Genomic DNA, 55,497 nt, shown 5'->3' on the forward strand with positions numbered 1-55,497 from the left:
CGCGGCCACGGCGGCGTCGCGCACCGCGGCCTTCCTGCTCCCGGCCAGCGCATCGAGGATCTCCGACGTGGCGGTCGGGTTGCCCGCTGCCGCGATCAGCACCGTCTCCTGGCGGTCGCGCGAGAGATGCTCGAGCAGCGACTGCAGCACGCGGGGGTTCGCGGCCAGCGCCGCCCGCACCGGCGGAGCAGAGTCGTGCGCCAGCGTCACCATGAGGCCGAACGGGCAGTCCGGGCGCGCCGCGATCGCCTCGCGCACCACCGCGTTGCGGGAACCGCCGAGCTCGAGCATGCGCTCCTTGCTCAGACCCTCGTCGGACGCCTCCTGCACCTCGTCGCTCGCACCGGGGGCATAGTTGAACCCTCGCGCCATCGTGCCCTCCCTCAGCACGCCGGCATCCGGGTCGCCGGCTGAGACGACGCTAACGCCTCGCCTTTGCCCCCGCGTGGCCCCCACGTAACGGCCGTATGAACCCGTGAGAGATGGCTCACACCAGGGACGATGCTCGGATACGGCGCGAACGGGGCATGCCGCCCCGGCGCGCGGTCAGGGGGCGACGGGGGTGACGCCGAGAGGCGCGAGGCGCGAGGCGCCGCCGTCGGAGGCGGTGAGGACCCAGATGCCGTCCTCGTGCACCGCGACCGAGTGCTCCCAGTGCGCCGCCCGGGAGCCGTCGAGGGACACGACGGTCCACTCGTCGTTCAGCACGGCGGACTCGTCCGTGCCGATGACCAGCATCGGCTCGATCGCCAGGCACATGCCCGGCTGCACGCGCGGGCTGCGCCCCCGGGTGCGGTAGTTGGGGACGTCCGGGGCCATGTGCATGGCGGTGCCGATGCCGTGGCCCACGTAGCCGTCGATCGGGTGGAGGCCCGCCTCGTCCGCGACGCGCTCGACCGCGGCGGACACGTCGGAGATGCGCGAAGCCGAGGCGAGCGCGGCGATCCCCGCCCACAGCGAGCGCTCGGTGGCCTTCACCAGCGCGGTGTCGGCGGCGGTCAGCGGCTCGCCCACGATGAAGCTGACGGCGCTGTCGCCGTGCCAGCCGTCGACGATCGCGCCGCAGTCGATCGAGACCACGTCGCCCGGCGCGAGCACGCGGTCGCCCGGGATCCCGTGGACCACCTCCTCGTTGACCGAGATGCAGACGGTCGCGGGGAAGCCGTGGTAGCCGAGGAAGTTCGAGGTCGCCCCCGCCTCCGCGATCACGGCGGCCGCAGCCGCATCGGCGGCCGACGTCGGCGCGCCCGCGACGCACGCGGCCTTCGCCGCGGCCAGGGCACGCTCGACGATGACGCCGGCCTGCGCCATGACCCGCATCTGCTCGCGGGTCTTCAGCTCGATACGGCCGGCCATCTCAGGTCAGCGCGAGACTGCGGCGACGAGCCGGTCGGTGACCTCGTCGATCTCGCCGAGGCCGTCGACCTGCACCAGCAGGCCCTTGCCCGCGTAGAACGCGGTGAGCGGAGCGGTCGACGTCGAGTAGACCTCGAGGCGCTTGCGGATCACCGGCTCGGTGTCGTCCGCACGGCCCTCGATCTCGGCGCGCTTGAGCAGGCGCGCGGTGACCTCGTCGAAGTCCGCGGTGATCTCGATCGCGACGTCGAGCTCGACGCCGAGGTCGGCGAGCATCGTGTCGAGCTCGACCGCCTGCTCGGGGTTGCGGGGGTAGCCGTCGAGCAGGAAGCCCGCGGCCGCATCGTCCTCGGCGAGACGCGCGCGCACCATGGCGTTCGTGACCTCGTCCGGGACCAGCTGGCCCGCGTTCATGTACTCCTGCGTCTTGCGGCCGAGCTCCGTGCCGCCCTTGACGTTGGCACGGAAGATGTCGCCGGTGGAGATGGCCGGAACGCCGAAGCGCTCGGTGAGGCGGGCCGCCTGGGTGCCCTTGCCTGCACCGGGGGGACCGAGAAGAACTGCGCGCATTACCGGAGGAACCCTTCGTAGTGATGCTGCTCGAGCTGGGACTGGATGCGCTTCACGGTGTCGAGGCCGACGCCCACGAGGATGAGGATCGACGTGCCGCCGAACGGGATCGACGTCGACAGGCCCAGCGCCACGAACATGACGGTGGGCAGCAGCGCCACGATCGCCAGGTACAGCGAGCCTGCGGCGGTGATGCGCGAGAGGACGTAGTCGAGGAACTCCGCGGTGGGAGTGCCGGGACGGATGCCCGGGATGAAGCCGCCGTACTTCTTCATGTTGTCGGCGACCTCGACCGGGTTGAACGTGATCGCGGTGTAGAAGTACGCGAAGAACACGATCAGCAGGATGTAGAGGGCGATGTGGAGCGGGGCGCTCTGGCTCGCGACGTTGTTGTTGAGCCACACGACCCAGCCCGCCGGGTCGTCGCCCTGGAACTGGAGGATCACCTGCGGCAGCGTCAGCAGCGACGACGCGAAGATGACCGGGATGATGCCCGCCATGTTGATCTTCAGCGGGATGTAGGTGGACGAGCCGCCCAGCATCTTGCGGCCCACCATGCGCTTCGCGTACTGGACCGGGATGCGGCGCTGCGACTGCTCGACGAACACGACCGCGGCGATGACCGCGAGCAGCGCGATCGCCACGAGCACGGTGTTGCGCACGCCGTCGGACGAGTTCCAGATGGACGAGACCATGCTGGGGAAGCCCGCCGCGACCGAGGTGAAGATCAGCAGCGACATGCCGTTGCCGACGCCGCGCTCGGTGATGCGCTCGCCGAGCCACATGATGAACACCGTGCCGGCCGTCATGGTCAGCACCATCGTGAGGATGACGTTCCACGAGTCGTTGGGGATGACGTCCACCGAGCAGCCCGGGAAGAACAGCCCGTTGCGCGCCATGGTGATGTACGACGCGGACTGGATGGCCGCGAAGCCGACGGTGATGTAGCGCGTGTACTGCGTCAGCTTGGCCTGGCCCTCGGAGCCCTCCTTGTGGAGCGTCTCGAAACGAGGGATGAGCACACGGAGCAGCTGGACCATGATCGACGCCGTGATGTACGGCATGATGCCCAGCGCGAAGATCGACAGCTGCAGCAGCGCGCCGCCGGAGAAGAGGTTGAGGATGGCGAACGCGCCGGTCGCGGAGGTCTGCGAGAGGCAGAGCTCGACGTTCCCGTAGTCGACGCCGGGGGTGGGGATCGCGACACCGAGGCGGTAGATCGCGATGATCCCGATGGTGAAGAGGAGCTTGCTCCGAAGATCGGGGGTGCGGAAGGCACTCATGAAGCCGCTCAGCATTGGTCCTCCATGGGATTTGAGTCAGGACGAGGATACGCGACCGGGCCCGTCCTCACGGACGGGCCCGGTGCGATCACTTCTAGCCCTCGTTGACCGAGCCGCCAGCGGCCTCGATCTTGGTCTTCGCGGACTGCGAGACCTTGTCGGCGTCGACGAGCGTCACCTTGACGGAGATCTCGCCCTCACCGAGGACCTTGACGGGCTGGTTGCGGCGCACCGCACCCTTGGCCACGAGGTCCGCCTTGGTCACGTCGCCGCCCTTGGGGAACAGCTCGGAGAGCTGGCCCACGTTGACGACCTGGTAGTAGACCTTGAAGGGGCTCTTGAAGCCGCGCAGCTTCGGGATGCGCATGTGGATGGGCGTCTGACCACCCTCGAAGCGCTCCGGAACCTGGTAGCGGGCACCCGTGCCCTTGGTGCCGCGACCCGCGGTCTTACCCTTGGACGCCTCACCACGACCCACACGGGTCTTCTTGGTGTGCGAGCCGGGGGCGGGACGGAGGTGGTGCACCTTGAGGGTGTTCACCTTCTCCTCGGGCTCCTCCACCTTGGCCGCGGCCTTCTTGGCAGCAGGCTTCTTGGCGGCGGGCTTCGCCTCGTCCGTCGCGGCGTCGGCCTTCTTCGCAGCAGGCTTCTTCGCGGCGGGCTTCTTCGCGGCGGGCTTGTCGGCTGCGGCCTTCGCCGGAGCCTTCTTGGCGGCCGGCTTCTTGGCGGGAGCAGCCTTCTCGGCGGTCTCCTCGGCCGGCGTGTTGGCGTCAGCCATCAGTCAACCTCCTCAACGGTGACCAGGTGGTCCACCGCCTTGACCATCCCGCGGATCTCGGGACGGTCCTCCTTCACGACGATGTCGCCGATGCGCTTGAGGCCCAGCGTGCGCAGGGTCTCGCGGTGCTGCGGCTTGGTGCCGATCGCCGACTTCTTCTGAACGACCTTGAGTCGTGCCATGACTACTTCACCCCCGCTGCCTGGGCGCGGAGCATCGCGGCCGGGGCCACGTCCTCCACAGCCTTGCCGCGACGGGCCGCGACGGCCTCGGGGCGCTCGAGGCGCTTGAGGGCGTCGACGGTCGCGTGCACGATGTTGATCGCGTTGGACGAGCCGAGCGACTTGCTCAGCACGTCGTGGATGCCGGCGCACTCGAGCACCGCGCGCACCGGACCACCGGCGATCACACCGGTACCCGGGGACGCGGGGCGCAGGAACACGACGCCCGCAGCCGCCTCACCCTGGACAGCGTGGGGGATGGTGCCCTGGATACGGGGGACGCGGAAGAAGTTGCGCTTGGCCTCCTCGACACCCTTCGAGATCGCGGCCGGCACCTCCTTCGCCTTGCCGTAGCCGATGCCCACGTTGCCCTCGCCGTCGCCGACGACCACGAGCGCGGTGAAGCTGAAGCGACGACCGCCCTTCACGACCTTGGCGACGCGGTTGATGGTGACGACGCGCTCGACGAACTTGTTCTCCGGCTCGTTGTCGCGACGGTTCCCGCCGCGACGGCCGCTGTTGTTGTCAGCCATAAGTCTTCCTCACTCCTGGCCACGCCCTAGAGGGCGAGGCCCGCCTCTCGGGCGCCGTCGGCCACAGCCGCCACGCGACCGTGGTACTTGTTGCCGCCACGGTCGAACACGACGGCCTCGATGCCCGCAGCCTTCGCGCGCTCGGCGACGAGCTCGCCGACCTTGGAGGCCTTGGCCGTCTTGTCGCCGTCCAGCGCGCGGATGTCGGCCTCGAGGGTCGACGCCGACACGAGGGTCTTGCCGACCGTGTCGTCCACGATCTGCGCGACCATGTGACGGCTCGAGCGGGTGACGACGAGGCGGGGACGAGCAGCGGTGCCGGAGATCTTCTTGCGCAGGCGGAAGTGGCGACGCTTGCGCTGGATCGCCTTGCCCTTGCCCTTGATTGCGATACCCATGTCTTACTTACCCGTCTTTCCTGCCTTGCGGCGAACCTGCTCGCCGGCGTAGCGGACGCCCTTGCCCTTGTACGGCTCGGGCTTGCGAATCTTGCGGATGTTCGCCGCAACCTCGCCCACCTGCTGCTTGCTGATGCCCGCGACGGTGAACTTGGTGGGGCCCTCGACCGAGAAGGTGATGCCCTCCGGCGGGGTCACGACGACCGGGTGCGAGAAGCCGAGCGCGAACTCGAGGTCCGAGCCCTTGAGCGCGACGCGGTAACCCGTGCCGACGATCTCGAGCTTCTTCTCGTAGCCGGCAGTGACACCGGTGACCATGTTCGCGATCAGGGTGCGGGTCAGGCCGTGGAGCGACTTCGAGAGACGCTCGTCGTTCGGGCGCTTGACCTCGAGGCCCTCATCGCCCTTCTCGACCGTGATGGGCGAGGCGACCGAGTGCGTGAGGGTGCCCTTGGGGCCCTTCACGACGACGTCGGCGCCGTCGATGGTGACGTCCACTCCGGCGGGAACCGGAACGGCGATCTTGCCAATGCGTGACATATGTCGTTCTCCTTTCCGGTTACCAGACGAACGCGACGACCTCGCCGCCGACGCCCTTCTTCTCGGCCTCGCGGTCGGTCAGCAGACCGGAGGAGGTGGACAGGATGGCAACGCCGAGGCCGCCGAGCACCTTGGGCAGGTTCGTCGACTTGGCGTACACGCGAAGGCCGGGCTTCGACACACGGCGCACACCGGCGAGCGAACGCTCGCGGTTGGGGCCGTACTTCAGCGTGAGGGTGAGGGTCTTGCCGACCTCGGCGTCCGCCGTGGCGGAGCCGGAGATGTAGCCCTCGGACTCCAGGATCTTGGCGATGTTCGCCTTGAGCTTGGAGTGCGGCATCGACACGGTCTCGTGGTACGCCGCGTTAGCGTTGCGCAGACGCGTGAGCATGTCTGCGATGGGGTCAGTCATCGTCATGAGTCTTGAACTCTTCCTCGCCGTGGTTTCCCCGAAGGGGACCTGTGGCGTAGTGGTTTACCAGCTGCTCTTGGTGATGCCGGGAAGCTCACCGCGGTGAGCCATCTCGCGGAAGCACACGCGGCAGAGGCCGAACTTGCGGTACACCGAGTGCGGACGGCCGCACTTCTGGCACCGGGTGTAGGCGCGGACGGCGAACTTCTGCTTGCCGGCGGCCTTGTTCTTCAGCGCAGTCTTGGCCATGTCCTACTTCTCCTTGAACGGGAAGCCCAGCTGCTTGAGCAGCGAGCGGCCCTCGTCGTCGGTGGTGGCGGACGTCACCACGGTGATGTCCATGCCGCGCACGCGGTCGATCTTGTCCTGGTCGATCTCGTGGAACATCGACTGCTCGGTGAGACCGAAGGTGTAGTTGCCGTTGCCGTCGAACTGCTTGGGGCTGAGGCCGCGGAAGTCACGGATGCGGGGAAGCGCCACCGAGACCAGGCGGTCGAGGAACTCCCACATGCGGTCGCCGCGCAGCGTGACGTGCGCGCCGATCGGCTGGCCCTCGCGCAGCTTGAACTGCGCGATGGACTTGCGGGCCTTGGTGACCTGCGGCTTCTGACCGGTGATGGCGGTCAGGTCCGCGATGGCGCCCTCGATGAGCTTCGAGTCCTTCGCGGCGTCGCCCACACCCATGTTGACGACGACCTTGACGAGGCCGCCGACCTGGTTGATGTTCTCGTGGCCGAACTCCTCGCGCAGCTGCGCGATGACCTCGTTGCGGTACTTCTCCTTGAGGCGCGGAGTGGTGGTCGCGGCTGCCATCAGACGTCCTTACCCGAGCGCTTGGCGACACGCACACGCTTGGTGCGGGTGCGACCGTCCTGCTCGACCTCTTCCGTGCGGTAGCCCACACGGGTGCCCTTCTTGGTCTCCGGGTCCACGAGCATCACGTTCGAGATGTGGATCGCGGCCTCGACGGTCACGAGGCCACCCTCGGCGTTGTCGCGGCGGGTACCCGGCTTGATGTGCTTGGTGACACGCTGGATGCCCTCGACGACCACGCGCTCGCGCTCGGGGTCGACCGACAGCACGCGGCCCTGCTGACCGCGGTCACGGCCGGCGATGACGACCACGAGGTCGTCCTTCTTGATCTTCGCCATCAGATGACCTCCGGTGCCAGCGAGATGATCTTCATGAACTTCTTGTCGCGCAGCTCGCGGCCCACGGGGCCGAAGATGCGGGTGCCACGGGGGTCACCCTCGAGGTTCTTGAGGATCACCGCAGCGTTCTCGTCGAAGCGGATGTACGAACCGTCGGGACGGCGACGCTCCTTGGTGGTACGCACGACGACCGCCTTGACGACATCACCCTTCTTGACGTTGCCGCCGGGGATAGCGTCCTTGACGGTGGCGACGATGATGTCGCCGATGCCGGCGTAGCGACGGTGCGAGCCGCCGAGCACGCGGATGCAGAGGACTTCCTTCGCACCCGTGTTGTCGGCGACGCGGAGTCGCGACTCCTGCTGAATCATGTCTTTCTCCTGTCGTCTGGTTCTCGCTCGGTCCGAGCGAGCCTGGTCGAACTAGTAGTTACTTGGCCTTCTCGACGATCTCGACCAGACGCCACCGCTTGGAAGCGGACAGCGGACGGGTCTCCATCACGACGACGAGGTCGCCGATGCCGGCGGTGTTGGCCTCGTCGTGGGCCTTGATCTTGCTGGTACGGCGCATGACCTTGCCGTAGAGCGGGTGCTTGACGCGGTCCTCGATCTCCACGGTGATGGTCTTGTCCATCTTGTCCGACGTCACGTAGCCACGGCGCGTCTTGCGGTACGCGCGGTGCTCCTCGGTCGCCGTCGTGTGCTTCTTGGTCGACATATCTGTTCCTTATGCCTTCGCGGAGGGCGCGGTGCGGATACCGAGCTCGCGCTCACGCAGGATCGTGTAGATGCGCGCGATGTCGCGCTTGACGGCCTTGAGACGACCGTGGTTCTCGAGCTGGCCGGTGGCCGACTGGAAGCGCAGGTTGAACAGCTCCTCCTTGGCCTTCTTGAGCTCCTCGACCAGGCGCTCGTTCTCCATCGCGTCCAGCTCGGACGGCATGAGGTCCTTGGTACCGATGGCCATTAGATGTCACCACCCTCACGGGAAACGAAGCGGGTCTTCATGGGGAGCTTGTGCTGCGCGCGGCGCATGGCCTCGCGAGCAAGCTCCTCCGGGACGCCGGCGAGCTCGAACATGACCCGACCGGGCTTCACGTTCGCGACCCACCACTCGGGGGAACCCTTACCGGAGCCCATGCGGACCTCGGCAGGCTTCTTGGTCAGGGGGCGGTCCGGGTAGATGTTGATCCAGACCTTTCCACCACGCTTGATGTGGCGGGTCATCGCGATACGCGCCGCCTCGATCTGGCGGTTGGTGACGTAGGCGGGCTCGAGAGCCTGGATGCCGAAGTCACCGAAGGCGATGGTGGTGCCACCGGTCGCAGCACCCGAACGCTTCGGGTGGTGCTGCTTGCGGTGCTTCACTCGACGGGGGATAAGCATTGTCAGCTCTCCTTACCGGCCTCGGCGGGAGCCTCGGCAGCGGGGGCCTCGGCCGCGGGGGCCTCGGACTGGCGGGGGGCGGCGTCACGACGGGGGCCGCGGTCACCGCGGTCGCCACGACCACGGCCACGCTGCGGACGGGGGGCCTTCGCCTGCTCGGCGGCCCACTCCTTCTCCGTCATGTCACCCTTGTAGATCCACACCTTCACGCCGATCTGGCCGAAGGTGGTGCGGGCCTCGAAGAAGCCGTAGTCGATGTTCGCGCGGAGGGTGTGCAGCGGCACGCGGCCCTCGCGGTAGAACTCCGAACGCGACATCTCGGCGCCGCCGAGACGGCCCGAGCACTGCACGCGGATGCCCTTGGCACCGGCGCGGAGCGAGGACTGGATGCCCTTGCGCATCGCACGGCGGAAGGACACGCGCGAGGCGAGCTGCTCCGCGATGCCCTGCGCCACGAGCTGCGCGTCGACCTCGGCGTTCTTGACCTCGAGGATGTTGAGCTGGACCTGCTTGCCCGTCAGCTTCTCGAGGTTGGCGCGAAGCTTGTCGGCCTCGGCGCCGCGGCGGCCGATGACGATGCCCGGACGCGCGGTGTGCAGGTCGACGCGGACGCGCTCACGCGTACGCTCGATCTCCACCTTCGAGACGCCGGCGCGCTCGAGGCCCTCCGACATCATCTTGCGGATCTTGACGTCCTCGTCCACGTAGTCGCGGTAGCGCTCGCCCTTCTTGGTCGAGTCGGCGAACCAGCGCGAACGGTGGTCGGTCGTGATGCCCAGGCGGTAGCCGTGGGGGTTGACCTTCTGTCCCATTACTTGGCCCCTTACTTGGCAGCGACCGGGGTCGCGACGGTGACGGTGATGTGGCAGGAACGCTTGAGGATCTGGTTGGCACGACCCTGAGCGCGCGGCTGGATGCGCTTCATGGTCGGACCCTCGTCCACAAAGATCTCCTTGATGACGAGCTCAGACTCGTCGAAGCGCTCGCCGGCCTTGTCGGCCTTCACACGCGCGTTGGCGATCGCCGAGTCGATGAGCTTGCGCACATCGGTCGCGACGGCCTGCGGCTGGAACTTCAGCGAGGCCGAGGCCTGCACAGCGTTCTGACCACGGACCAGGTTCACGACGCGGCGAGCCTTCTGGGCGGTCACGCGGATGTACCGCGTCTGCGCCTTGGCTTCCATTTCTAACTCCCTTTACCTTCGCTCAGGCGCCTTAGCGGCGGCCCTTGCGGTCGTCCTTGACGTGGCCCTTGAACGTGCGCGTGGGGGCGAACTCGCCCAGCTTGTGGCCGACCATCGACTCGGTGACGAACACCGGGACGTGCTTGCGGCCGTCGTGCACGGCAAAGGTGTGACCCAGGAAGTCCGGCGTGATGACCGAACGACGCGACCAGGTCTTGATGACGTTCTTGGTACCCGCTTCGTTCTGGGCGTCCACCTTCTTGAGAAGGTGGTCGTCGATGAAGGGGCCCTTCTTGAGGCTACGAGGCATGTCCAGGCTCCCTTATCGCTTGTTCTTGCCAGTCTTGCGGCGACGCACGATGAGCTTGTCGCTTTCCTTGTTGGGCTTGCGGGTACGGCCCTCGGGCTTGCCCCACGGCGAGACGGGGTGGCGACCACCGGACGTCTTGCCCTCACCACCACCGTGCGGGTGGTCCACCGGGTTCATGACGACACCACGCACGGTCGGGCGCTTGCCCTTCCAGCGCATGCGGCCGGCCTTGCCCCAGTTGATGTTGGACTGCTCGGCGTTGCCCACCTCGCCGACCGTCGCGCGGCAGCGCAGGTCGACGTTGCGGATCTCACCGGACGGCATGCGCAGCTGCGCGTAGGGGCCGTCCTTCGCCACGAGCTGGACCGAGGCACCGGCCGAGCGGGCGATCTTGGCGCCGCCGCCCGGCTTGAGCTCGATCGCGTGGATGACCGTACCGACGGGGATGTTGCGCAGCGGGAGGTTGTTGCCGGGCTTGATGTCAGCGCCGGGGCCGTTCTCCACGCGGTCGCCCTGACCGAGCTTCTCGGGGGCGATGATGTAGCGCTTCTCGCCGTCCGCGTAGTGCAGGAGCGCGATGCGGGCGGTGCGGTTGGGGTCGTACTCGATGTGCGCGACGGTCGCGGGCACGCCGTCCTTGTCGTGACGACGGAAGTCGATCACGCGGTAGGCGCGCTTGTGACCGCCACCCTGGTGACGGGTGGTGATGCGACCGGTGTTGTTGCGGCCGCCCTTCTTGTGCAGCGGGCGGACGAGCGACTTCTCGGGCTCCGAACGGGTGACCTCGACGAAGTCGGCGACGGACGAGCCACGGCGGCCCGGCGTCGTCGGCTTGTACTTGCGAATAGCCATGAGTGCTTTACCTGTCCTTCTAGCCGGCCTGGCCGCTGAAGATGTCGATGCCCGCGTCGCCTGCGATGGTGACGATCGCGCGCTTGACGTCCTTGCGCTTGCCGAGGCCGAAGCGGGTGCGGCGCGTCTTGCCCTTGCGGTTGATGGTGTTGACGGACGCGACCTTCACACCGAAGATCTGCTCGACCGCGATCTTGATCTCGGTCTTGTTCGAGCGCGGGTCCACCTCGAAGGTGTACTTGCCCTCGTCCATCAGGCCGTAGGTCTTCTCGGAGACGATCGGGCGGACGATGATGTCGCGCGGGTCCTTGTTCAGCGTGGTCATTACTTCTCCTCCGCCTCGGACGCCGTCGCGACAGCCTTCACGGACTTGCCCGTGGCGGGGCCGGCGACGAACGCGTCGAAGGCACCCTTGGTGAAGACCGTGTCGTCGTTCACGAGCACGTCGTAGGTGTTGAGCTGGTCGACCGCGATGAGGTGGACGCTCGCCGCGTTGCGCAGCGAGAGGATCGTCTGCTCGTCCGAGCGCTCGATGACCACGAGGGCCGAACGGCCCGCGGTGATCGCGGCGAGCGCCTCGATGGCGGCCTTGGTCGACGGCGTGTCACCCGAGACGATCGAGTCCACGACGTGGACGCGGCCGGCGCGGGCGCGGTCCGAGAGGGCACCGCGAAGCGCGGCGGCCTTCATCTTCTTGGGGGTCCGCTGCGAGTAGTCGCGCGGCTGCGGGCCGTGGACGGTGCCACCGCCGGCGAACTGCGGCGCACGGGTCGAACCCTGGCGGGCGCGGCCGGTGCCCTTCTGCTTGTAGGGCTTGCGGCCACCACCGCGGACCTCGCCGCGGGTCTTGGTGGCGTGGGTGCCCTGTCGCGCGGCGGCGAGCTGCGCCACGACGACCTGGTGGATCAGGGGGACGTTGGTGTCAACGTCGAAGATGTCGGCGGGAAGCTCGACGGTCTTGTTGGTAGCCATGGCTATCACGCGCCCTTCACAGCGGAGCGAACGAGAACGACGCCGCCCTTGTTGCCGGGAACCGCGCCCTTGACGAGCACGAGGCCCTTCTCAGCGTCCACCGAGTGGACGAGGAGGTTCTGGACGGTCTTGCGGGCGTTACCCATGCGGCCGGCCATCTTGAGGCCGCGGAAGACGCGCGAAGGCGTCGACGCGCCACCGATGGAGCCGGGCTTGCGGTGGTTGCGGTGCGCACCGTGCGAGGCGCCCACGCCGGAGAAGCCGTGACGCTTCATGACACCGGCGGTGCCCTTGCCCTTGGTGGTGCCGGTCACGTCGACGAGCTGGCCGGCCTCGAACACCTCGGCGGTGATCTCCTGGCCCAGCGAGTACTCGGACGCGTTGGCGGTGCGGACCTCGGCCACGTGGCGGCGCGGCGTGACGCCGGCGGCCTCGAAGTGGCCCTTGAGGGGGTTGGTGACGCGGCGCGGGTCGACGGAGCCGAAGGCGAGCTGGATGGCCTCGTAGCCGTCCGTGGCCTCGCCCCGCACCTGGGTCACGACGTTGGTGTCGACCTGGATCACCGTGACGGGCACAACGCGGCCCTCGGCGTCCCACACCTGCGTCATGCCCAGCTTCGTACCGAGCAGCGCGGTGACCGCGCGCTGGGCATTGGAAGTCGTAGTCATGATTCGGGAAGTCCTAACTTCTCAGTACTGAATCGCTCGTCAGAGCTTGATCTCGATGTTGACGTCCGCGGGGAGGTCGAGGCGCATGAGCGAGTCGACCGCCTTGGGCGTCGGGTCCACGATGTCGATGAGGCGCTTGTGCGTGCGCATCTCGAAGTGCTCGCGGGAGTCCTTGTACTTGTGAGGCGAACGGATCACACAGAACACGTTCTTCTCGGTCGGCAGCGGCACGGGGCCCACCACCGACGCACCGGCGCGCGTGACCGTCTCGACGATCTTGCGGGCCGAAGAGTCGATGACCTCGTGGTCGTAGCTCTTCAGCCGAATGCGGATCTTCTGTCCCGCCATGGCGTGGTCTGCCTTATCTCTCGTTACAACTATGGTCATCTCCCCCGACCCCCGCGCTCGGGCGTGTCGCGTATCTGCGACGCACGTGCGCCGTGACTTTTCAGTCGGGCCGTGGGTGAAGGTGCGGCTGCCCGCGATAGGCAACCTGAATATTGTGCCAGATTCGCGCGTAGCGTGCAAACGGTCCTAGGTCCCGGCCGCCACGCCGCGGAGCGGCCGACGAGCCGGGGGACGATGCCGGGGCCGGGCGGGCGCGCCGCCCCTCCCCCGGCATCGTCCGCCGCACGCGACGAGGGCCCCCGCCGTCAGGCGGAGGCCCTCGCTCAGGTAAGTCGTGGACTTACTTGATGATCTTGGTGACGGTGCCGGAACCGACGGTACGGCCACCCTCGCGGATCGCGAAGCCCTGACCCTCCTCGAGGGCGATCGGCTGGATGAGCTCGACCGACATCTCGGTGGTGTCACCCGGCATGACCATCTCGGTGCCCTCGGGCAGCGAGATGACGCCGGTCACATCCGTGGTGCGGATGTAGAACTGCGGGCGGTAGTTCGTGTAGAAGGGGTTGTGGCGGCCACCCTCATCCTTGTTGAGGATGTAGACCTTGCCCTCGAACTGGGTGTGCGGGGTGGTGGTGCCGGGGGCGACCACGACCTGGCCGCGCTCGACATCCTCGCGCTTGGTGCCACGGAGCAGCAGACCGCAGTTCTCGCCGGCCCACGCCTCGTCCATCTGCTTGTGGAACATCTCGATACCGGTGACGGTGGTCTTCTGCGGCTCGCGGATGCCGAGGATCTCGACCTCCGAGTTGATCTTGAGCTTGCCGCGCTCGACCTTACCGGTGACGACGGTGCCACGACCGGTGATCGTGAAGACGTCCTCGATCGGCATGAGGAAGGGCTTGTCCATGTCGCGGACGGGCTCCGGAACGAACTCGTCGACCGCGTTCATGAGGTCCTGGACCGACTTGACCCACTTCTCGTCGCCCTCGAGCGCCTTGAGCGCCGAGACCTGGATGACGGGGGCGTTGTCGCCGTCGAAGCCCTGCGAGGAGAGGAGCTCGCGCACCTCGACCTCGACGAGCTCGAGGATCTCCTCGTCGTCGACCATGTCCGACTTGTTCAGCGCGACCAGCAGGTAGGGGACGCCGACCTGCTTCGCGAGCAGCACGTGCTCACGGGTCTGGGCCATCGGGCCGTCGGTCGCCGCGACCACGAGGATCGCGCCGTCCATCTGGGCCGCACCGGTGATCATGTTCTTGATGTAGTCGGCGTGACCCGGAGCGTCGACGTGCGCGTAGTGGCGCTTCTCCGTCTGGTACTCGATGTGCGCGATGTTGATCGTGATACCGCGCTCGCGCTCCTCGGGAGCCTTGTCGATGTCCTCGAACGGCGTGAACGGGTTGAGGTCCGGGTACTGGTCGTGCAGCACCTTCGAGATCGCAGCGGTCAGCGTCGTCTTACCGTGGTCGACGTGACCGATGGTGCCGACGTTCACGTGCGGCTTGGACCGCTCGAACTTGGCCTTAGCCATGATGGCTTCCTCCTGATTGGGTTGTGAGACTCGGGTAGAGGATCCGATTGTCGATGGCCGGTGCCATCGGGGGCGTATCCCTACTGGTCGTTATTGTTCCTGATTTTCAACCGGTGGGGTTACTCGCCCCGGGTCTTCGCGATGATCTCCTCGGCCACAGCCTTCGGGACCTCCGCGTAGCTGTCGAAGACCATCGAGTAGACGGCGCGACCGGACGTCTTCGACCGGAGGTCGCCGACGTAACCGAACATCTCCGACAGCGGCACGAGCGCGTCCACCACCTTGACGCCGGACACGTCCGACATCTGGCGGATCTGGCCGCGACGCGAGTTGATGTCGCCGATGACGTCGCCCATGTACTCCTCGGGAGTACGGACCTCGACCGCCATCATGGGCTCGAGCAGCACGGGCTTCGCCTGACGCGCGGCCTCCTTGAAGGCCATCGAGCCGGCGATCTTGAACGCCATCTCCGACGAGTCCACATCGTGGTACGCGCCGTCGAGCAGCGTCGCCTTGACGCCCACGACCGGGTAGCCGGCCTGGATGCCGAGCTCCATGGCGGCCTGCATGCCCGCGTCGACCGACGGGATGTACTCGCGCGGGACGCGACCACCGGTCACGGCGTTCTCGAACTCGTACAGCACCTCGGCGTCGGCGTCGAGCGGCTCCAGACGGATCTGGACCTTCGCGAACTGGCCCGAGCCACCGGTCTGCTTCTTGTGCGTGTAGTCGTACTTGTCGACCGTCTTGCGGATGGTCTCGCGGTACGCGACCTGCGGCTTGCCGACGTTCGCGTCGACCTTGAACTCGCGACGCATGCGGTCGACCAGGATGTCGAGGTGCAGCTCGCCCATGCCGCCGATGACGGTCTGGCCGGTCTCCTCGTCCAGGCGCACGCGGAAGGTCGGGTCCTCCTCGGCGAGCTTCTGGATCGCGATCGACAGCTTCTCCTGGTCGCCCTTGGTCTTGGGCTCGATGGCCACGTCGATGACGGGCTCCGGGAAGGTCATCGACTCCAGCACGACCTGGTGGTCGGGGTTGCACAGGGTGTCACCGGTGGTGGTGTCCTTGAGCCCGATCACGGCGTAGATGTGGCCGGCGGAGATCGACTCGACCGGGTTCTCCTTGTTGGCGTGCATCTGGAAGAGCTTGCCGATGCGCTCCTTCTTGCCCTTGGTCGAGTTGATGACCTGGGCACCGGTCTCGAGGTGACCGGAGTAGACGCGCACGTAGGTGAGGCGACCGAAGAACGGGTGCGACACGACCTTGAACGCGAGAGCCGAGAAGGGCTCGTTCGCGTCGGCGTGACGCTCGATCTCGATCGTCTCGTCCTTGGCGTCGACACCCTTGATGGCGGGCACGTCGGTCGGGCCGGGGAGGTAGTCGATGACCGCGTCGAGCATCGGCTGCACACCGCGGTTCTTGAACGCGGAGCCGCAGAGCACGGGGTAGATCTCGGAGGCGATCGTCATCTTGCGGATGGCGCCCTTGATCTCCGCGAGCGTGAGCTCCTCGCCGCCGAGGTACTTCTCGAGCAGCTCGTCGTCCGACTCCGCGACGGCCTCGAGGAGCTCCGAGCGGTACTGCTCGGCCTTGTCCTTGAGGTCCGCGGGGATCTCGGTGGTCTCGTAGGACGCGCCCATGGTCACGTCGCCCTTGGCGTCGCCGGGCCAAACCTTCGCGTTCATCTCGACCAGGTCGACGATGCCCATGAAGTCGTTCTCCGCGCCGATGGGCAGCTGGATCACGAGCGGTCGCGCGCCGAGGCGCTTCACGATGGTCTCGACGGTGAAGTAGAAGTCCGCGCCCAGCTTGTCCATCTTGTTGACGAAGCAGATGCGGGGGACGTCGTACTTGTCCGCCTGGCGCCACACGTTCTCCGACTGGGGCTCCACGCCCTCCTTGCCGTCGAAGACCGCGACCGCGCCGTCGAGGACGCGCAGCGAGCGCTCGACCTCGACGGTGAAGTCCACGTGACCCGGGGTGTCGATGATGTTGATCTGGTTGTCGTTCCAGAAGCAGGTCACCGCGGCGGAGGTGATGGTGATGCCGCGCTCCTGCTCCTGCTCCATCCAGTCGGTCGTCGACGCACCGTCGTGGGTCTCACCGATCTTGTAGTTCACACCCGTGTAGAACAGGATGCGCTCGGTGGTGGTGGTCTTGCCGGCGTCGATGTGCGCCATGATGCCGATGTTGCGGACCCGCTTGAGGTCCGTCAGCACGTCCTGTGCCACGAGTGATTCTCCTCGGTTTAAGAGCGAACGAACGAGCGCCGACTACCAGCGGTAGTGCGCGAACGCCTTGTTCGACTCGGCCATCTTGTGCATGTCCTCACGGCGCTTCACCGCGGCGCCGAGGCCGTTCGAAGCGTCGAGGATCTCGTTCATGAGGCGCTCGGTCATGGTCTTCTCGCGGCGCTGGCGCGAGAAGTCGACCAGCCAGCGCAGGCCGAGCGTGGTCTGACGCACGGGGCGCACGTCGACGGGGACCTGGTAGGTCGCGCCACCGACACGGCGGCTGCGGACCTCGAGCGCGGGGCGGATGTTGTCGAGCGCGCGCTTGAGCACGACGACGGGGTCCTGGCCCGACTTCTCGCGGACGCCCTCGAGGGCGCCGTAGACGATGGCCTCGGCCGTCGACTTCTTGCCGTCCAGGAGGACCTTGTTGATGAGCTGCGTGACGACCGGGGCGCCGTACACGGGGTCGTTGATGATCGGACGCTTAGGGGCCGGTCCCTTACGAGGCATTACTTCTTCTCCATCTTCGCGCCGTAGCGGCTGCGAGCCTGCTTGCGGTTCTTGACGCCCTGGGTGTCGAGCGAGCCGCGGACGATCTTGTAGCGCACACCCGGGAGGTCCTTCACACGACCGCCGCGGACGAGCACGATCGAGTGCTCCTGGAGGTTGTGGCCCTCACCGGGGATGTACGCGGTGACCTCGATGCCGGTCGAGAGGCGCACACGGGCGACCTTACGAAGGGCCGAGTTCGGCTTCTTGGGGGTGGTCGTGTAGACGCGCGTGCACACGCCGCGACGCTGGGGGCTCGACTGAAGAGCCGGGGTCTTGGTCTTCGAGGCCTTGGGGTGGCGACCCTTCCTGACCAGCTGCTGAATCGTAGGCACTACTTCTCCGTGTCTCTGAGGTTCTGCGGGAACGTTTTTCTCGTATCGGCCCGACCCCCGCGCCCGGGCGTGTCGTTCCATCGGGTATCGCACCATGGGCGCGACTCGGGGGCCCGGCGACGCGGGCACAAGCATCTAAGATACCTGCGCTCCGCGCCGCCGTCAAAAGCGGACATGTGCCGCCCGGCCCCGTCGAATGTCAGTCTCGGATGTCGAACTCCTCGAGGGGCACGGCCTGACCGGTGCCCTCGCCGAAGTACTGGCCGTCCCACTCCTCGTAACCGAAGGTCGGGAACAGGTTGGCCTTGGCCTCCTCGGTCGGCTCGACCGTCGCCGTGCGGTACTGCGCGAGGCCGGTACCAGCGGGGATGAGCTTTCCGAGGATGACGTTCTCCTTGAGGCCGATGAGCGGGTCCGACTTGCCGGACATCGCCGCCTCGGTGAGGACGCGGGTGGTCTCCTGGAAGGAGGCCGCGGACAGCCACGACTCGGTCGCGAGCGACGCCTTCGTGATGCCCATGAGCTCCGGACGCGCCGAGGCGGGCTTGCCGCCGGCGGTCACCGTCGCACGGTTCGCACCCTCGAAGCGGCTGCGCTCGACCAGCTCGCCCGGAAGCAGGTTGGTCTCACCCGAGTCGAGCACGGTCACGCGACGCAGCATCTGCCGCACGATGACCTCGATGTGCTTGTCGTGGATCTCCACGCCCTGCGAGCGGTAGACGTTCTGGACCTCGTCCACCAGGTGCTTCTGGGTGGCACGCGGGCCGAGGATGCGCAGGACGTTCTTCGGGTCGACCGCACCGGCGACGAGCTGCTGGCCCACCTCGACGCGCTCGCCGTCCTGGACCAGGAGGCGCGAACGCTTGGTGACCGGGTACTCGACCGGCTCGTCCCCGTTGTCGGGGGTGACCACGAGGCGACGGGTCGCCTCGGAGTCGTCGACCTTCATCACACCGGCGACCTCGGAGATCGGGGCCTCACCCTTGGGGGTGCGGGCCTCGAAGAGCTCCTGGACACGCGGCAGACCCTGCGTGATGTCGTCCGCGGACGCCACACCACCGGTGTGGAACGTACGCATCGTCAGCTGGGTACCGGGCTCACCGATCGACTGGGCCGCGATGATGCCGACGGCCTCGCCGATGTCGACGAGCTCACGGGTCGCGAGCGAGCGGCCGTAGCAGCGCGCGCACGTGCCGACCACGGACTCGCAGGTGAGCACCGAGCGGACCTTGACCGACTCGACGCCCTGCGCGATGAGGTTGTCGATGAGCACGTCGCCGATGTCGGCGGCGGCCTTCGCCACGACCTCGCCGGCCGCGTCGAGGACATCCGTCGCGAGCGTGCGGGCGAAGACCGAGGTCTCCACTCGGTCGTGCTTGACCTTCGTGCCGTCGGCGAGGACCTCGACGATGGGCATCGCGAGACCACGCTCCGTGCCGCAGTCCTCCTCGCGGACGATGACGTCCTGCGAGACGTCGACCAGACGACGCGTGAGGTAGCCCGAGTCCGCGGTACGCAGCGCGGTGTCCGCGAGGCCCTTGCGGGCACCGTGGGTCGCGATGAAGTACTCGAGGACGGACAGACCCTCGCGGTAGTTCGACTTGATCGGACGCGGGATGATCTCACCCTTCGGGTTCGCCACGAGGCCGCGCATACCGGCGATCTGACGAACCTGCATCCAGTTTCCTCGCGCACCCGAGCCGACCATCGTGTGGACGGTGTTGTGCTTGGGGAAGGACTCACGCATGGCCTTGTCGACCTCGTTGGTCGCCTGGGTCCAGATCTCGATGAGCTCCTGACGGCGCTCGTCGTCCGTGATGAGACCGGTGTCGAACTGGTCCTGGACCTTGGCGGCCAGGGCCTCGTAGCGCTCGAGGATCTCCTGCTTGTTCGCGGGGGTCGCGACGTCGCCGATGGCGATGGTCACGCCCGAGCGGGTGGCCCAGTGGAAGCCCGCCGCCTTGAGGGCGTCGAGCGAGGCGGCCACCTCGACCTTCGGGTAGCGCTCGGCGAGCGTGTTGACGATGTCGCCGAGGACCTTCTTGTCGACGTTGCGGTTGACGTACGGGTACGTCACCGGCAGCAGGTCGTTGAACAGCGAGCGACCGAGCGTCGTGGTGAGCATGAACGGCTCGCCCTCGACGTGACCCTCGGGCAGCACGTGCTCCACCGGCGGGACGGTCTCACCGTCGACGCGCAGCGAGATCTCCGCGTTGAGCGAGATCGCGCCGGCGTCGTACGCCATGAGCGCCTCCGCCTGCGAACCGAACACGAGGCCCTCACCGGTCTCGTCCTCCTTGAGGAGCGACAGGTGGTACAGACCGATGATCATGTCCTGCGAGGGCATGGTCACCGGACGGCCGTCCGACGGCTTGAGGATGTTGTTGCTCGAGAGCATCAGCACGCGGGCCTCGGCCTGAGCCTCCGCCGACAGCGGCAGGTGCACGGCCATCTGGTCACCGTCGAAGTCGGCGTTGAACGCGCCGCAGACGAGCGGGTGCAGGTGGATGGCCTTGCCCTCGACCAGCTGGGGCTCGAAGGCCTGGATGCCGAGGCGGTGCAGCGTGGGCGCACGGTTGAGCAGCACGGGGTGCTCGCGGATGACCTCTTCGAGGACGTCCCACACCTCGGAGCGCGAACGCTCGACCATGCGCTTCGCCGACTTGATGTTCTGCGCGTGGTTGAGCTCGACCAGGCGCTTCATGACGAAGGGCTTGAAGAGCTCGAGCGCCATCTGCTTGGGCAGACCGCACTGGTGCAGCTTCAGGGTCGGGCCGACCACGATGACCGAACGGCCCGAGTAGTCGACGCGCTTGCCGAGCAGGTTCTGACGGAAGCGACCCTGCTTGCCCTTGAGCATGTCCGAGATGGACTTGAGCGGGCGGTTGCCGGGACCCGTGACGGGACGGCCGCGACGGCCGTTGTCGAACAGGGAGTCCACGGCCTCCTGCAGCATGCGCTTCTCGTTGTTCACGATGATCTCGGGCGCACCGAGGTCGAGCAGACGCTTGAGGCGGTTGTTGCGGTTGATCACGCGGCGGTACAGGTCGTTGAGGTCGGAGGTCGCGAAGCGGCCACCGTCCAGCTGCACCATCGGACGCAGGTCCGGCGGGATGACCGGCACGCAGTCGAGCACCATGCCCTCGGGCGAGTTGGTGGTCGTGAGGAACGCGTTGACCACCTTGAGGCGCTTGAGGGCGCGGGTCTTGCGCTGGCCCTTGCCGGTCGCGATGACCTCGCGCAGGTGCTCCGCCTCGGCCTCGAGGTCGAAGGTCTGGAGGCGCTTCTGGATCGCCTCCGCACCCATCGAGCCCTTGAAGTACGAGCCGTAGCGGCGCGACATCTCGCGGTAGAGCATCTCGTCGCCCTCGAGGTCCTGGACCTTGAGGTTGGCGAAGCGGTCGAAGATGGTCTCGAGGCGCTCGATCTCGGCGTCCGCACGCTTGCGGATGTTCGCCATCTCGCGCTCGGCGCCGTCCTTGACCTTGCGCTTCACGTCGGCCTTGGCACCCTCGGCCTCGAGCTCGGCGATGTCCTTCTCGAGCTTCTCGGCGCGGGCGTTGATCTGGACGTCGCGGTCGTTCGCGAGGGCCTTCTTCTCCTTCTCCATCTCGTTGCGGAGCTGGGGAAGGTCCTCGTGGCGGCCGTCCTCGTCCACCTCGGTGACCATGTACGCCGCGAAGTAGATGACCTTCTCCAGGTCCTTCGGGGCGAGGTCGAGCAGGTAGCCGAGGCGCGACGGGACGCCCTTGAAGTACCAGATGTGAGTCACCGGGGCGGCGAGCTCGATGTGGCCCATCCGCTCACGGCGGACCTTCGAGCGGGTCACCTCGACACCGCAGCGCTCACAGACGATGCCGCGGTAGCGGACACGCTTGTACTTGCCGCAGCCGCACTCCCAGTCACGGGTGGGGCCGAAGATCTTCTCGCAGAACAGGCCGTCCTTCTCGGGCTTGAGCGTGCGGTAGTTGATCGTCTCGGGCTTCTTCACCTCACCATGCGACCAGTTGCGGATGTCCTCCGCCGTCGCAAGGCCGATGCGCAGATCGCCGAACTCGTTCACGTCGAGCAAGGTTCTACTTCCTTACTGCCGGCTGGATGCCGGCACCAAAACTTGTCCTTTTTGTGGAGTGAGCTCGGGGCTCTTAGATCTCGTCGACGCTCGAGGCATCGGGGCGGCTGGACAGCGAGATGCCCAGCGACTCGGCGGCCTGGTAGGCGTCGTCGTCGGTCTCGCGCATCTCGATGACGTGACCCTCGTGGTTGAGGACCTCGACGTTCAGGCAGAGCGACTGCATCTCCTTCATGAGGACGCGGAACGACTCCGGCAGACCCGGCTCCGGGATGTTCTGACCCTTGACGATCGCCTCGTAGACCTTCACACGGCCGGTGACGTCGTCCGACTTGATCGTGAGGAGCTCCTGAAGCGCGTAGGCGGCGCCGTACGCCTCGAGGGCCCACACCTCCATCTCGCCGAAGCGCTGGCCGCCGAACTGGGCCTTACCGCCCAGCGGCTGCTGCGTGATCATCGAGTACGGACCGGTCGAACGCGCGTGGATCTTGTCGTCGACCAGGTGGTGGAGCTTGAGGATGTACTTGTAGCCCACCGCGATGGCCTCGGGGAACGGCTCTCCGGTGCGACCGTCGTACAGGCGGGCCTTGCCCTCCTGGTTGACGAGGCGCACGCCGTCACGGTTGGGGTTGACCACCGTGCGGAGGCCGCCGAGGACGTCCTCGCGGAGACCGTCGAAGACGGGCGTCGCGACCGGGGTGCCGGGCTCGGAGCTGACGGCGTTGGCGGACAGGTGCTCCGTCCACGCGCCCTCGGCGCCGGTGGCGTCCCAGCCGTGCTTCGCGATCCAGCCGGTGTGGGTCTCGAGGACCTGGCCGACGTTCATACGACCGGGGACACCCAGCGGGTTAAGGATGACGTCGACCGGCGTGCCGTCCTCGAGGAACGGCATGTCCTCGACCGGCAGGATCGTCGAGATGACGCCCTTGTTGCCGTGACGGCCGGCGAGCTTGTCGCCCTCCTGGATCTTGCGGCGCTGCGCGATGTACACGCGGACCAGCTGGTTGACGCCGGCCGGGAGGTCGTCGCCGTCCTCCTCGGTGAACACGCGGACGCCGATGACGGTGCCGGACTCGCCGTGGGGGACCTTGAGCGAAGTGTCGCGGACCTCACGGGCCTTCTCGCCGAAGATCGCGCGGAGCAGGCGCTCCTCGGGGGTCAGCTCGGTCTCGCCCTTCGGGGTGACCTTGCCGACGAGGATGTCGCCCGCACGCACCTCGGCGCCGATGCGGATGATGCCGCGCTCGTCGAGGTCGGCGAGCGCCTCCTCCGAGGCGTTCGGGATGTCGCGGGTGATCTCCTCCGGGCCCAGCTTGGTGTCACGGGCGTCGACCTCGTGCTCCTCGATGTGGATCGAGGAGAGGACGTCGTCCTGCACGAGGCGCTGCGACAGGATGATCGCGTCCTCGTAGTTGTGACCCTCCCAGCACATGAAGGCGACCAGCAGGTTCTTGCCGAGCGCGAGGTCGCCCTCGTCGGTGGCAGGACCGTCCGCGATGACCGAGCCGACGACCACGCGGTCGCCCTCGTCGACGATCACGCGCTGGTTGTACGAGGTGCCCTGGTTCGAGCGCTGGAACTTCGCGATGCGGTACGAGCCGGTGGTGCCGTCGTCGTTCGCCACGGTGACGAGGTCCGAGCTCACCTCGGTGACCACGCCGTCCTTGGTCGCGATGATGACGTCGCCGGCGTCGATCGCCGCGCGGCGCTCCATGCCGGTGCCGACCAGCGGCGCCTCGGAGCGGACCAGCGGCACCGCCTGGCGCTGCATGTTCGCACCCATGAGCGCGCGGTTCGCGTCGTCGTGCTCGAGGAACGGGATGAGGGCGGTACCCACCGACACCATCTGGCGCGGCGAGACGTCCATGTAGTCGACCGCCTCGGGCGCGACGAACTCGACCTCGCCGCCCTTGCCACGCACGAGCACGCGCTCGTCCGTGAAGCGGTTGTTGTCGTCGAGGCCGGCGTTCGCCTGCGCGATGACGTAGTGGTCCTCGTCGTCCGCGGTCAGGTAGTCGACCTGCTCGGTGACGATGCCCTTGACGACCTTGCGGTACGGGGTCTCGACGAAGCCGAGCGGGTTGATGCGCCCGAACGACGCGAGCGAGCCGATGAGGCCGATGTTCGGACCCTCAGGGGTCTCGATCGGGCACATGCGGCCGTAGTGCGAGGTGTGGACGTCTCGGACCTCCATGCCCGCGCGGTCACGCGAGAGACCGCCGGGGCCGAGCGCCGAGAGGCGGCGCTTGTGGGTGAGGCCCGCGAGCGGGTTGTTCTGGTCCATGAACTGCGACAGCTGCGAGGTGCCGAAGAACTCGCGGATCGCGGCGACGACCGGACGCGTGTTGATGAGCGTCTGGGGCGTGATCGCCTCGACGTCCTGCGTGGTCATACGCTCGCGCACCACGCGCTCCATGCGCGACAGGCCCGTGCGGATCTGGTTCTGGATCAGCTCGCCCACCGCGCGGATGCGGCGGTTGCCGAAGTGGTCGATGTCGTCGGTCTCGACGCGGATCTCCGCCTCGGTGCCGTCGAGCGTCGCGATGCCGGCGTGCGCGGCCGCGATGTACTTGATGGTGGCGACGATGTCGTCGAGGCCCAGCACCGAGTCGCCCAGCTGCTTGGTCAGACCGAGCTTCTTGTTGAGCTTGAAGCGGCCCACCTTGGCGAGGTCGTAGCGCTTGGGGTTGAAGTAGAAGTTGTCGAGCAGGTTCTGGCCCGCCTCGACGGTCGGCGGCTCGCCCGGACGCAGCTTGCGGTAGAGGTCGACGAGCGCCTCCTCGTGGCCGTGGACGGTGTCCTTGGCGAGGGTCTCGAGGACGGCCGGGAACTGCGCGAACTCCTCGGCGATCTGGTCGTCGGTCATGCCGAGCGCCTTGAGGAACAGCGTCACGGGCTGCTTGCGCTTGCGGTCGACGCGCACGCCGACGGCGTCGCGCTTGTCGATCTCGAACTCGAGCCACGCGCCGCGCGAGGGGATGACCTTCGCGGTGAAGATGTCCTTGTCGGACGTCTTGTCGGGGGTGCGCTCGAAGTAGACGCCGGGCGAACGGACCAGCTGCGAGACGACCACGCGCTCGGTGCCGTTGACGATGAAGGTGCCCTGGCTGCTCATGAGCGGGAAGTCGCCCATGAAGACCGTCTGGGACTTGATCTCACCGGTGGTGTTGTTCATGAACTCCGCGGTGACGAAGAGCTGCGCGGAGTAGGTGAAGTCCTTCTCCTTGCACTCCTCCGGCGTGTAGCGGGGCTCCTCGAAGTACGGGTCGGAGAACGACAGGGACATGGTCTGTCCGAAGTCCTCGATGGGCGAGATCTCCTCGAAGATCTCCTGGAGGCCTGCCACCTCCGGGACGTCGTTCCGGCCGCTGTCCTTAGCGGCGTCGACGCGCGCCTGCCAGGCGCTGTTGCCCAGCAGCCAGTCGAAGCTCTCCGTCTGGAGCCCGATCAGGTTCGGAACCTCGATGGGGTCCTGAATCTGGGCGAAGGAGATGCGGCGCGATGCGGAACGGTTGGAGATGGCGGAATCGGTGCGCGAGGCAGCCAAGGGTGGTTCCTTCCCTTTATGATCGTGCGTGACCACGATGCCTAGCCGCGGCTCCACCGGATCCTGGGGCGAAACCCGCTACAAGCGGACGCACGCCAGGTAGGCATATGAGGGCAGGGCGATAGACAGCGCAAGTCACCAGACTACCGCCGCTCGCGCGGATTGTCCAGTCACAGTTCGGGATCGCCAGCAGACACGCCGATCGTGCCCGAAAAGCGATCCGCGCATCGTCCCCTCCGTCGATTCCCAATGACACGTGTGACGCACGTGACTCCAGGGACGCCCACCGCAGGCGGACGATGCCGCACCCGCCTCATCCTTCACCCGTGTCATTGCGAGTCGTCGGGTGGGACAGCAGAACGGGGCCGGATCCTTGCGGATCCGACCCCGTTCAGAGGTGTTCGGCTAGAGCCGAGCGAGCTTACTTGAGCTCGACGGTGGCGCCGGCGGCCTCGAGCTGAGCCTTGGCCTTCTCGGCGTCGTCCTTCTTCGCACCCTCGAGGATGGCCTTGGGGGCCTCGTCCACGAGCGCCTTGGCCTCACCGAGGCCGAGCGACGTGAGCGCGCGCACCTCCTTGATGACCTGGATCTTCTTGTCGCCGACGGCGGCGAGGATGACGTCGAACTCGTCCTTCTCCTCGGCCTCGGCAGCGGCCTCGCCCGCGGGGGCGGCGGCAACGGCGACGGCGGCCGGAGCGGCGGCGGTGACCTCGAAGGTCTCCTCGAACGCCTTCACGAACTCCGAGAGCTCGATGAGCGAGAGCTCCTTGAACTGCTCGATGAGCTCCTCGGTGGTGAGCTTAGCCATGATGACTTCCTTCTCTCTTGCCTGCGTGAAGCAGATGTGTGTAGTGGGGTGCGGCCCTTAGGCCGCGTCTTCCTGCTTCGCACGCAGGGCGTCGACGGCACGCGCGGCCTGAGCCAGCGGCGCCTGGAACATGTATGCAGCACCAAAGAGCGACGCCTTCATGGCGCCGGCAGCCTTGGCGAGCAGAACCTCGCGGGACTCGAGGTCCGCCAGCTTCTTGACCTCATCAGCAGAGATCACCTTGCCCTCGAGAACGCCGCCCTTGATGACGAGCTTGTCGTTCTCCTTGGCAAAAGCCTTGAGACCCTTCGCGGCCTCCACCGGGTCACCGGTGACGAACGCGATGGCCGTGGGGCCGGTGAGAAGGTCGTCGAGACCCTCGATACCGGCGTCCTTGGCCGCGAGCGCCGTCAGAGTGTTCTTCGCGACCTTGTAGGTCGCGGCGCCGCGGATCTCACCGCGCAGCTTCGCGAGCTGCGGGACGGAGAGGCCGCGGTACTCGGTGATCAGCACCGCTGCGGAGCCACGGAAATCGTCCGCGAGCTCTGCAACAGCGTTCACCTTGTCTGGCGTCGCCATGTTTGTCCTTCCTTCGGATGACCGCCATCCGGCCCGGACATGCAAAAGGCCCCGCGCAGGCGGGGCCGGAGAGACACGCGGCGCGGAACTGACGAGGGCGGCCACGCGGGCCGCCCAAGGGATCGCGCGCCATGCGCTATCTGGTTCACCTGCGCTGGTCCCCGCATGTACGGAGCTTCGGTCGTTCCCGGGAATCCCGGGCCCGACGACCGGCGGTCTTGGGCCTGACTATCTTAAGCGACGCATCGTCCGATGGCAAATCGGAGGATGCGCGGCCCGGAACGCCGACGGCCCGGCCCCCTCGCGGGGACCGGGCCGTCGGAACGATGCGGCTTAGGCGTCGACCTTGGCCGTGGCGTCGAGCGGGATACCCGGGCCCTGCGTCGCGGAGAGCGACGCCTTGATGATGTAGCGACCCTTCGACGCGGACGGCTTCGAGCGGAGCACCTCGTCCAGGACGGCCTGGTAGTTCTCGAGGAGCTTCTCGTCGCCGAACGACGCCTTGCCCAGCACGGTGTGCAGGTTGGCGTGCTTGTCGACGCGGAACTCGATCTTTCCGCCCTTGATGTCCGACACGGCCTTGGTGACGTCCATGGTCACGGTGCCGGTCTTGGGGTTCGGCATGAGGCCGCGGGGGCCGAGCACGCGGCCCAGGCGACCGACCTTGCCCATGAGGTCGGGGGTGGCGACGACGGCGTCGAAGTCCGAACGTCCCTCCGCGACCTCGGCGATGAGCTCGTCGCCACCGACGATGTCGGCGCCCGCCTCGCGGGCGGCCTCTGCCTTGTCACCGTTGGCGAAGACCAGGACCCTGGCGGTCTTGCCGGTGCCGTGAGGCAGGATGACGGTGGAACGGACCATCTGGTCCGCGTGACGGGGGTCGACGCCGAGCTTGAAGACGACGTCGATGGTCGAGTCGGTCTTCTTCGAAGCGGTCTTCTGCGCGAGACGGAGGGCCTCGAGCGGCGTGTAGAGCTGGCTGCGGTCGACGAGCTGGGCTGCGTCGCGGTAAGCCTTGGAGCGCTTGGTCATCTGCGATCTTCCTTTGCAGTGCGTGGTGACGGGCCAGCGCGGCCCTCCCACTGGGGTGGTGGTCCTTAGGAGACCGTGATGCCCATGGAGCGGGCGGTGCCGGCGATGATCTTCGCAGCGGCGTCGATGTCGTTGGCGTTGAGGTCGGCCATCTTGGTCTCGGCGATCTCGCGCACCTGGGCCTCGGTCAGGTTGCCGACCTTGGTGGTGTGCGGGGTGCCGGAGCCCTTGGGGACGCCTGCGGCCTTCTTGATGAGCTCTGCGGCCGGCGGCGTCTTGAGCACGAACGTGAACGAGCGGTCCTCGTACACGGTGATCTCGACGGGCACGACGTTGCCACGCTGCGACTCGGTCGCGGCGTTGTACGCCTTGCAGAACTCCATGATGTTGACGCCGTGCTGACCGAGCGCCGGACCGACCGGCGGGGCAGGGTTGGCGGCGCCGGCCTGGATCTGGAGCTTGATCAGCCCAGAGACCTTCTTCTTCGCGGGTGCCATGTTGGGTCCTTACTTTCTTGCCTGTGCGGCTTGGCGGCCGCGGGTAGCGCTGTCGCGCGTCAGATCTTGGTGACCTGCGTGAACGACAGCTCGACCGGGGTCTCCCGGCCGAAGATCGAGACGAGCACGTGGAGCTTCTGGCTCTCAGCCGAGATCTCCGAGATCGTGCCCGGGAGGGTCGCGAACGGGCCGTCGATGACGGTGACCGACTCGCCGACCTCGAACTCCACCTCGACGGGGGTCTGCGGTGCCGCGGACTCCTCGGCGGCCGCCGCCTCGGCGACCTCCTTCGGAGCGAGCATCGAGTAGACCTCGTCGACGGTGAGCGGGACGGGGTTGTGGGCGTGGCCGACGAAGCCGGTCACACCCGGGGTGTTGCGCACGGCGCCCCAGGACTCGTCCGTGAGGTACATGCGCACCAGCACGTATCCGGGCATCCGGACACGCGTGACGAGCTTGCGCTGGCCGCCCTTGATCTCGGCGACCTCCTCCATCGGAACCTCGACACCGAAGATGTAGTCCTCCATGTGGAGGCTCTCGATGCGGTGCTCGATGGCCTGCTTGACGCGCTTCTCGTGGCCCGAGTAGCTGTGCACGACGAACCAGTCGCCCTCGAGGGTGCGCAGGCGCGCCTTGAACTCGGCGACCGGGTCGGCCGGCGCCTCGTCGATGGCAGGCATGGTCGCATCGTCCTCGACGACGGCCTCAGGCTCGACGCCCTCGACCATGGTCTCGTCCACGTTCTCGTCGCTCATCACTACTCCCCTAGGGGCGGCCTCAGCCGCCGAACACCTTCTGCGAGATCCAGCCGAACGAGACGTCCAGCACGAACACCAGGGCCATCATCACGGCCACGAAGCCGAGGACGATCCAGATGTAGCGGATCAGCTCCTGGCGCGTGGGGGTGACCACACGACGAAGCTCGGAGATGACCTGGCGCACGAAGAGCACGATGCGTCCGAAGATGTTCAGACCCTCGCGCGTCTCGTGCCGCGGGTCCTTCTCTCCGGAATCCGTCACGGCAGATTCGCTCACCGAAAAGTCCTTCTCTCTGGATTGCGCTCGCGGGAGATTCCCGCGTTACGCAGGGTAGGAGGGACTCGAACCCCCAACCGTCGGTTTTGGAGACCGATGCGCTACCAATTGCGCCACTACCCTTCGGGGGGTTGGGCCCCCGCGGCTCCTTCGTTCGCCATTCCGGCTCGCCCCGAGGGCGCGAACCAGCCTGACGAATGTCAATCGCCGACGTCACATGTTACGCGGTTCCGGGCGAGAAGTCGAACCCGGGTCCTTCACGGCATCGTCGCCGCCTGCATGAACGCCAGAACAGCCTACCCGATCCCCTCGATTCCCAATGACAAGAGTGACAGGTGGGGACATGAGGGTGCCGGCAGCGGGGACGGGACGTCGCCTCCACAGCGGCAGGCGCACCGCGCCGACCGGCCCAGGCTGCCGCCGTCGCCGGTGATCGCCCGCCTCAGGACCGCCGCGAGCGCTCGTACGCGGCGAGCTGCACACGCACCTCAGCCGTCGTCCGGCCCGGTTGGTCGCGCACGGTCGCATACGGGATCCGGACGCGCGGGATCCCTGCCGCGGCGAGGACGGCATCGCGCCGCGCGTCCTCGGCCTGCGCCTCAGGCGACGAGTGATAGGTCTCCCCGTCCACCTCGACCACGACACGGTCGTCGACCAGAAGGTCGACGTGGCCGACGCCCCGGATCGGTGCCTGCGAGACGACCGCGAACCCGGCCTCCCTCAGCTCGAGGCGCGCGAGCGTCTCGCCCGGCGACTGCGACAGCGCGTCGGCGTGCGCCGCGAGCCAGGCGCGCCTTCGAGGGCCCGTGCCCGTCAGCGCCCACAGGTCGCCGATGCGGACGAGGCCCCGGTTGAGCGCCGCATCGACGACGGTCAGCTGCGGGGCGGGCCCCACGCAGGCACCCAGGTGGTCGATCAGGGTCGCGGCATCGACGCACAGCGCGTCGACCCCGTGGCGGAGTGCGCGAGGTAGACGATGCACCGTGGTGGGGACCTTGAGGCGCCTGTCCCCGCGCACGATCCCACGGTCCCATGGCACCGCGACGTGCAGACCGCCGGAGGGGACGAGGGCCGGAAGGTCCATGGCGACAGCCGCCGAGATGCAGGTCAGCTGGGCGGACATGACCCGCGCGCGGACGGCGGCGTAGGGCGCATCGGGCAGGGCGTAGCACCCGCGGTGCGGCCTCGTGAGCGAGCCGGCGCGCACGGCGTCGAGCAGCTGCGGGTCGGTAAGACCTCGCCGCAGCAGTTGTCCGCGGCGCGCACACCCGCCCAGCGCGGCGACAGCTTCGACCGGATCCATCGCTCCAGCGTCGCGAGGGCTGCGCACCGACGCCTCGCGAACCCTCCGCGGGTGGACGGCCCCGGCGTGCGCAGGTACCGCGGACATCGGCGCGCGCCTGCGGTGAGGCCGCGCGCCGACCGCCAGCGGCTCGCGGGCAGCGACCGCGTAGGAGGCGCCGCCGCCCGCCTACCCACCCCGTCACATGTGTCACATCTGTCATTGGGAATCGTGCGGCAGGTGGAAGAATGGCCGGCATGAAGCCCTCTCGTCGCGTTTCCGCTCGTCTCGGCGCCATCGCGCCGTCCGCCACCCTCGCCGTCGACTCCAAGGCGAAGGCGCTCAAGGCCGCCGGCCGTCCCGTGATCGGGTTCGGCGCCGGAGAGCCCGACTTCCCCACGCCCGACTTCATCGTCGAGGCGGCCGCCGCGGCCACGCGCGACCCGAGGAACCACCGGTACACGCCCGCGACGGGCCTGCCCGAGCTGAAGAAGGCCATCGCCGAGAAGACGCTGCGCGACTCCGGCTACGAGATCGACCCCGCGAACGTCATCGTCACCAACGGCGGCAAGCAGGCCGTGTTCCAGGCCTTCGCCGCGATCGTCGACCCGGGCGACGAGGTGCTCCTCCCCGCGCCCTACTGGACCACCTACCCCGAGGCGATCGCGCTCGCCGGCGGCACCCCGGTCGAGGTCTTCGCGGGCGCCGACCAGGACTACCTCGTCACGGTCGAGCAGCTCGAGGCCGCGCGCACCGAGAACACCAAGGCGCTGCTCTTCTGCAGCCCTTCCAACCCGACCGGCGCCGTCTACTCCGAGGAGCAGACCAAGGCCATCGGCGAGTGGGCGCTCGAGCACGGCATCTGGGTCCTCACCGACGAGATCTACGAGCACCTCCTCTACGACGACGCGCAGTTCACGCCCATCGTCCGCGCGGTGCCCGAGCTCGCGGACCAGACCATCGTGCTCAACGGCGTCGCCAAGACGTACGCGATGACCGGCTGGCGCGTGGGCTGGATGATCTCCCCCGCCGACGTCACCAAGGCCGCCGCGAACTTCCAGTCGCACCTCACCAGCAATGTCGCGAACGTCAGCCAGCGGGCCGCCATCGCGGCGCTCGAGGGCGGCCTCGAGGAGGTCCACGCGATGCGCGCGGCCTTCGACCGCCGCCGCCGGACGATGGTCGACATGCTCCGCGAGATCGACGGCGTGGTCTGCCCGACCCCGAAGGGCGCGTTCTACGCCTACCCGAGCGTCGAGGGCCTCATCGGCCGCACGGTCGGCGGCGTGGAGATCACCTCCTCCGCGGACCTCGCGGGCGTGATCCTCGAGCAGGCCGAGGTGGCCGTGGTCCCGGGCGAGGCCTTCGGCCCGTCGGGCTTCATGCGCCTCAGCTACGCGCTCGGCGACGAGGACCTGGTCGAGGGCGTCACCCGCATCCAGAAGCTGCTCGCCTCCTAGGCGACACCGCAGCGCGACCCGAGGGCCGCATCGTCCATCCGGACGATGCGGCCCTTTCGTCCTTCGGACGGAGACATCCAGGGACGATGCTGGTTAGGCTCGACCCCATGACCGCACCGGCCATCCGCATCGCGGGTCTCCACAAGCACTACGGCGACCTGCACGCCGTCGACGGCCTCGACCTCGAGATCCCTCGGGGCGAGGTCTTCGCCCTGCTCGGACCCAACGGCGCCGGCAAGTCGACCACGGTCGAGATCCTCGAGGGCTTCCGCAAGCGCACCTCGGGCGAGGTCGAGGTGCTGGGCCTGGATCCGCAGCGCGCGCCCAAGTCGTGGCGCACCCGCGTCGGGGTGATGCTGCAGACCACCTCGAGCGCGACGGCGCTCACTGCGAGGGAGTCGGTGTCCTACGCCGCGAGCCTCTACCCGGACCCGCGCGATGTCGACGAGACCCTCGAGGCGGTCGGGCTGACCGAGAAGGCGAACGCCAAGGCCGCCACGCTGTCGGGCGGGCAGCAGCGACGCCTCGACGTCGCGCTCGCGATCGTCGGCCGGCCCGAGCTCGTGTTCCTCGACGAGCCCACCACGGGCTTCGACCCCGAGGCGCGCCGGCACTTCTGGACCCTCATCGAGGCGATGCGGGGCGACGGCACCACCATCGTGCTCACCACGCACTACCTCGACGAGGCCGACCGGCTCGCCGACCGCATCGGCATCATCGCGAACGGTCGCCTGGTCGCCCTCGACACCCCCGTCGGCCTGCGCCGCCGTGCCGCAGCCGCGCGGATCAGCTGGGTCGAGGACGGCGAGGAGCGCGTGGAGGAGACGGGCGCTCCGACCGCGCTCCTGCGGGAGCTGCTCGCACGCCACCCGGGCGAGATCGAGGGGCTCCAGGTGGTGCACCCGTCCCTCGAGGAGGTCTACCTGCAGCTCATCGATGACGCCTCGCATGAGGCGCGCGCTCCCGAGGAGGCGACGTCATGACCGCGACCACCGCAGCGCCCGCGCCCACCTGGATGTCGATGGCGCGCAGCCGCTTCGTGGTCGAGATCCGCGAGTTCGTGCGCAGCCGCGAGCAGATGGTCTTCATCTTCGCCTTCCCGATGATGCTGCTGCTGCTGTTCGGCTCGGTGTTCGGCGACCAGGTGATCTCGGGCGACGTGACGTTCGCGCAGTACTTCCTGCCGGGCATGATCGCCTCGGGCATCCTCAACACGGGCTTCCAGTCGCTCGCGATGTCGATCGCCATCGATCGCGACGAGGACATCCTCAAGCGGGTCTACGCCACACCCCTGCCCGCGACCGCGTTCTTCGCAGCGAAGATCGCGCAGGTGATCGCGGTGACCGTGGTGCAGCTCGCGATCCTCATCGCGATCGGCGTGGTGCTGTACGACGCCCAGCTGCCCGACGGCGCCGAGGGCTGGTGGATCTTCACGTGGGTCTTCCTGCTCGGCACGGCGGCATCGACCACGCTCGGCATCGCGATGTCCTCGCTGCTGCGCAACGCGAAGGCGGGCTCGGCCGTGGTGACGCCCATCGTCCTGATCCTGCAGTTCACCTCGGGCGTGTTCCTCGTCTACACCCAGATCCCCGTGTTCCTGCAGCACTTCGCCGCGGTGTTCCCGCTCAAGTGGCTGGCGCAGGGCATGCGCTCGGTGTTCCTGCCCGAGAGCTTCGAGGCGGCCGAGGCGTCGGGCTCATGGCAGCACCCGGCCACGGCGATCGTGCTCGCGCTGTGGGTGATCGTGGGGCTGGTGCTCGCGGTGCGCACCTTCCGGTGGACGCGGCACGACGACAACTAGCGCGTGACCTGCCGCGGCAGCGGCGAGGCGGTGCCGAGCACGACGGCGGAGCGCGCCGAGGCGCCCCGGAGGACCACGTCGGGCGCGCCGGAGACGGCCCGCGCCACCGTCGTCGCGAGGTCGATGCGGCTCGCGCGGGCGGCCGCGACCGCGGCGGACGCGGAGCGCGGCATGGCGACGATGACGGGCGGGACCCCGTCCTCGCGCCGGTAGCCGGCGGCGGTCGCACGGATGCGGACGAGGGCGTCCGCCATCGCCTCGGCGTGTGCGCGACGCTTCCGCATCGGTGACCCCCTCAGGCCGCGCGGACCCGGTCCGCGTGTGATGAAGATCACACTAGCGAAGCGGGGCGCCGGTTCCAAGGGCGCGCCGCGCATCGTCCGCGCGGACGATGCCGCGGCCGGGTCCGCGCCCTACGCTGGCCGGATGGACGTCAAACCTCCTCGTTGGGGCGACGTCGCGATCGCGGCGGCCCTCCTGGTGCTCGGCCTCATCGGCGTCGATGTGAGCGCGGACTACGGCGTCGGGGCCCGCGACCCCGACGCCGTCGGCTACGCGCTGCTGGTGCTGCAGGTCGCCCCGCTGGCCTGGCGCCAGCGCTATCCGCGCGTGGTCGTGTGGGCCGTGCTGATCCCGTGGGTGGTGAGCGTGGGGCTCGGCTACCCCGACACCCCCGCCTCGCTCGCGATCTACCTCGCGCTCTACGGCGTCGCCGCCTACACGGCTCGCCGTCAGGCGCTCATCCACGGCGGCGCGGTGCTGGCGCTCATGCTCGCGTGGACCACCGTCGGGTTGCTGTTCACCGACTACGTGCCATGGACCTCGCTCGTCGCGGTGGCGCTCGCGGTGGTGGTGCCGATGATGATCGGCTTCGTCGACTACCGCCGCAAGGAGCGCCTCACGGAGCTCGAGCTCTCGCAGGAGCGGCGCGAGCAGGCCCAGCGGGTCGTCGCGGCGGACGCGGTGCGTGCGGAGCGGGCCCGGATCGCCCGCGAGCTCCACGACGTGGTCGCGCACGAGATCACGGTGATGACCCTCCAGGCGGAGGGCGCGCGCCGCCTCGCCCGCGACTCCGACCCGCGGGTCACGCAGGCGCTCGAGACCATCGCGGCGTCGGGCCGCACGGGCCTCACCGAGATGCAGCGCATGATCGGCGTGCTGCGCGCGACCGAGCAGGACGCCGTGGACACCGCCGAGCGCGACCGCGCGACCGCGGCGCTCGAGCCGATGCCCGCGCTGGCGACGCTCCCGGCCCTCACCCAGCAGGTCGAGGACGCCGGGCTGCCGGTGGACCTCAGCATCTCCGGCACGGCGCACGTGCCCGCCGGCGTCGAGCTGAGCGCGTACCGGGTGGTGCAGGAGGCCCTCACCAACGCCATGAAGCACGCGGGACCCGGCGCGCATGCGACCGTCACGGTCGAGCGCCTCCCCCACCAGGTGGTGGTCAGGGTCGAGGACGACGGACGCGGCGTCATCTCCGACGCGGCCCGCCAGGGCGGGGGCCACGGGCTGCGCGGCATGGGCGAGAGGGTCCACGCCCTCGGAGGCTCGCTGGAGTACGGTCCGAGACCAGGCGGCGGCTTCCGCGTGCGCGCGGTGCTGCCGTCCGGCGACGACCAGGTGGGCCAGCGGCCCGCGCAGACGGCGAAGGGCGGACGATGATCCGGGTGGCGCTCGTGGACGACCAGGCGATGGTGCGGGTCGGGCTGAGGATGATCCTCGAGTCGGAGGACGACATCGAGGTGGTGGCCGAGGCGACATCCGGCGTCGAGGCGGCGGGCATCGTGGCGGAGCACGCCCCCGACGTGGTCCTCATGGACGTGCGCATGCCGGGCATGGACGGCCTCACCGCGACGCGCGAGGTGCTCGCGGCCCACCCCGGCACGCGCATCGTCATCCTCACCACGTTCGACGACGACGAGTACGTGTACGAGTCGCTGCGCGCGGGAGCCTCGGGCTTCCTGCTCAAGAGCGTCGACGGCGATGCGCTCGTGTCCGCCGTCAAGGTGGTGGCGGGCGGCGACGCGCTCCTCGCCCCCGAGGTGACGCGGCGCGTGATCGAGCAGTTCGCACGCTCCGGCGTCGACCCCGAGGAGCCCGACGAGCCGTCGGTCGAGGCCATCGGGGACCTCTCCGAGCGCGAGGTCGAGGTGCTGCGCCTCATGGCGCGCGGGCTGTCGAACCAGGAGATCGCGGCGGAGCTGTTCGTGTCCGCGACCACGGTGAAGACGCACGTGAGCCACATCCTCACCAAGCTGGGCGTGCGCGACCGCGTGCAGGCGGTGGTCGAGGCCTACGACTCGGGCATCGTGGTCCCGCGCCCGTGACGGGTCATCCCTGAGACGGAGGTCCCGGAACCGTCCTTGCGGACGATGCCATGGGCGGACGAGGTCCGACAGACTGACGCGGAAACGTTCTGGCCTACGAGGGGAAACCTGTCATGACCACCACTGTCACGCTCGCCGCGTCCATGCGCGGCGGCACCAAGGACTACGGGCACGGCGACGCGGCGGTCCGCGCGCTCGACGGCATCGACGTCGACATCGCCACGGCGGAGTTCACCGCCATCATGGGCCCCTCGGGCTCGGGCAAGTCGACGCTGCTGCACACGCTCGCGGGCCTCGACCGCCTCACCGCCGGCCAGTCGTGGATCGGCGAGACCGAGATCTCGGCGCTGTCCGAGGACAAGATCACGCAGGTGCGCCGCGACAAGATCGGCTTCGTCTTCCAGGCCTTCAACCTCATCCCCTCGCTGTCCGCGAAGGAGAACATCACCCTGCCGCTCGACATCTCGGGCCGCGACATCGACCCCGCGTGGTTCGACGAGATCATCGGCATCCTCGGCCTCGGCGACCGCCTCACGCATCTGCCGGCCGAGCTCTCCGGCGGCCAGCAGCAGCGCGTCGCGGTGGCGCGCGCCCTCGTGGCCCGCCCCGAGCTCATCTTCGCGGACGAGCCCTCGGGCAACCTCGACTCGCGCTCGGGCGCGGAGCTGCTCGGCTTCATGCGTCGCGCCGTCAAGGAGTTCGGCCAGACCATCGCGATGGTGACGCACGACCCGACCGCGGCCTCGTACTCGGACCGCGTCCTGTTCCTCGCCGACGGCCGCATCGTCGACGAGATGCGTGAGCCGACCGCGGACGCCGTGCTCGACCGCATGAAGCAGATGGGGCACTGATGTTCCGTCTCGCAGTCAAGTCCGTCAAGCACAACCCCAAGAGGCTGGTGCTGACGGCGGTCGCGGTCGCGCTCGGAGTCGCGCTCGCGGCCGCCACCTTCACGCTCACCAACGCGCTCTCCGGCGGCTTCTCCAAGCTGTTCGACGAGATCTACGCCGGCACCGACGTCATCGTCGAAGAGGCCCCCGACGAGCTCGGGGACAGCGAGGACCCGTTCGCCGCGACCGACGCGATCTTCGCCCACGGCGACGTCGACGACGTCGCGGCTGTCGACGGCGTCGCCTCCGCGTGGGGCGGCCGCCAGGTCTCCGGCACCGTCCTCGCGGCGGACTTCGAGCCGTCGAACGATGTCATGGCCGCGGGCGGCGCCCCCAGCCAGATCTTCAACTGGGCCGGCGACCCGCGCGTCGACCAGGCCACGCTGATCGAGGGCGAGGGCCCGGCCTCGGACGACGAGATCGTGCTCGACGTCGACGCCGCTCCCCGCCTGGGCTACGCGCTCGGCGACACCGTCTCGATCTCGACCGACATCGGGGTCGAGGAGTTCACGCTCGTGGGCCTCGTGCGCTTCGGCGAGAGCAACTCGCTGCAGGGCGCGACCCTCGCGTACATGACCGACGCCCGCTCCGCGGCGATCAACGGCGACGACGGCTACGACCAGATCAGCGTGATCGTCGAGGACGGGGCGGACGCGTCCGCCGTCGCCGAGGCGATCGACGAGATCCTCCCCGAGGGCACCCGCGCCATCACGGGCGAGGACAAGGCCGCCGAGCAGACCGCGCAGTTCGACGAGATCCTCCAGTACATCGACATCTTCGCGATCGCGTTCGCGCTCATCGCGCTGTTCGTCGGCGCGTACATCATCGTCAACACGTTCCGCATCATCGTCACGCAGCGCACGCGCGAGTTCGGGCTGCTGCGCGCGATCGGCGTCTCCGGACGCCAGCTGCGCACCATGATCCTGCTCGAGGCGCTCGTGGTCGCGGTCGTGTCCGCGACCATCGGCATCGTGGTCGGCTACCTCGGCGCGCTCGGCCTGTCCGTGGTGGTCGAGGCGCTCTCCGGCGAGATCTTCGGCACGGTGACGCTGCCGATCGACGCGGTGGTCTGGGGCTACGTGCTCGGCGCGCTGGTCACCATCGTCGCCGCGATCATGCCCGCGATCCACGCGTCGACCATCTCCCCGATGGAGGCGCTGCGCGAGTCGGCCACCGAGTCGAAGAAGCCGCTGCGGCTGCGCAACATCGTCGGCGGCGCGCTGACGCTGCTCGGCGTCGTCGCGATCGTCGTCGGCCTCTACATGGGCATCGAGAAGCCGTACATCCCGGTGGGCGCCGGCGCGATGATCCTCATCATCGGCGTCACGCTGCTCGCCGCCCAGGTGCTCGTGCCGCTCGCGTACGCGCTCAAGGCGATGCTCACGCGCATCTTCCGGGTGGACGGCAAGCTCGCCGCCAACAACATCCACCGCGAGCCGCGCCGCAGCGCCAACACCGCGGCCGCGCTCATGATCGGCGTCATGCTGCTCGCCCTCGTGGCGACCTTCACGGAGTCGATGAAGTCGCTCGTCACCGAGCAGTTCCAGGGCAACAACGCCGACTTCTTCGTGTTCTCCGCGCAGGGCGCGATCCCGGAGGGCGCGCTCGAGGTCATCGAGGGCGAGGACGGCGTCGCGTACGTCACCTCGACCGGCCTCGGCACCGTGCTGCTCGACGGCGAGGCGACCGCCGTCGGCGTGATCGACCCCGACACCGCGGAGCTCGCGTTCGACTACAACAACGAGCCCGACTTCGACCAGATGGACGGCGGCGCCTTCATCGACCCGTCGATGGTCGACGCCGGCTTCGAGGTGGGCGACGAGCTCATGCTCGAGGGCGCCGAGGGCACCGCGACCCTCACCGTCACCGGCAGGTACCTCAACGAGGGCGACGCGCAGGTGTGGGTCGACGAGGAGACCGGTCACGCGCTCCTGGGCGACTACCCGATCGTGCAGTCGATGGTGGTGCTCGACGACGGCGTGGACCCGGAGGCGGCGCAGGACCAGCTCCTCGACGCCCTCGCGGTCGACTACCCGCTGCTGGTGCTCCAGTCGCCGGGCGAGTTCGAGCAGCTCGCGAACCAGTTCATCGACCTGCTGCTCGGCGTCATCTCGGCGATGCTCGGCGCGGCGCTCATCATCGCCCTCCTGGGCGTGGCGAACACGCTGCTGCTGTCCGTGACCGAGCGCACCCGCGAGATCGGCCTGCTGCGCGCCGTCGGCGTGAGGCGTCGGTCGATCCGCCGCATGATCCGGATCGAGTCGATGGTGATGGCCGTGTTCGGCACCGTCCTCGGCATGATCCTGGGCGTGGGCCTCGGCGCCGCCCTGGTGCGCGCGCTCGAGGACTTCGGCTTCACCACCATCACGGTCCCGTGGGCCTGGCTCGCGCTCTACACGATCGCCGCCGCGATCGCGGGCGTGGTCGCCGCGTGGTGGCCCGCGCATCGTGCCGCCAAGATGGACATCCTCGAGGCCATCGCCTTCGACGGCTGACCCTCGACACCGACGCGAAGGCCCCCGGAGACCTGGTCTCCGGGGGCCTTCGCGTGCCCGGCGCGGCCCGCCTCCCCCGACCACCCCCAGGTGTGGGGGCAGGGGGAACCCCCATCCCACCCCCACGAATCCCCCATCGGAACGATTCGGACAAACCGTCCTCCGGGCCGATGCGCCCCCGCCCCGCGCGGACCGACGATGTGCGAGGCAGACATCATCGGGAGGAAGCCATGACCACCACGCTCATCGAGACGCCGCGGACCTCCGTGGCGGTCGCCGCGTCCATGCGCGGCGGCACCAAGACCTACGGCCACGGGGATGCGGAGGTCCGGGCGCTCGACGGGATCGACGTCGACGTCGCGACCGGCGAGTTCACCGCCATCATGGGCCCCTCGGGCTCGGGCAAGTCGACCCTGCTGCACACGCTCGCGGGCCTCGACCGCCTCACCGCCGGCCAGTCCTGGATCGGCGACCAGGAGCTCTCGCGGCTCTCGGAGGACAAGATCACGCAGGTGCGCCGCGACAAGATCGGCTTCGTGTTCCAGGCCTTCAACCTCATCCCGTCGCTCAGCGCCCGCGAGAACATCACGCTGCCGCTCGACATCTCGGGCCGCAGGGTCGAGCAGGCGTGGTTCGACGAGGTCATCGGCATCCTCGGGCTCGGCGACCGCCTCACGCACCTGCCCGCGGAGCTCTCCGGCGGTCAGCAGCAGCGCGTCGCGGTCGCCCGCGCGCTCGTGGCCCGCCCCGAGCTCATCTTCGCGGACGAGCCCTCGGGCAACCTCGACTCCCGCTCCGGAGGCGAGCTGCTGGCGTTCATGCGCCGCGCGGTCACCGACTTCGGGCAGACCATCGCGATGGTGACGCACGACCCGACCGCGGCCTCGTTCGCGGACCGCGTGCTGTTCCTCGCGGACGGCCGCATCGTCGACGAGATGCGGGACCCCACCGCCGAGCTCGTCCTCGACCGCATGAAGCAGATGGGGCACTGACATGTTCCGGCTCGCTGCCAAGTCCGTCCGGCACAACCCCAAGAGGCTGATCCTGACCGCCTTCGCGGTCGCGCTCGGCGTGGGGCTCATCGCCGCGACGCACATCTTCACCGACTCGCTCGACCGCGGCTTCACGCGGCTGTTCGGCGAGATCTACGACGGCGTCGACGTCATCGTCGAGCCCATCACCGACGGCGGCGAGGTGGGCGACCCGACCTCGGGCGACAGCGTCGCGAAGAACCTCGACGACGATGCGGTCCGCATCGCGCAGGACGCCGCCGGGGTGGACCTCGCGATGGGCGCTACCGAGGCCCTCGGCGCGCTCATCGGCACCGACGGCGAGACGCTCTCCGGCGGCAGCGGCTTCGGCCCGCCCACGCTGTTCTTCAACTGGACCGGGGTCGAGGACTTCGACTCCGCGACCCTCCTCGACGGGCGCGCGCCCGAGGCCGACGACGAGCTCGTGGTCGACGTCGACACCGCCGAGCAGCACGGGCTCGCCGTGGGCGACCAGGTGGTGGTCGGCGGCGCCGAGGGCACCTACCCGTCCACCGTGGTCGGCATCGCGACCTGGGGCGACAGCAACAACACGCAGGGCGCGACCCTCGTGTGGACGTCCCTCGACCGCGTGCGCGAGCTCGGGGGCGGCGACGGCTGGACCGTGATCCACGTCCGCGTGGACGACGGCGCCGACGCGGAGGCCGTGGCCGCCGCGATCGACACCGCGCTGCCCGAGGGCGCCCGCGCGCTCACCGGCGCCGCCAAGGCCGAGGAGCAGGCCGAGTCCCTCGGCGAGGCGCTCAAGGCCGTGGACATCTTCACGCTGGCCTTCGCGTTCGTCGCGCTCTTCGTGGGCGCGTACATCATCGCCAACACGTTCCGGATCATCGTCACCCAGCGCACCCGCGAGTTCGGGCTGATGCGCGCGGTGGGCGTCAAGGGCCAGCAGGTGCGGACGATGGTGCTCGGCGAGGCGCTGCTCATCGGCATCGTCGCCTCGGTCACCGGCATCCTCATGGGCTACGCGCTCGCCGGCGGCATCATCTGGCTGCTCAAGGCGCTCGGCCCCGGCGAGTCCTTCGCCGCGCCGATCATCCCGCTCGACGCGATCATCTGGGGCTTCGCGGTCGGCATCCTCGTGACGCTCGCCTCGGCGCTGCTCCCGGCGATCCACGCCTCCCGGATCTCCCCGATGGAGGCGATGCGCGAGGCCGCGGTGCAGAACCGCCGCGGGCTGACGATGCGCAACATCGTCGGCGGAGCCCTCGCCCTCACCGGCGCCGGGCTCACCACCGTCGGGCTCTACGCGGGCCTCGACCGGCCGTACGTGTACGTCGGCGCCGGCGCGGTGCTGCTGGTGCTCGGCGTGACGCTGCTCGCGGCGCAGCTCCTGGTGCCGCTCGCCTTCGGGATGCGGGACCTGCTCACGCGGATCTGGCGGGTGGACGGCAAGCTCGCGGCCAACAACATCCACCGCGAGCCTCGCCGCAGCGCCAACACGGCGGCGGCGCTGATGATCGGCGTGATGCTCCTCGCGCTCACCGCCACCGTGACCCAGACGGTCAAGGCGGTGGCGAACGATGCGATCGGCGGCCAGTTCACCGCCGACCTCATGGTGGTGAGCACCACGGTCCCCGGCTCGCCGGACCAGTCCGTGGTCGACGAGCTCGCGTCCGTCGCGGGCGTCGAGACCGTGACGCGCAGCGCGTCGCTCGACGCGCGGGTGGACGGCGTGAAGATCCCCGTCACCGTGCTCGACACCGCGACCGCCGAGGAGGCGATCGCGTACGAGACCGAGCCGTCCTTCTCGGAGATCGACGGCGGGGTGTTCGTGTCGCCGTCGGCCATCGAGGCGGGCGCGGAGGTGGGCGACACCGTCACGCTCGTGGGCGAGGAGGGCGAGATCTCTCTCGAGGTCACCGGCACCTACCCGAACTCGGGCGACGGCGACTACTTCGTCGACTTCGCCCAGGCCGAGCAGCTCGGGTCCCCCATCGACGTGTGGCAGTACAGCATCGTCGCCGAGTCCGGCGCGGACCTCGACCAGGTGCGCGCCGATCTCGAGGACCTGGTCGCCACCGAGTACCCGCTGCTCACGGTGCAGTCGCCCGACGACATGCTCGAGCTCGCGAACCAGCTCATCGACCTCATGCTCGCGGTCATCACCGCGCTGCTGTCCGGGGCGCTCGTCATCGCCGTGCTGGGCGTGGCCAACACGCTGCTGCTGTCCGTGACCGAGCGCACCCGCGAGATCGGGCTGCTGCGCGCGGTCGGCTCGCGGCGCCGGTCGGTGCGACGGATGATCCGGATCGAGTCGGTGGTGATGAGCCTGTTCGGGGCGATCCTCGGGATCGTGCTGGGCGTCGCGCTCGGCGTCGCGCTGATCCGGGCGCTCGAGGAGTTCGGGTTCGACACGGTCGCGATCCCGTGGGGCATGCTCGCGATCTACACGGTCCTCGCGATCGTCGCGGGCATCGTCGCCGCCTGGTGGCCCGCCCGCCGCGCGGCGAAGATGGACGTGCTCGAGGCCATCGCCTTTGACGGTTGACGGTTGACGGCTGGCGGCCGGCGCGCGGCCCCCTGGGATCCTGTCCTCGGGGGCCGCGCGCCGGCGGTGCCGCGGGGTCAGATCTCGACGCCCACCGCGACCGGCTCGGGGACCAGCACGATGCCGAACTCCCGGTGCACGCCGTCGCGGACCGCGCGGGCGAGGGCGACCACGTCCGCCGCGGTCGCCGCGCCCCGGTTGGTGAGCGCGAGCGTGTGCTTGGTCGACAGCGACGCGCGAGCATCGTCCGAGACGGCGAAGCCCTTCCCGAAGCCGGCGTGCTCGATGAGCCAGGCCGCGGAGGTCTTCACCATGCCCTCCCCGGCGGCCGGGTACCGCGGCGCCCCCTCGGGCACCGCCGCCTCCGGCACGATGGGGTTGGTGAAGAAGGAGCCGGCGCTCCACGTGTCGTGGTCGGCCTCGTCGAGGACCATGCCCTTCGACGCGCGCAGCGCGAGGACGGCCGCGCGCACCTCGACGATGGGCACGCGGGCGCCGAGCTCCACGTCGAGCGCGGTCGCGAGCTGCTGGTACCGCACGGGCGCGGACAGGCTCGCCATCCGCGTGTGGAACGTGACGTCGAGGACCACGTAGCGCGGGGTCGGGCCCCACGGGCCGTGCGTGACGGTGCGCTTGAGCATCGAGTCGCGGTAGCCGAAGGCGGCCTTCACCAGCGGCAGGGTGGCCACCGCGCCCGCCTCGCGGTCCCACGTGCGGACGGAGGCGACGATGTCCTTGACCTCCGCGCCGTACGCGCCGACGTTCTGCACGGGCGTCGCGCCCGCGGAGCCGGGGATGCCCGAGAGCGCCTCGAAGCCGCTCCACTCCGAGCCCACGGCCTGCGCCACGAGCGCGTCCCACGGCGTGCCCGCGGTCGCCGTGATCGACAGGCCCCCGCACGCGCCGTCGTTGACGAGGCTCACATCCGTGCGAGCGTCGCGCACGACGACCCCGTCGAAGCCCTCGTCGCTCACGAGCAGGTTCGAGCCGCCGCCGATGACGAGCAGCGGGGCGCCGTCCGCATCGGCGGAGCGGACCGCGTCGATGAGCTCGGCCTCGGAGCCCGCCTCGCGCAGCTCGCGCGCCGGGCCGCCGACGCGCAGCGTCGTGAGTTCGGCGAGGTTCATGGGCTCAGGGTATCCGCGGTGCCGGGACCTCAGCCCCGGTCGGGGCAGGCGCACTCGGCGTCCGCGGCGGCGTCGCCACCCTCGGTGACATCGGCGATCTCGGCGACGGCGGCGCCGGCCACGCCCTGCTCCGGCCCGAGCGCGACCGCGTCCTCGCGGCGCGCGAGCGCACGATGCGAGCGGAACAGCGGGCCCTCCGCACGGACGGCGCGTGCGAGCGTGAACGAGATCACGGTGCCGATCACCACGACCATGAGGGCGACGCGCAACTGGACCACGTCGCCCAGATGGCCGATGATCTGCGGCATCGTGAGGCCCGCGATGGTCATGAACGAGGACACGGCCGCGACGCGCGCGGCCGCGTGGCGAGGATCGTCGGAGGCCGCGGAGAAGCCGATGGGGACGGTGAGCGCCGCGCCGAGCCCCCAGAGGACCATCGCGAGGGGCACGAGCGCCAGCGTGGGCGTGAAGGCGAAGAGGGTCAGCCCGGTGGCGACCAGCACTGCGGAGACCCGCAACGTCACCACGCGGCCGAGCCTCGCGATGATCGGCGCGCCCCACCAGCGCACCGTCACCATCGACACGACGAACAGCCAGTAGAACAGGTCGCCCACCGCCTCGGTCTGGCCGAAGGCCTGGACCACCGCGAGCGAGGTCCACTGGCCGGCCGCGCCCTCGACCGCCGCGGCGGTGAAGACGATGAGGCCGATGAGCACGACGCGCCGGTCGCGGTACTCCTCGCGCGCCGCCGCGAACGGGCCTCCCAGGCCGGGTCGCGCATCGTCCGGTCGGGGGCTGCCGTCGAGCACCGCGACGCGTCGGACCGACAGCCGGAGGACGGTGAGCATCAGCGCGACCGCCGAGAAGTGCCACACGGGCGCGACGCCGACGTGCGAGAGCCACGCGCCCACCGCGAGACCGCTGGCGAGGCCCACCGAGAAGCCCGCGTGGAACTGCGGCATGACTGCGCGCCCGATCGCCCGCTCGACCTCCGCGGCCTCGGCGTTGACGCACACGTTCGCGGTCGCGAACGCGAACGCGACGAAGAAGTTCGCGGCGGCGAAGAGCACCTGCGAGCCCCACGCCGTCGAGACGCCGACGGCCGAGATCGCGACGAGGTGGAGGAACGCCGACCACCCGAGCAGCGCGTACGTCCCGAACCTCGCGACCGACCAGCCCGTCACGAGCATCGCGCACAGCGCCCCGAGCGCGCCGAACAGCATCAGCCGCGCGAGCTCGCCCGTGGTCACCCCGAGCAGCTCGGTGATGGTGGGGAGCCGCGAGGACACCGTCGCCATGTAGAAGCCCAGGATCCACTGGATGGCGAGCACCCCGCGGTGCGCGGAGGTGACGCGGGCGGCGGCGTGGGTCATGGCGTCCTTCGGTCGATGCGGGTACGGCGGGGTGCACGCGTGCTGCGAGCGCGCGGCGCTAGCCTGAGGCTTGATCGAACCGAGGGAGAACCGCGTGACGCGCACACGCCGACCGACGATGGCCGACGTCGCCGCCAGGGCGGGCGTGTCGCTGTCCACTGTATCCCTGACGTACTCCGGCGCGGGGCCGCTGTCGCCCGAGACCAGGGCGAAGGTCGAGAAGGCCGCCGAGGAGCTCGGCTACGCCGGACCCGCGCCGCATGCGCGCGCGCTCCGCTCGGGCCGCACCGGCGTGGTCGGCGTGGTGATCCACGAGCGGCTGCAGCTGTCCTTCCGCGATCCGCTCATGCTGCGGATCATGGACGGGCTGGTGGGCGACCTCGGCCAGATGGGCCTGGGCGTGCTGCTCATCCCGACGCCCACGGGCGAGCCGGGCGAGCGCAGCCTGCTCGAGACCGCCGCCATGGACGCCGCCGTGCTGCTGCGCGTCCGCGATCACGACGACGAGCCCGCGATCGACATCATCCGCCGCCGCGGCCTGCCGCTCGTCGTGATGGAGGGCGAGGCGCCCGAGGGCGCGGGCGTGCTCGAGATCGACGACCGCGAGGCCACCGCGGCGCTCATCCGCCACCTGGTCGAGCTGGGCCACGAGCGCATCGGCACCATCACCCTGCCCGCGGGCCTCGACGGCGAGACGCGCGCGCTCCCGCTCGACGAGGCGCTCGCGCAGACCGCCTGGACGCCCGTGCACCGCCGGCTCGAGGCCTTCGCCGATGCCGGGGTCGAGCCGTGCGTGGTGATCGAGGCGCGCGCGTCGATCGTCGCCGAGGGGATCGCGGCGGCGCACCTCGCTCTCGCGCAGGACCCGCGCCCGACGGCGCTGGTGTGCCAGTCCGACCTGCTCGCCGGCGGCGCGATCATCGCCGCGCGCGAGCTCGACATCGCGGTGCCGCAGCAGCTCTCGGTCACGGGCTTCGACGGCCTCGACCTGCCGTGGCTGTCCCCCCTCGAGCTCACCACCCAGGTGCAGGACGCCGAGGCGAAGGGCCACGCCCTCGCGGAGGAGGTCAAGGCGCTGCTGGCCGGCGAGTCGCCCGCGCCCGTGGTGATGCCGCTCACGCTCCGCATCGGCACCTCGACCGCCCGCGCCCCGCGCTGACAGCCGCCGGACGCGGCTCGGCCCCCCGATCCCGAGGGACCGAGGGGCCGAGCGCTGTCGTGACGAGGGTCAGCCGATCGCGTTCATGATCGGGCCCATCGCGAAGTACAGGACGAACGCCGCGGCGGTGCCCCACATGAGCGGGTGGACCTTCCTGGAGCCGCCGGTGACCACCTGGAGCAGCACGTAGGAGATGAAGCCCACGCCGATGCCCGCGGAGATCGAGTAGCCGAACGGCATGATGATGAACGTGAGGAACGCGGGGATCGCGATCCGGTAGTCCTTCCAGTCGATGCCGGCGACCTGCGCCACCATGAGGAAGCCGACCACCACGAGGACGGGGGTCGCGGCCTCGAACGGCACGAGCGCGTACAGCGGCGTGAGGAACGTCGACAGCAGGAACGCGATGCCGGTCACCACGGAGGCGAGACCGGTGCGCGCGCCGTCGCCGACGCCCGCGGCGGACTCGATGTACGAGGTGTTCGACGACACCGAGCCGAGGCCACCGGCCACGGCGCCGACCGAGTCGACCAGGAGGACCTCCTGGGCGCGCGGCGGGTTGCCGTTCTCGTCGTTGAGCTCCGCCTCGGCACCGACGGCCGTCATGGTGCCCATGGTGTCGAAGAAGTCGGTGATGAGCAGCGAGAACACGAGCAGCAGCGCCGTGAGGACGGGCAGCGTGGTGAAGCCGCCGAACAGGTCGACCTGGCCGATGAGCGAGAAGTCGGGCGCGGAGACGAACGTGTCGGGGATGGCCGGGACCACGAGGGCCCAGCCGGCCGGGTTCTCGACCGACGAGCCCAACGAGAGCACCGACTCGAGGATGACCGCGAGCACCGTGGCGACGACGATCGAGATGAGCAGCGCGCCGCGCACCTTCTTCACCATGAGCACGATGGCGGTGAACAGGCCGACCACGAAGACGACCATGGGCCACGTGGAGATGTAGCCGCCGTCGCCGAACTGCGTCGGGGTGCCGGCGCCCGTGCGGACGATGCCCGCGTCGAACAGACCGATGAAGGCGAGGAACAGGCCGATGCCGACAGCGATGGCCTGCTTGAGGAACGCGGGGACCGCCGCGAAGACGGCCTTCCGGAAGCCGCTCATCACGAGCACGGTGATGATGACGCCCTCGATCACGACGAAGCCCATGGCCTCGGGCCAGGTCATGCCCTCGCGGGAAGCGATGCCGTACGCGAGGAACGCGTTGATGCCGAGGCCCGCCGCCATCGCGAGCGGGAAGCGCGCCCACACGCCCATGAGGATCGACAGGAGGCCCGCGACCAGCGCGGTCGCGGCCGCGACCAGCGCGGTGTCCGGCACGTCGCCGCCGCCGAGGTACTTGCCGGTGCCGTCGGCGACGGTGCCGATGATGAGGGGGTTCAGCACGACGATGTACGCCATGGTGAAGAAGGTGGTGAGACCACCGCGGATCTCGCGGCCGATGGTCGAGCCGCGCTTGGTGATCTCGAAGTAGGAGTCGATCGGGCCGGCGACGCCGGACCGCTCCTCGGTGCTGACGCTCATACGTCCTCTCTCGGATGGCGGGAGGACGCGCGCAGCGTCGAGCTCTCCCGGGGGTGGTGGGTGCGAACCCCTCGGGCTAGCGACGCTAACGCCTTACGCTCGGGGCGCACGACGGGATCTCGCGCAGACACCTTATAGGCACGCGGGAGCGTTTCAGGACCGCCGGACGTTCGGCCGGGAGGCCTCGGCGCGGGCGCAGCTACGCGCAGGCGACGACTGCCTGGGCCTTCGCCAGGATCTTCTGTCCGTCGAACTCGACGAGGATGTCGATGCGCGCGAACCGCGCCTCCGTGTCCAGGGCCCCGACCTTCGCCGTGAAGGCGACCACGGCCTCACCCATCGCCGGCACCGGGATGGGGCGAGCGAACCTGGTCTGAAGATCCACGACGTTGCCCGGGCCGGCCCACTCCTCCACCACGGACGCGGCGATGCCCAGCGTGAGCATGCCGTGCGCGATGACGCCGGGCAGCCCGACCGACTCCGCGAACGCGTCGTTGTAGTGGATCGGGTTGAAGTCGCCCGAGGCGCCCGCGTAGCGGACCAGAGAGTCGCGCGTGAGCACCACCTGGCGCTCGGCGACCACCTGGCCCACCTCGAGACCCTCGAAGGCGGGTCCGTTGTCGGCGCTCATCAGGCCTCCTCGCGCACCGCGAGGGTGCTGATCACGGTCGACACCGGGGCGCCGTCCTCGTCGGTCAGCTCGGTGCGCGTGGTGACCATGGAGATGCCCCCGCGCGCCTTGACGTCGTCGATGTGCACGGTCGCCGAGATGAGGTCGCCGGCGACGATGGGCCGGTGATGCGTGAAGCGCTCGTCGGCGTGGACCACGCGGGAGAAGTCGACGCCCACCTCGGGGTCGACCACCACGTGGAACTCGGCCTGCTGCGCGATGAGCACGGCGAAGGTGGTCGGGGCGACCACGTCCGTGTACCCCTCGGCGCGCGCGGCCTCCTCGCTGCGATGCGCGAAGGACAGGGCGTCGACGGCGTCGGCGAACTCGCGGATCTTCACCCGCGTCACCTCGTAGGGCTCGTGGGGGCCGTACGCGCGGCCGACGGCTTCGGTGTTCACAGGCACGGAGCCACCCTATCGAGGATGCGCGGCGCTCACCCGCCGCTGTACTCCACCACGAGCCCGCGGTGGTCGGCCCGGCTGATCTCGACACCCTCGACGTTCGTCGCGACGAGCCCGGCGTCACGCACCATGACATGATCGATCGCGACCAGCGGCGAGCTGAGGATCCGCCGCACCGCGGGCACACCGGGAGCGACCCCGCCACGCGGGAACGTCGGGATGAAGCCAGCGCCCGCCTGGTCGGCTGCATCGACGTAACCGAGGTCCGCGATGTCGCGGAGCAGACGATGATCACGTGTCGCATTGAAGTCACCCGCGACCAGCACGGGCCCCTCCTGCTCCTCGAGCACGTCATGGAGGCGCTCGAGGTCTGCACGCCACTGCGCGTGCTCGAGCGCGTTCGGGGATTCCGGATGCACCGCGATGACGGTCAGCGCACCCACCGACGTCGTGAGCTGCGCACGGATGGTCGCCGCGCTGAATCCGGGAAGCAGCACCGGGTCGACGAGTGGCACGCGCGACCACAGCCCGGTCCCCGCCTTGCGCTCGGGGTTGTCGGCGGGGATGCTGCTCCAGCTGTACGGCAGATCGTCGCCCAGCCCTGCGCGTTGGAGAGCGGCGAGACCGAGCTCGGTGAGCTCCGTGAGAACTAGCACGTCCACGACGTGCGTACGCACCATCGCGACGGCACCTTCGGAGTCGGCACCCCCGCTCGCGAGGCTCAGGGTCGCGACGCGCAGCTCGGGCTCCCCGGTGGCGGTGGTCGCGACGTACAGCGGCGCGATCCAGACCACGCACAGGGCGAGCGTCGCCACGGCCGCCGCGAGCAGCGCCCACGCGCGGGCCGCGGCTGCGCACGCCACCGGCACCAGCGCGAGGAGCGTCACCCAGGGCATCGCGGAGACCACGATCGCGAGGGGGCCGAGCTCCCAACCGGTGAGGCGGACCAGCACGGGGATGAGGATGACGACGAGCACCACCCACGCGATCGACCGGGAGATCAGCGTGAGCACGCCGACGACCGTGACGACGGGCGCGGCGTGCGCCCGCGTGCGTGCGGCCTCCCCCTGCTCCCCCATCGCCTCAGTCTCGCACGGCGGAACCAGGCGTGACGGGGAGCTCGACGCCCGCGCAGGTCACGATCAGGGCACGGCCGCGCGGCGCCGATCCGCCGCATCGTCCCCCGGGAACGCCGAAGGCCCGCCGCCCCTGAAGGGGCGACGGGCCTTCGATGAAAGCTGCTGCTTAGCGCGTCTCGCGGTGCGCGGTGTGCTTGCCGCACTTCCGGCAGAACTTGGAGAGCTCCACACGGTCAGGGTTGTTGCGGCGGTTCTTGCGCGTGATGTAGTTGCGGTCCTTGCACTCGGTGCACGCGAGCGTGATCTTCGGACGAACGTCGTTCTTGGCCATGGTTCTCTCCCAGCCTTGTAGGGACGCGCCTCGCGAAGGCGCATGATCAGGCTGTCTGCCTGAATCCGTAGCGAGGGCGGGGCTCGAACCCGCGACCTCACGATTATGAGTCGTGCGCTCTAACCAGCTGAGCTACCCCGCCGCGAGCCGCCTTGCGGCGGCGATCCGCCTCGCTTTCGCGAGACGGACTTGGAGCCCCGACAGGGAATCGAACCCTGGACCTTTTCCTTACCATGGAAACGCTCTGCCGACTGAGCTATCGGGGCTGGCCGGAATAGATTACACGGGCGGGGCCGTGAAACAAAATCGGCACCGAAACCCCCGGAAGAGTGTCAGTCGGGGTCCCTAGAGTGGCGGTCGTGACCGAGTCCTTGACCCCCGCGGAGGCGCGCCGCATCCATCTCGCGGCGCAGTCCCTCGCCCGCCGCCGCCCGCCGGGCCGCCCCGGACCGGCCCGCTTCCGCGATTACCTGGAACGTCAGGGCGTGCTGCAGCTCGACTCGGTGAACGTGCTCGCGCGCGCCCACCACCTGCCGGTGTACTCGCGCTACGGCCCGTACGACCGCGATCGCCTCGACCGCTGGCTGTGGTCGGGCGAGCACACCGTCGAGCACTGGGGGCACGAGTGCTCGGTGCTCCCTCGCGACCTGCTGCCGGCGATGCACCACCGGATGACGGAGGGGGCGTCGTGGCAGGGGCGCGTGCGCGAGCGGCTCGACCGCGAGCGCCCCGGCCTCATCGACGAGGTGCGGGAGGCGGTCCAGGAACGCGGCCCTGCGACCGCCGCCGCGCTCGAGCACCTGGCGCCCCGCGAGGGCGCGCGCGGCACGTGGTGGGACACGTCGCACGTCAAGGACGCGCTCGAGTACCTGTTCCTCACCGGGGAGGTCGCCGCCTCGCGCGGGCCGCACTTCTCGCGCACGTACGACGCACCCGAGCGGGCGTGGGGCGTCCCGGGCGCGAGCCGCGCGGACTGGGGCCTGCCGCCCGACGAGGCGCATCAGGCGCTGTTCGACCACGCGCTCGCCGCGACGGGCGTCGGCACGCCCGCGGACCTCGCCGACCACTTCCGCCTCCCCCGCTCCGCGCGGGACGATGCGCACCGCAAGGGCGCCGCCGCCGGCGCCGCGGCGTGGGCGGAGTCGGCCGTGGAGCGCGGCCTGGCCTCGTGGGTCGCGGTCGACGGCTGGCGGGACCGCGCGCTCCTCGCCACGGGCGCCGAGGATCCGGGCCGCGCCACGGCATCGGCCCTGCTCAGCCCCTTCGACCCGGTGGCCTGGTACCGGCCGCGGCTGATGCGGATGTTCGGCGTCGACTACCGGATCGAGATCTACACGCCCGCGGCCAAGCGGGTCTTCGGCTACTACTGCCTGCTGTTCCTTCACGGCGACCGCTTCGAGGCGCGCGTGGACCTCAAGGCGATGCGCAAGGACGGGATCCTGTCCGTCGAGGCCGCGTGGCGCGAGCCGGGGCGCGCACCCGGCGGGGGCCGGCGGCGGTCCGATGCGGACGTGGCGCGCGCGCTCGCCGCGGAGCTGCGGACCATGGCCGGCTGGCTCGGTCTCGACTCCGTCACGGTGGCCTCGCGCGGCGACCTGGCGGCCCCGCTCACGGAGGCGCTGCTGTCCCCCTGACAGGTCAGGACGAACCGTGCGGAACGCGGGCGATCCCCGCCGGAAGGAAGTTGCGACCGGCGCATCGGTCACGGAAGCATGTCCGGATGGACCCCGAGAACTTGCAGCGTGCCGCCAAGGACCACCTGTGGATGCACTTCACCGACCACTCGCGCTACGACACCGAGGACGTGCCCGTCATCGTCCGCGGTGAGGGCGCGTACATCTACGACACCGCGGGGAAGCGCTACCTCGACGGCCTGGGCGGGCTGTTCGTCAACCAGCTGGGCCACGGCCGCGAGGACCTCGCCGAGGCGGCCGCCGCGCAGGCGAAGGAGCTCGCGTTCCACCCGCTGTGGTCGTACGCCACCCCGCCGGCGATCGAGCTCGCGGCGAAGCTCGCGGAGCTCGCTCCCGGCGACCTCAACCGCGTGTTCTTCACCAGCGGCGGCGGCGACTCGGTCGAGTCCGCGTGGAAGCTGGCGAAGAACTACTTCAAGCTGGTCGGCAAGCCGCTCAAGCACAAGGTGATCAGCCGCAACGTCGCGTACCACGGCACGCCGCACGGCGCGCTGTCGATCACCGGCCTGCCGGGCCTCAAGCAGCAGTTCGAGCCGCTGGTGCCGTCGACCTTCCGCGTCCCCAACACCAACCTCTACCGCGCCTCGGAGATCACGCACGGCCTGCACGACGGCTCCGACCCGGAGGCCTTCGGCCGCTGGGCCGCCGACCAGATCGAGGTCGCGATCCTCAACGAGGGCGCCGACACCGTCGCCGCGGTGTTCCTCGAGCCCGTGCAGAACGCGGGCGGCTGCTTCCCGCCGCCCCCCGGTTACTGGCAGCGGGTGCGCGAGATCTGCGACCGCTACGACGTGCTCCTGGTCTCGGACGAGACGATCTGCGCGTACGGCCGCCTGGGCGAGATGTTCGGTGCGACGCGCTACGGCTACGTGCCCGACATCCTCACGTCCGCCAAGGGCCTCACGTCGGGCTACGCGCCGATGGGCGCGATGATCGCCTCCGACCGGCTGATGGCGCCGTTCCTCGAGCAGGGTGAGATGTTCGCGCACGGCTACACGTTCGGCGGCCACCCGGTCGCCGCCGCGGTCGCGCTCAAGAACCTCGAGATCTTCGAGACCGAGGGCGTGCTCGAGCACGTCCGGGAGAACGCCCCCGCGTTCCGCGCGACGCTCGAGAAGCTGCTCGACCTGCCCATGGTGGGCGACGTCCGCGGCGACGGTTACTTCTACGGGATCGAGCTGGTCAAGGACAGGGAGACCAAGGAGTCGCTCACCGCCGACGAGTGCGAGCGCGTGCTCCACGGCTTCCTGTCGAAGGAGCTCTACGACGCCGGCCTGTACTGCCGCGCCGACGACCGCGGCGACCCGGTCATCCAGCTCTCGCCGCCGCTGACCATCGGCCAGCCGGAGTTCGACGAGATGGAGCGCATCCTCCGCGACGTCATCTCACGCGCGCACGCCCTGCTGTAGCGCTGATGCACGACTCCCAATGACGCTTGTGACGCGATAGGACCGTGTGACACCTGGGGTCCCACCCGTCAGGTGCGCCCCACGGTTCACCTTTGTCATTGGGAATCGAGAAGGGCCCCGATCCTGGTTCGGATCGGGGCCCTTCTCGCGTACCTGGCCTAGAGCGCCGAGGCCTTGCCGTGGGCGCGACGCCGCGAGAGCAGCTCGCCGCCGATGACGATGCCGAGCGCGAGCAGGAACATCAGCGTGCCGATGACGTTGACCTGCATCGGCACACCGCGCTGCGCGGCACCCCACACGAACATCGGGAAGGTCACCGTGGTGCCCGAGTTGAGGTTCGTGATGATGAAGTCGTCGAACGACAGCGAGAACGACAGCAGCGCCGCCGCGAGGATGCCCGGGAACACCAGCGGGAACGTGATGCGCCAGAACGTCTGCCACTCGTTGGCATAGAGGTCCGAGGCGGCCTTCTCGAGGTTCGAGTCGAGACCCGCGAGACGCGAGCGGACCGTCACCACCACGAACGAGATGCAGAACATGATGTGCGCGATCAGCACCGTCCAGAAGCCCAGCTGACCGCCGAAGCCCGCCGCGACGAACAGCGCGAGCAGCGACGAGCCCATGACGATCTCGGGCGTCGCCATCGGGAGGAACAGCACGAGGTTCATGGTCGAGCGCCCCTCGAAGCGGTGGCGCACCAGCGCGAACGCGGCGAGCGTGCCGATGATCGTGGCGACCAGCGTCGACAGCAGGCCGATGCTGATGCTCACGCGCAGCGACTCGCACATGCCCTGCGGCTCGCAGGGGTTGAGCCAGTTGTCCCAGGTGAAGGACTGGAACTGGTAGAGGTTGCGCGACTCGGACGAGTCGTTGAACGACATCAGGGCGACGATGAAGTTCGGGATGTACATGTACAGCAGCACCAGGATGCCGAGGGTCAGCATGAGGTGCTTGCCGATCCAGCTGCCGAGGCGGGTCATCACAGGAGCTCCTCCGTTCCCGCGCGGCGGACGTAGAACATCACCATCGCGACGATGATCACCATGAGGATCACCGACAGCGCCGCCGCGTGCGGGTAGTCGCCCGACGTGGTGAACAGCTGCTGGATCTTGTTGCCGACCATCTGGGTGTTGGGGCTGCCGAGCAGCGACGCGTTGATGTAGTCGCCGGTCGCCGGGATGAAGGTCAGCAGCGTGCCTCCGACCACGCCCGGCAGCGACAGCGGCCAGATCACCTTGGTGAAGCGCTGGAACGGGCTCGCGTACAGGTCGGCCGCCGCCTCGTTGAGCTTCGGGTCGATCTTCTCGAGGCTCGTGTACAGCGGGAGGATGGTGAACGGCAGGAAGTTGTACGTGAGGCCCATGATCACCGCGAACGGCGTCGCGAGCAGGCGCCCGTCCTCACCGAGGATGTGCAGCGTCTGGAGCGTGTTCACGATGAACCCGTTGTCCGCGAGGATGAGCTTCCACGAGAGCGTGCGCACCAGGAAGGACGTGAAGAACGGCGCGATGACGAGCACCAGCATCACGGTCTTCCACCGGCCCGCCTTGAAGGCGATCGCGTAGGCCAGCACGTAGCCGAGCACCAGGCACATCAGGGTCGCGATGCCCGCGTACATGAGCGAGCGCGCCATGTACGGCCAGTAGTCCCCGAGCGCCTCGACGTAGTTGCCGATGCGCCACGTGAGCGTGTAGCCGTTGATGGGCGAGCCCGTCGCCGGGTCCGACAGCGACGTGGTGAGCAGGGA

At 69.2% G+C, this 55,497-nt stretch carries 59 protein-coding genes, 3 tRNA genes and 1 pseudogene (2 of these 63 cut by a window edge); 12 read left to right on the forward strand and 51 right to left on the reverse strand.

Annotated features, from left to right (window positions below):
* The 39 genes and pseudogenes from TR42_RS03545 to TR42_RS14090 all read right to left on the reverse strand — a co-directional run.
* Positions 1-372: the 5' portion of a hypothetical protein gene (locus TR42_RS03545; RefSeq protein WP_042213127.1), read on the reverse strand. The gene continues 216 nt to the left of window position 1, outside the view; 372 of the gene's 588 nt are visible here — the first part of the coding sequence; the start codon lies at positions 370-372; its stop codon lies beyond the left edge, outside the window.
* Positions 373-546: 174 nt separating this feature from the next.
* On the reverse strand, positions 547-1,356 hold the full coding sequence (map, locus tag TR42_RS03550) for a type I methionyl aminopeptidase (RefSeq protein WP_042213129.1): 810 nt from the start codon (positions 1,354-1,356) through the stop codon (positions 547-549).
* A gap of 6 nt (positions 1,357-1,362) precedes the next feature.
* A complete protein-coding gene (locus TR42_RS03555; protein ID WP_042213131.1) occupies positions 1,363-1,926 on the reverse strand; it encodes an adenylate kinase in 564 nt (187 codons plus the stop codon).
* The gene (secY, locus tag TR42_RS03560) at positions 1,926-3,224 is read right to left on the reverse strand and encodes a preprotein translocase subunit SecY (protein ID WP_042213133.1); all 1,299 of its coding nucleotides are present in this window, start codon (positions 3,222-3,224) and stop codon (positions 1,926-1,928) included. The genes TR42_RS03555 and secY overlap by 1 nt, the downstream gene beginning before the upstream one ends.
* A 79-nt stretch (positions 3,225-3,303) precedes the next feature.
* Positions 3,304-3,987: a 50S ribosomal protein L15 gene (gene rplO, locus TR42_RS03565; protein WP_074789199.1), complete on the reverse strand. Its 684-nt coding sequence runs from the start codon at positions 3,985-3,987 to the stop codon at positions 3,304-3,306.
* Positions 3,987-4,169, reverse strand: a complete 183-nt coding sequence (gene rpmD, locus TR42_RS03570; RefSeq protein WP_042213134.1) for a 50S ribosomal protein L30 — start codon at positions 4,167-4,169, stop codon at positions 3,987-3,989. Before rpmD ends, rplO begins: the two co-directional genes overlap by 1 nt.
* Positions 4,170-4,171: 2 nt before the next feature.
* Complete coding sequence (rpsE, locus tag TR42_RS03575) at positions 4,172-4,741, reverse strand: 30S ribosomal protein S5 (RefSeq protein ID WP_042213137.1); 570 nt, start codon at positions 4,739-4,741, stop codon at positions 4,172-4,174.
* A gap of 26 nt (positions 4,742-4,767) precedes the next feature.
* Positions 4,768-5,139, reverse strand: coding sequence for a 50S ribosomal protein L18 (rplR, locus tag TR42_RS03580; protein ID WP_042213139.1), 372 nt, complete (start codon positions 5,137-5,139; stop codon positions 4,768-4,770).
* A gap of 3 nt (positions 5,140-5,142) precedes the next feature.
* Positions 5,143-5,679: a 50S ribosomal protein L6 gene (gene rplF, locus TR42_RS03585; RefSeq protein WP_042213141.1), complete on the reverse strand. Its 537-nt coding sequence runs from the start codon at positions 5,677-5,679 to the stop codon at positions 5,143-5,145.
* 19 nt (positions 5,680-5,698) lie between these two features.
* Complete coding sequence (rpsH, locus tag TR42_RS03590) at positions 5,699-6,097, reverse strand: 30S ribosomal protein S8 (protein WP_042213142.1); 399 nt, start codon at positions 6,095-6,097, stop codon at positions 5,699-5,701.
* Between the two features lie 57 nt (positions 6,098-6,154).
* Positions 6,155-6,340 carry a type Z 30S ribosomal protein S14 gene (locus TR42_RS03595; RefSeq protein ID WP_042213145.1) on the reverse strand — a complete coding sequence of 62 codons (186 nt, stop codon included), beginning with the start codon at positions 6,338-6,340 and terminating at the stop codon, positions 6,155-6,157.
* Positions 6,341-6,343: 3 nt separating this feature from the next.
* Positions 6,344-6,904, reverse strand: a complete 561-nt coding sequence (rplE, locus tag TR42_RS03600; RefSeq protein ID WP_042213147.1) for a 50S ribosomal protein L5 — start codon at positions 6,902-6,904, stop codon at positions 6,344-6,346.
* Positions 6,904-7,242 (reverse strand): 50S ribosomal protein L24, encoded by a 339-nt coding sequence (gene rplX / locus TR42_RS03605; RefSeq protein ID WP_042213150.1) that lies wholly within the window; start codon positions 7,240-7,242, stop codon positions 6,904-6,906. Before rplX ends, rplE begins: the two co-directional genes overlap by 1 nt.
* Positions 7,242-7,613: a 50S ribosomal protein L14 gene (gene rplN / locus TR42_RS03610; protein ID WP_042213152.1), complete on the reverse strand. Its 372-nt coding sequence runs from the start codon at positions 7,611-7,613 to the stop codon at positions 7,242-7,244. The genes rplX and rplN overlap by 1 nt, the downstream gene beginning before the upstream one ends.
* Positions 7,614-7,671: 58 nt before the next feature.
* Entirely contained in the window at positions 7,672-7,959 is a 288-nt protein-coding gene (gene rpsQ / locus TR42_RS03615; protein ID WP_042213157.1) for a 30S ribosomal protein S17, read from the reverse strand.
* Between the two features lie 18 nt (positions 7,960-7,977).
* Positions 7,978-8,208, reverse strand: a pseudogene (rpmC, locus tag TR42_RS03620) (50S ribosomal protein L29); the annotation flags it as partial.
* Positions 8,208-8,627 carry a 50S ribosomal protein L16 gene (gene rplP / locus TR42_RS03625; protein WP_042213163.1) on the reverse strand — a complete coding sequence of 140 codons (420 nt, stop codon included), beginning with the start codon at positions 8,625-8,627 and terminating at the stop codon, positions 8,208-8,210. The gene rplP and the pseudogene rpmC, both read right to left, overlap by 1 nt.
* Before the next feature lie 2 nt (positions 8,628-8,629).
* On the reverse strand, positions 8,630-9,439 hold the full coding sequence (rpsC, locus tag TR42_RS03630) for a 30S ribosomal protein S3 (protein WP_042213169.1): 810 nt from the start codon (positions 9,437-9,439) through the stop codon (positions 8,630-8,632).
* A gap of 11 nt (positions 9,440-9,450) precedes the next feature.
* A complete protein-coding gene (gene rplV, locus TR42_RS03635; RefSeq protein ID WP_042213171.1) occupies positions 9,451-9,810 on the reverse strand; it encodes a 50S ribosomal protein L22 in 360 nt (119 codons plus the stop codon).
* A 31-nt stretch (positions 9,811-9,841) separates the two neighbouring features.
* A complete protein-coding gene (gene rpsS, locus TR42_RS03640; RefSeq protein ID WP_042213173.1) occupies positions 9,842-10,120 on the reverse strand; it encodes a 30S ribosomal protein S19 in 279 nt (92 codons plus the stop codon).
* Between the two features lie 12 nt (positions 10,121-10,132).
* Complete coding sequence (rplB, locus tag TR42_RS03645; RefSeq protein WP_042213177.1) at positions 10,133-10,972, reverse strand: 50S ribosomal protein L2; 840 nt, start codon at positions 10,970-10,972, stop codon at positions 10,133-10,135.
* A gap of 19 nt (positions 10,973-10,991) precedes the next feature.
* Positions 10,992-11,297 carry a 50S ribosomal protein L23 gene (gene rplW / locus TR42_RS03650; RefSeq protein ID WP_042213178.1) on the reverse strand — a complete coding sequence of 102 codons (306 nt, stop codon included), beginning with the start codon at positions 11,295-11,297 and terminating at the stop codon, positions 10,992-10,994.
* The gene (gene rplD, locus TR42_RS03655) at positions 11,297-11,944 is read right to left on the reverse strand and encodes a 50S ribosomal protein L4 (protein WP_042213179.1); all 648 of its coding nucleotides are present in this window, start codon (positions 11,942-11,944) and stop codon (positions 11,297-11,299) included. Before rplD ends, rplW begins: the two co-directional genes overlap by 1 nt.
* A gap of 5 nt (positions 11,945-11,949) precedes the next feature.
* Positions 11,950-12,612, reverse strand: coding sequence for a 50S ribosomal protein L3 (gene rplC, locus TR42_RS03660; RefSeq protein WP_042213184.1), 663 nt, complete (start codon positions 12,610-12,612; stop codon positions 11,950-11,952).
* 39 nt (positions 12,613-12,651) lie between these two features.
* Positions 12,652-12,960: a 30S ribosomal protein S10 gene (gene rpsJ, locus TR42_RS03665; RefSeq protein ID WP_042213186.1), complete on the reverse strand. Its 309-nt coding sequence runs from the start codon at positions 12,958-12,960 to the stop codon at positions 12,652-12,654.
* A 340-nt stretch (positions 12,961-13,300) separates the two neighbouring features.
* Positions 13,301-14,491, reverse strand: a complete 1,191-nt coding sequence (gene tuf, locus TR42_RS03670; protein WP_042213187.1) for an elongation factor Tu — start codon at positions 14,489-14,491, stop codon at positions 13,301-13,303.
* Between the two features lie 119 nt (positions 14,492-14,610).
* Positions 14,611-16,725 carry an elongation factor G gene (gene fusA / locus TR42_RS03675; RefSeq protein WP_042213189.1) on the reverse strand — a complete coding sequence of 705 codons (2,115 nt, stop codon included), beginning with the start codon at positions 16,723-16,725 and terminating at the stop codon, positions 14,611-14,613.
* Positions 16,726-16,767: 42 nt separating this feature from the next.
* Positions 16,768-17,238, reverse strand: a complete 471-nt coding sequence (gene rpsG, locus TR42_RS03680; protein ID WP_042213191.1) for a 30S ribosomal protein S7 — start codon at positions 17,236-17,238, stop codon at positions 16,768-16,770.
* Positions 17,238-17,612: a 30S ribosomal protein S12 gene (rpsL, locus tag TR42_RS03685; RefSeq protein WP_042213193.1), complete on the reverse strand. Its 375-nt coding sequence runs from the start codon at positions 17,610-17,612 to the stop codon at positions 17,238-17,240. The genes rpsG and rpsL overlap by 1 nt, the downstream gene beginning before the upstream one ends.
* Positions 17,613-17,811: 199 nt before the next feature.
* Positions 17,812-21,684 carry a DNA-directed RNA polymerase subunit beta' gene (locus TR42_RS03690; protein WP_042213195.1) on the reverse strand — a complete coding sequence of 1,291 codons (3,873 nt, stop codon included), beginning with the start codon at positions 21,682-21,684 and terminating at the stop codon, positions 17,812-17,814.
* 73 nt (positions 21,685-21,757) lie between these two features.
* On the reverse strand, positions 21,758-25,231 hold the full coding sequence (gene rpoB / locus TR42_RS03695) for a DNA-directed RNA polymerase subunit beta (protein ID WP_042213196.1): 3,474 nt from the start codon (positions 25,229-25,231) through the stop codon (positions 21,758-21,760).
* A gap of 421 nt (positions 25,232-25,652) precedes the next feature.
* Positions 25,653-26,039, reverse strand: a complete 387-nt coding sequence (gene rplL, locus TR42_RS03700; RefSeq protein WP_042213198.1) for a 50S ribosomal protein L7/L12 — start codon at positions 26,037-26,039, stop codon at positions 25,653-25,655.
* A 57-nt stretch (positions 26,040-26,096) separates the two neighbouring features.
* Complete coding sequence (rplJ, locus tag TR42_RS03705) at positions 26,097-26,618, reverse strand: 50S ribosomal protein L10 (protein WP_042213199.1); 522 nt, start codon at positions 26,616-26,618, stop codon at positions 26,097-26,099.
* Between the two features lie 333 nt (positions 26,619-26,951).
* Entirely contained in the window at positions 26,952-27,650 is a 699-nt protein-coding gene (gene rplA / locus TR42_RS03710) for a 50S ribosomal protein L1 (RefSeq protein WP_042213201.1), read from the reverse strand.
* A gap of 65 nt (positions 27,651-27,715) precedes the next feature.
* Entirely contained in the window at positions 27,716-28,147 is a 432-nt protein-coding gene (gene rplK / locus TR42_RS03715) for a 50S ribosomal protein L11 (protein WP_042213202.1), read from the reverse strand.
* Positions 28,148-28,206: 59 nt separating this feature from the next.
* Positions 28,207-28,902, reverse strand: coding sequence for a transcription termination/antitermination protein NusG (nusG, locus tag TR42_RS03720; protein WP_042213204.1), 696 nt, complete (start codon positions 28,900-28,902; stop codon positions 28,207-28,209).
* 22 nt (positions 28,903-28,924) lie between these two features.
* Positions 28,925-29,182: a preprotein translocase subunit SecE gene (secE, locus tag TR42_RS03725; protein ID WP_052405564.1), complete on the reverse strand. Its 258-nt coding sequence runs from the start codon at positions 29,180-29,182 to the stop codon at positions 28,925-28,927.
* Between the two features lie 50 nt (positions 29,183-29,232).
* Positions 29,233-29,305: transfer RNA gene (locus TR42_RS03730), tRNA-Trp, on the reverse strand.
* 319 nt (positions 29,306-29,624) lie between these two features.
* Positions 29,625-30,485 carry a type IV toxin-antitoxin system AbiEi family antitoxin domain-containing protein gene (locus TR42_RS14090; protein ID WP_052405565.1) on the reverse strand — a complete coding sequence of 287 codons (861 nt, stop codon included), beginning with the start codon at positions 30,483-30,485 and terminating at the stop codon, positions 29,625-29,627.
* A gap of 236 nt (positions 30,486-30,721) precedes the next feature.
* Between TR42_RS14090 and TR42_RS03740 the strand changes: the two genes are divergently transcribed.
* The 3 genes from TR42_RS03740 (at position 30,722) to TR42_RS03750 (ending at position 33,725) form a co-directional block, all read left to right on the forward strand.
* On the forward strand, positions 30,722-31,924 hold the full coding sequence (locus TR42_RS03740) for a pyridoxal phosphate-dependent aminotransferase (protein ID WP_174435455.1): 1,203 nt from the start codon (positions 30,722-30,724) through the stop codon (positions 31,922-31,924).
* 107 nt (positions 31,925-32,031) lie between these two features.
* A complete protein-coding gene (locus TR42_RS03745) occupies positions 32,032-32,907 on the forward strand; it encodes an ABC transporter ATP-binding protein (protein WP_143058904.1) in 876 nt (291 codons plus the stop codon).
* The gene (locus tag TR42_RS03750; RefSeq protein ID WP_042213209.1) at positions 32,904-33,725 is read left to right on the forward strand and encodes an ABC transporter permease; all 822 of its coding nucleotides are present in this window, start codon (positions 32,904-32,906) and stop codon (positions 33,723-33,725) included. The genes TR42_RS03745 and TR42_RS03750 overlap by 4 nt, the downstream gene beginning before the upstream one ends.
* Here TR42_RS03750 and TR42_RS14725 read toward each other — a convergent pair.
* A complete protein-coding gene (locus tag TR42_RS14725) occupies positions 33,722-34,009 on the reverse strand; it encodes a hypothetical protein (RefSeq protein ID WP_042213211.1) in 288 nt (95 codons plus the stop codon). The two genes, TR42_RS03750 and TR42_RS14725, sit on opposite strands and share 4 nt — an antisense overlap.
* Positions 34,010-34,151: 142 nt before the next feature.
* Between TR42_RS14725 and TR42_RS03760 the strand changes: the two genes are divergently transcribed.
* From TR42_RS03760 to TR42_RS03785, 6 genes are all read left to right on the forward strand, one after another.
* Entirely contained in the window at positions 34,152-35,387 is a 1,236-nt protein-coding gene (locus tag TR42_RS03760; RefSeq protein WP_042213212.1) for a sensor histidine kinase, read from the forward strand.
* A complete protein-coding gene (locus tag TR42_RS03765; protein WP_042213214.1) occupies positions 35,384-36,052 on the forward strand; it encodes a response regulator in 669 nt (222 codons plus the stop codon). The genes TR42_RS03760 and TR42_RS03765 overlap by 4 nt, the downstream gene beginning before the upstream one ends.
* Positions 36,053-36,165: 113 nt before the next feature.
* On the forward strand, positions 36,166-36,903 hold the full coding sequence (locus tag TR42_RS03770; protein ID WP_042213216.1) for an ABC transporter ATP-binding protein: 738 nt from the start codon (positions 36,166-36,168) through the stop codon (positions 36,901-36,903).
* Entirely contained in the window at positions 36,903-39,437 is a 2,535-nt protein-coding gene (locus tag TR42_RS03775; protein ID WP_042213217.1) for an ABC transporter permease, read from the forward strand. The genes TR42_RS03770 and TR42_RS03775 overlap by 1 nt, the downstream gene beginning before the upstream one ends.
* A 230-nt stretch (positions 39,438-39,667) precedes the next feature.
* The gene (locus TR42_RS03780) at positions 39,668-40,429 is read left to right on the forward strand and encodes an ABC transporter ATP-binding protein (protein ID WP_042213219.1); all 762 of its coding nucleotides are present in this window, start codon (positions 39,668-39,670) and stop codon (positions 40,427-40,429) included.
* A gap of 1 nt (position 40,430) precedes the next feature.
* Positions 40,431-42,977, forward strand: a complete 2,547-nt coding sequence (locus TR42_RS03785; RefSeq protein ID WP_042213221.1) for an ABC transporter permease — start codon at positions 40,431-40,433, stop codon at positions 42,975-42,977.
* Between the two features lie 77 nt (positions 42,978-43,054).
* Here the strand turns inward: TR42_RS03785 and TR42_RS03790 are convergent, their stop codons facing one another.
* Together TR42_RS03790 and TR42_RS03795 are read right to left on the reverse strand one after the other, a co-directional pair.
* Positions 43,055-44,104, reverse strand: a complete 1,050-nt coding sequence (locus TR42_RS03790) for a UDP-N-acetylmuramate dehydrogenase (protein WP_042213222.1) — start codon at positions 44,102-44,104, stop codon at positions 43,055-43,057.
* A gap of 29 nt (positions 44,105-44,133) precedes the next feature.
* Positions 44,134-45,477 carry an MFS transporter gene (locus tag TR42_RS03795; protein ID WP_074789196.1) on the reverse strand — a complete coding sequence of 448 codons (1,344 nt, stop codon included), beginning with the start codon at positions 45,475-45,477 and terminating at the stop codon, positions 44,134-44,136.
* A gap of 94 nt (positions 45,478-45,571) precedes the next feature.
* Here TR42_RS03795 and TR42_RS03800 point away from each other — a divergent pair, with 94 nt between their 5' ends.
* Positions 45,572-46,636 carry a LacI family DNA-binding transcriptional regulator gene (locus tag TR42_RS03800; protein ID WP_236623336.1) on the forward strand — a complete coding sequence of 355 codons (1,065 nt, stop codon included), beginning with the start codon at positions 45,572-45,574 and terminating at the stop codon, positions 46,634-46,636.
* A 69-nt stretch (positions 46,637-46,705) separates the two neighbouring features.
* Here the strand turns inward: TR42_RS03800 and TR42_RS03805 are convergent, their stop codons facing one another.
* The 7 genes from TR42_RS03805 to TR42_RS03835 form a co-directional block, all read right to left on the reverse strand.
* A complete protein-coding gene (locus TR42_RS03805) occupies positions 46,706-48,163 on the reverse strand; it encodes an NCS2 family permease (RefSeq protein ID WP_042213228.1) in 1,458 nt (485 codons plus the stop codon).
* 199 nt (positions 48,164-48,362) lie between these two features.
* The gene (locus TR42_RS03810) at positions 48,363-48,794 is read right to left on the reverse strand and encodes a MaoC/PaaZ C-terminal domain-containing protein (RefSeq protein WP_042213230.1); all 432 of its coding nucleotides are present in this window, start codon (positions 48,792-48,794) and stop codon (positions 48,363-48,365) included.
* On the reverse strand, positions 48,794-49,240 hold the full coding sequence (locus TR42_RS03815; protein ID WP_042213231.1) for an FAS1-like dehydratase domain-containing protein: 447 nt from the start codon (positions 49,238-49,240) through the stop codon (positions 48,794-48,796). Before TR42_RS03815 ends, TR42_RS03810 begins: the two co-directional genes overlap by 1 nt.
* 29 nt (positions 49,241-49,269) lie before the next feature.
* Entirely contained in the window at positions 49,270-50,316 is a 1,047-nt protein-coding gene (locus TR42_RS03820; protein WP_052405566.1) for an endonuclease/exonuclease/phosphatase family protein, read from the reverse strand.
* 166 nt (positions 50,317-50,482) lie between these two features.
* A complete protein-coding gene (rpmG, locus tag TR42_RS03825; protein WP_042213233.1) occupies positions 50,483-50,647 on the reverse strand; it encodes a 50S ribosomal protein L33 in 165 nt (54 codons plus the stop codon).
* A gap of 68 nt (positions 50,648-50,715) precedes the next feature.
* A tRNA-Met gene (locus TR42_RS03830) sits at positions 50,716-50,789 on the reverse strand.
* A 48-nt stretch (positions 50,790-50,837) separates the two neighbouring features.
* Positions 50,838-50,913: transfer RNA gene (locus TR42_RS03835), tRNA-Thr, on the reverse strand.
* A 93-nt stretch (positions 50,914-51,006) separates the two neighbouring features.
* Between TR42_RS03835 and TR42_RS03840 the strand changes: the two genes are divergently transcribed.
* Together TR42_RS03840 and TR42_RS03845 are read left to right on the forward strand one after the other, a co-directional pair.
* On the forward strand, positions 51,007-52,281 hold the full coding sequence (locus TR42_RS03840; protein WP_042213235.1) for a winged helix-turn-helix domain-containing protein: 1,275 nt from the start codon (positions 51,007-51,009) through the stop codon (positions 52,279-52,281).
* 86 nt (positions 52,282-52,367) lie between these two features.
* Entirely contained in the window at positions 52,368-53,750 is a 1,383-nt protein-coding gene (locus TR42_RS03845; protein ID WP_042213237.1) for an aspartate aminotransferase family protein, read from the forward strand.
* 158 nt (positions 53,751-53,908) lie between these two features.
* Here the strand turns inward: TR42_RS03845 and TR42_RS03850 are convergent, their stop codons facing one another.
* Together TR42_RS03850 and TR42_RS03855 are read right to left on the reverse strand one after the other, a co-directional pair.
* A complete protein-coding gene (locus tag TR42_RS03850; RefSeq protein WP_042213239.1) occupies positions 53,909-54,730 on the reverse strand; it encodes an ABC transporter permease in 822 nt (273 codons plus the stop codon).
* Positions 54,730-55,497, reverse strand: partial view of an ABC transporter permease gene (locus TR42_RS03855; RefSeq protein ID WP_042213240.1) — the 3' portion only. The gene runs 99 nt beyond the window's last position; 768 of the gene's 867 nt are visible here — the last part of the coding sequence; its start codon lies beyond the right edge, outside the window; it ends in the stop codon at positions 54,730-54,732. Before TR42_RS03855 ends, TR42_RS03850 begins: the two co-directional genes overlap by 1 nt.

The sequence above is a fragment of the Demequina mangrovi genome (genome assembly GCF_000759715.1).
Lineage (GTDB): Bacteria > Actinomycetota > Actinomycetes > Actinomycetales > Demequinaceae > Demequina > Demequina mangrovi.

Bases quoted from the DNA above. Each gene is read 5' to 3' on its own strand.
- map (WP_042213129.1), bottom strand. From the start codon at position 1,356: ATGGCCGGCCGTATCGAGCTGAAGACCCGCGAGCAGATGCGGGTCATG.
- TR42_RS03555 (WP_042213131.1), bottom strand. From the start codon at position 1,926: ATGCGCGCAGTTCTTCTCGGTCCCCCCGGTGCAGGCAAGGGCACCCAG.
- secY (WP_042213133.1), bottom strand. From the start codon at position 3,224: ATGCTGAGCGGCTTCATGAGTGCCTTCCGCACCCCCGATCTTCGGAGC.
- rplO (WP_074789199.1), bottom strand. From the start codon at position 3,987: ATGGCTGACGCCAACACGCCGGCCGAGGAGACCGCCGAGAAGGCTGCT.
- rpmD (WP_042213134.1), bottom strand. From the start codon at position 4,169: ATGGCACGACTCAAGGTCGTTCAGAAGAAGTCGGCGATCGGCACCAAG.
- rpsE (WP_042213137.1), bottom strand. From the start codon at position 4,741: ATGGCTGACAACAACAGCGGCCGTCGCGGCGGGAACCGTCGCGACAAC.
- rplR (WP_042213139.1), bottom strand. From the start codon at position 5,139: ATGGGTATCGCAATCAAGGGCAAGGGCAAGGCGATCCAGCGCAAGCGT.
- rplF (WP_042213141.1), bottom strand. From the start codon at position 5,679: ATGTCACGCATTGGCAAGATCGCCGTTCCGGTTCCCGCCGGAGTGGAC.
- rpsH (WP_042213142.1), bottom strand. From the start codon at position 6,097: ATGACGATGACTGACCCCATCGCAGACATGCTCACGCGTCTGCGCAAC.
- TR42_RS03595 (WP_042213145.1), bottom strand. From the start codon at position 6,340: ATGGCCAAGACTGCGCTGAAGAACAAGGCCGCCGGCAAGCAGAAGTTC.
- rplE (WP_042213147.1), bottom strand. From the start codon at position 6,904: ATGGCAGCCGCGACCACCACTCCGCGCCTCAAGGAGAAGTACCGCAAC.
- rplX (WP_042213150.1), bottom strand. From the start codon at position 7,242: ATGGCGAAGATCAAGAAGGACGACCTCGTGGTCGTCATCGCCGGCCGT.
- rplN (WP_042213152.1), bottom strand. From the start codon at position 7,613: ATGATTCAGCAGGAGTCGCGACTCCGCGTCGCCGACAACACGGGTGCG.
- rpsQ (WP_042213157.1), bottom strand. From the start codon at position 7,959: ATGTCGACCAAGAAGCACACGACGGCGACCGAGGAGCACCGCGCGTAC.
- rplP (WP_042213163.1), bottom strand. From the start codon at position 8,627: ATGCTTATCCCCCGTCGAGTGAAGCACCGCAAGCAGCACCACCCGAAG.
- rpsC (WP_042213169.1), bottom strand. From the start codon at position 9,439: ATGGGACAGAAGGTCAACCCCCACGGCTACCGCCTGGGCATCACGACC.
- rplV (WP_042213171.1), bottom strand. From the start codon at position 9,810: ATGGAAGCCAAGGCGCAGACGCGGTACATCCGCGTGACCGCCCAGAAG.
- rpsS (WP_042213173.1), bottom strand. From the start codon at position 10,120: ATGCCTCGTAGCCTCAAGAAGGGCCCCTTCATCGACGACCACCTTCTC.
- rplB (WP_042213177.1), bottom strand. From the start codon at position 10,972: ATGGCTATTCGCAAGTACAAGCCGACGACGCCGGGCCGCCGTGGCTCG.
- rplW (WP_042213178.1), bottom strand. From the start codon at position 11,297: ATGACCACGCTGAACAAGGACCCGCGCGACATCATCGTCCGCCCGATC.
- rplD (WP_042213179.1), bottom strand. From the start codon at position 11,944: ATGGCTACCAACAAGACCGTCGAGCTTCCCGCCGACATCTTCGACGTT.
- rplC (WP_042213184.1), bottom strand. From the start codon at position 12,612: ATGACTACGACTTCCAATGCCCAGCGCGCGGTCACCGCGCTGCTCGGT.
- rpsJ (WP_042213186.1), bottom strand. From the start codon at position 12,960: ATGGCGGGACAGAAGATCCGCATTCGGCTGAAGAGCTACGACCACGAG.
- tuf (WP_042213187.1), bottom strand. From the start codon at position 14,491: ATGGCTAAGGCCAAGTTCGAGCGGTCCAAGCCGCACGTGAACGTCGGC.
- rpsG (WP_042213191.1), bottom strand. From the start codon at position 17,238: ATGCCTCGTAAGGGACCGGCCCCTAAGCGTCCGATCATCAACGACCCC.
- rplL (WP_042213198.1), bottom strand. From the start codon at position 26,039: ATGGCTAAGCTCACCACCGAGGAGCTCATCGAGCAGTTCAAGGAGCTC.
- rplJ (WP_042213199.1), bottom strand. From the start codon at position 26,618: ATGGCGACGCCAGACAAGGTGAACGCTGTTGCAGAGCTCGCGGACGAT.
- rplA (WP_042213201.1), bottom strand. From the start codon at position 27,650: ATGACCAAGCGCTCCAAGGCTTACCGCGACGCAGCCCAGCTCGTCGAC.
- rplK (WP_042213202.1), bottom strand. From the start codon at position 28,147: ATGGCACCCGCGAAGAAGAAGGTCTCTGGGCTGATCAAGCTCCAGATC.
- nusG (WP_042213204.1), bottom strand. From the start codon at position 28,902: ATGAGCGACGAGAACGTGGACGAGACCATGGTCGAGGGCGTCGAGCCT.
- TR42_RS14090 (WP_052405565.1), bottom strand. From the start codon at position 30,485: ATGGATCCGGTCGAAGCTGTCGCCGCGCTGGGCGGGTGTGCGCGCCGC.
- TR42_RS03740 (WP_174435455.1), top strand. From the start codon at position 30,722: ATGAAGCCCTCTCGTCGCGTTTCCGCTCGTCTCGGCGCCATCGCGCCG.
- TR42_RS03745 (WP_143058904.1), top strand. From the start codon at position 32,032: ATGACCGCACCGGCCATCCGCATCGCGGGTCTCCACAAGCACTACGGC.
- TR42_RS03750 (WP_042213209.1), top strand. From the start codon at position 32,904: ATGACCGCGACCACCGCAGCGCCCGCGCCCACCTGGATGTCGATGGCG.
- TR42_RS14725 (WP_042213211.1), bottom strand. From the start codon at position 34,009: ATGCGGAAGCGTCGCGCACACGCCGAGGCGATGGCGGACGCCCTCGTC.
- TR42_RS03760 (WP_042213212.1), top strand. From the start codon at position 34,152: ATGGACGTCAAACCTCCTCGTTGGGGCGACGTCGCGATCGCGGCGGCC.
- TR42_RS03765 (WP_042213214.1), top strand. From the start codon at position 35,384: ATGATCCGGGTGGCGCTCGTGGACGACCAGGCGATGGTGCGGGTCGGG.
- TR42_RS03770 (WP_042213216.1), top strand. From the start codon at position 36,166: ATGACCACCACTGTCACGCTCGCCGCGTCCATGCGCGGCGGCACCAAG.
- TR42_RS03775 (WP_042213217.1), top strand. From the start codon at position 36,903: ATGTTCCGTCTCGCAGTCAAGTCCGTCAAGCACAACCCCAAGAGGCTG.
- TR42_RS03780 (WP_042213219.1), top strand. From the start codon at position 39,668: ATGACCACCACGCTCATCGAGACGCCGCGGACCTCCGTGGCGGTCGCC.
- TR42_RS03785 (WP_042213221.1), top strand. From the start codon at position 40,431: ATGTTCCGGCTCGCTGCCAAGTCCGTCCGGCACAACCCCAAGAGGCTG.
- TR42_RS03790 (WP_042213222.1), bottom strand. From the start codon at position 44,104: ATGAACCTCGCCGAACTCACGACGCTGCGCGTCGGCGGCCCGGCGCGC.
- TR42_RS03795 (WP_074789196.1), bottom strand. From the start codon at position 45,477: ATGACCCACGCCGCCGCCCGCGTCACCTCCGCGCACCGCGGGGTGCTC.
- TR42_RS03805 (WP_042213228.1), bottom strand. From the start codon at position 48,163: ATGAGCGTCAGCACCGAGGAGCGGTCCGGCGTCGCCGGCCCGATCGAC.
- TR42_RS03810 (WP_042213230.1), bottom strand. From the start codon at position 48,794: ATGAGCGCCGACAACGGACCCGCCTTCGAGGGTCTCGAGGTGGGCCAG.
- TR42_RS03820 (WP_052405566.1), bottom strand. From the start codon at position 50,316: ATGGGGGAGCAGGGGGAGGCCGCACGCACGCGGGCGCACGCCGCGCCC.
- rpmG (WP_042213233.1), bottom strand. From the start codon at position 50,647: ATGGCCAAGAACGACGTTCGTCCGAAGATCACGCTCGCGTGCACCGAG.
- TR42_RS03845 (WP_042213237.1), top strand. From the start codon at position 52,368: ATGGACCCCGAGAACTTGCAGCGTGCCGCCAAGGACCACCTGTGGATG.
- TR42_RS03850 (WP_042213239.1), bottom strand. From the start codon at position 54,730: ATGACCCGCCTCGGCAGCTGGATCGGCAAGCACCTCATGCTGACCCTC.